57 protein-coding genes (2 of these 57 cut by a window edge) are annotated in these 54,584 nt (G+C 69.6%); 18 read left to right on the top strand and 39 right to left on the bottom strand.

Annotation, left to right across the window (positions count from 1 at the left end):
• Positions 1 to 55, top strand: the 3' end of a protein-coding gene (locus ABZ385_RS06565) for a WhiB family transcriptional regulator (protein ID WP_358910043.1). 266 nt of this gene lie to the left of the window's left edge; the window shows 55 of its 321 coding nt (coding positions 267–321); the start codon falls outside the window, past its left edge; its stop codon occupies positions 53 to 55.
• Between the two features lie 151 nt (positions 56 to 206).
• Here ABZ385_RS06565 and ABZ385_RS06560 read toward each other — a convergent pair whose 3' ends face one another.
• The 5 genes from ABZ385_RS06560 to ABZ385_RS06540 form a co-directional block, all read right to left on the bottom strand.
• Positions 207 to 527, bottom strand: a complete 321-nt coding sequence (locus tag ABZ385_RS06560; RefSeq protein ID WP_358910042.1) for a hypothetical protein — start codon at positions 525 to 527, stop codon at positions 207 to 209.
• Between the two features lie 60 nt (positions 528 to 587).
• Complete coding sequence (locus tag ABZ385_RS06555) at positions 588 to 797, bottom strand: hypothetical protein (protein WP_358910040.1); 210 nt, start codon at positions 795 to 797, stop codon at positions 588 to 590.
• Positions 794 to 1,843, bottom strand: coding sequence for a major capsid protein (locus ABZ385_RS06550; RefSeq protein ID WP_358910038.1), 1,050 nt, complete (start codon positions 1,841 to 1,843; stop codon positions 794 to 796). The genes ABZ385_RS06555 and ABZ385_RS06550 overlap by 4 nt, the downstream gene beginning before the upstream one ends.
• Positions 1,840 to 2,271, bottom strand: a complete 432-nt coding sequence (locus ABZ385_RS06545; protein WP_358910037.1) for a head decoration protein — start codon at positions 2,269 to 2,271, stop codon at positions 1,840 to 1,842. The genes ABZ385_RS06550 and ABZ385_RS06545 overlap by 4 nt, the downstream gene beginning before the upstream one ends.
• A gap of 130 nt (positions 2,272 to 2,401) precedes the next feature.
• Positions 2,402 to 3,064, bottom strand: coding sequence for a hypothetical protein (locus ABZ385_RS06540; RefSeq protein WP_358910035.1), 663 nt, complete (start codon positions 3,062 to 3,064; stop codon positions 2,402 to 2,404).
• Between the two features lie 108 nt (positions 3,065 to 3,172).
• Between ABZ385_RS06540 and ABZ385_RS06535 the strand changes: the two genes are divergently transcribed.
• The gene (locus ABZ385_RS06535; RefSeq protein WP_358910033.1) at positions 3,173 to 3,712 is read left to right on the top strand and encodes a hypothetical protein; all 540 of its coding nucleotides are present in this window, start codon (positions 3,173 to 3,175) and stop codon (positions 3,710 to 3,712) included.
• On the opposite strand, the gene ABZ385_RS06530 is transcribed toward ABZ385_RS06535, so the two are convergent.
• On the bottom strand, positions 3,663 to 5,417 hold the full coding sequence (locus ABZ385_RS06530; RefSeq protein ID WP_358910031.1) for a hypothetical protein: 1,755 nt from the start codon (positions 5,415 to 5,417) through the stop codon (positions 3,663 to 3,665). The genes ABZ385_RS06535 and ABZ385_RS06530 overlap by 50 nt on opposite strands.
• 313 nt (positions 5,418 to 5,730) lie before the next feature.
• Between ABZ385_RS06530 and ABZ385_RS06525 the strand changes: the two genes are divergently transcribed.
• Positions 5,731 to 6,564 carry a hypothetical protein gene (locus tag ABZ385_RS06525; protein ID WP_358910030.1) on the top strand — a complete coding sequence of 278 codons (834 nt, stop codon included), beginning with the start codon at positions 5,731 to 5,733 and terminating at the stop codon, positions 6,562 to 6,564.
• A gap of 20 nt (positions 6,565 to 6,584) precedes the next feature.
• On the opposite strand, the gene ABZ385_RS06520 is transcribed toward ABZ385_RS06525, so the two are convergent.
• Positions 6,585 to 8,123 (bottom strand): terminase family protein, encoded by a 1,539-nt coding sequence (locus tag ABZ385_RS06520; RefSeq protein ID WP_358910028.1) that lies wholly within the window; start codon positions 8,121 to 8,123, stop codon positions 6,585 to 6,587.
• Positions 8,110 to 8,652 (bottom strand): hypothetical protein, encoded by a 543-nt coding sequence (locus ABZ385_RS06515; protein ID WP_358910026.1) that lies wholly within the window; start codon positions 8,650 to 8,652, stop codon positions 8,110 to 8,112. The genes ABZ385_RS06520 and ABZ385_RS06515 overlap by 14 nt, the downstream gene beginning before the upstream one ends.
• A gap of 113 nt (positions 8,653 to 8,765) precedes the next feature.
• Between ABZ385_RS06515 and ABZ385_RS06510 the strand changes: the two genes are divergently transcribed.
• Positions 8,766 to 9,479 carry a hypothetical protein gene (locus ABZ385_RS06510; protein ID WP_358910024.1) on the top strand — a complete coding sequence of 238 codons (714 nt, stop codon included), beginning with the start codon at positions 8,766 to 8,768 and terminating at the stop codon, positions 9,477 to 9,479.
• 828 nt (positions 9,480 to 10,307) lie between these two features.
• On the opposite strand, the gene ABZ385_RS06505 is transcribed toward ABZ385_RS06510, so the two are convergent.
• Entirely contained in the window at positions 10,308 to 11,747 is a 1,440-nt protein-coding gene (locus tag ABZ385_RS06505) for a ParB N-terminal domain-containing protein (RefSeq protein ID WP_358910022.1), read from the bottom strand.
• On the bottom strand, positions 11,744 to 12,409 hold the full coding sequence (locus tag ABZ385_RS06500; RefSeq protein ID WP_358910020.1) for a ParB/RepB/Spo0J family partition protein: 666 nt from the start codon (positions 12,407 to 12,409) through the stop codon (positions 11,744 to 11,746). Before ABZ385_RS06500 ends, ABZ385_RS06505 begins: the two co-directional genes overlap by 4 nt.
• A gap of 148 nt (positions 12,410 to 12,557) precedes the next feature.
• Between ABZ385_RS06500 and ABZ385_RS06495 the strand changes: the two genes are divergently transcribed.
• Positions 12,558 to 13,022 (top strand): hypothetical protein, encoded by a 465-nt coding sequence (locus ABZ385_RS06495; RefSeq protein ID WP_358910018.1) that lies wholly within the window; start codon positions 12,558 to 12,560, stop codon positions 13,020 to 13,022.
• A gap of 324 nt (positions 13,023 to 13,346) precedes the next feature.
• Here the strand turns inward: ABZ385_RS06495 and ABZ385_RS06490 are convergent, their stop codons facing one another.
• Positions 13,347 to 13,523: a hypothetical protein gene (locus tag ABZ385_RS06490; RefSeq protein ID WP_358910016.1), complete on the bottom strand. Its 177-nt coding sequence runs from the start codon at positions 13,521 to 13,523 to the stop codon at positions 13,347 to 13,349.
• 128 nt (positions 13,524 to 13,651) lie between these two features.
• Positions 13,652 to 14,506, bottom strand: a complete 855-nt coding sequence (locus ABZ385_RS06485; protein ID WP_358910015.1) for a DNA ligase — start codon at positions 14,504 to 14,506, stop codon at positions 13,652 to 13,654.
• Positions 14,507 to 14,535: 29 nt separating this feature from the next.
• On the opposite strand from ABZ385_RS06485, the gene ABZ385_RS06480 reads away from it, so the two are divergent.
• Positions 14,536 to 17,037, top strand: a complete 2,502-nt coding sequence (locus ABZ385_RS06480) for an NACHT domain-containing protein (protein ID WP_358910014.1) — start codon at positions 14,536 to 14,538, stop codon at positions 17,035 to 17,037.
• 343 nt (positions 17,038 to 17,380) lie between these two features.
• On the opposite strand, the gene ABZ385_RS06475 is transcribed toward ABZ385_RS06480, so the two are convergent.
• Entirely contained in the window at positions 17,381 to 17,737 is a 357-nt protein-coding gene (locus ABZ385_RS06475; RefSeq protein ID WP_358910012.1) for a hypothetical protein, read from the bottom strand.
• Positions 17,738 to 18,128: 391 nt separating this feature from the next.
• Between ABZ385_RS06475 and ABZ385_RS06470 the strand changes: the two genes are divergently transcribed.
• Positions 18,129 to 18,344: a hypothetical protein gene (locus ABZ385_RS06470; protein WP_358910010.1), complete on the top strand. Its 216-nt coding sequence runs from the start codon at positions 18,129 to 18,131 to the stop codon at positions 18,342 to 18,344.
• Between the two features lie 879 nt (positions 18,345 to 19,223).
• Here the strand turns inward: ABZ385_RS06470 and ABZ385_RS06465 are convergent.
• The 12 genes from ABZ385_RS06465 to fabG all read right to left on the bottom strand — a co-directional run bounded on the left by ABZ385_RS06465 (position 19,224) and on the right by fabG (position 26,177).
• The gene (locus ABZ385_RS06465) at positions 19,224 to 19,493 is read right to left on the bottom strand and encodes a hypothetical protein (protein WP_358910008.1); all 270 of its coding nucleotides are present in this window, start codon (positions 19,491 to 19,493) and stop codon (positions 19,224 to 19,226) included.
• Entirely contained in the window at positions 19,493 to 19,660 is a 168-nt protein-coding gene (locus tag ABZ385_RS06460) for a hypothetical protein (protein WP_358910006.1), read from the bottom strand. The genes ABZ385_RS06465 and ABZ385_RS06460 overlap by 1 nt, the downstream gene beginning before the upstream one ends.
• A gap of 158 nt (positions 19,661 to 19,818) precedes the next feature.
• Positions 19,819 to 20,139: a VRR-NUC domain-containing protein gene (locus ABZ385_RS06455; RefSeq protein ID WP_150220454.1), complete on the bottom strand. Its 321-nt coding sequence runs from the start codon at positions 20,137 to 20,139 to the stop codon at positions 19,819 to 19,821.
• A complete protein-coding gene (locus ABZ385_RS06450; RefSeq protein ID WP_358910004.1) occupies positions 20,136 to 20,405 on the bottom strand; it encodes a hypothetical protein in 270 nt (89 codons plus the stop codon). Before ABZ385_RS06450 ends, ABZ385_RS06455 begins: the two co-directional genes overlap by 4 nt.
• 200 nt (positions 20,406 to 20,605) lie before the next feature.
• Positions 20,606 to 20,794, bottom strand: coding sequence for a hypothetical protein (locus ABZ385_RS06445; RefSeq protein WP_358910002.1), 189 nt, complete (start codon positions 20,792 to 20,794; stop codon positions 20,606 to 20,608).
• Positions 20,795 to 20,853: 59 nt separating this feature from the next.
• Positions 20,854 to 21,063 carry a hypothetical protein gene (locus ABZ385_RS06440; protein WP_358910000.1) on the bottom strand — a complete coding sequence of 70 codons (210 nt, stop codon included), beginning with the start codon at positions 21,061 to 21,063 and terminating at the stop codon, positions 20,854 to 20,856.
• Positions 21,064 to 22,183: 1,120 nt separating this feature from the next.
• Positions 22,184 to 23,059, bottom strand: a complete 876-nt coding sequence (locus ABZ385_RS06435) for a hypothetical protein (protein WP_358909998.1) — start codon at positions 23,057 to 23,059, stop codon at positions 22,184 to 22,186.
• Positions 23,060 to 23,159: 100 nt separating this feature from the next.
• Entirely contained in the window at positions 23,160 to 23,375 is a 216-nt protein-coding gene (locus ABZ385_RS06430; protein ID WP_358909996.1) for a hypothetical protein, read from the bottom strand.
• On the bottom strand, positions 23,372 to 23,605 hold the full coding sequence (locus tag ABZ385_RS06425) for a hypothetical protein (RefSeq protein ID WP_358909994.1): 234 nt from the start codon (positions 23,603 to 23,605) through the stop codon (positions 23,372 to 23,374). Before ABZ385_RS06425 ends, ABZ385_RS06430 begins: the two co-directional genes overlap by 4 nt.
• 108 nt (positions 23,606 to 23,713) lie before the next feature.
• Positions 23,714 to 24,670 carry a ParB/RepB/Spo0J family partition protein gene (locus ABZ385_RS06420; RefSeq protein WP_358909992.1) on the bottom strand — a complete coding sequence of 319 codons (957 nt, stop codon included), beginning with the start codon at positions 24,668 to 24,670 and terminating at the stop codon, positions 23,714 to 23,716.
• A 316-nt stretch (positions 24,671 to 24,986) separates the two neighbouring features.
• Positions 24,987 to 25,331, bottom strand: a complete 345-nt coding sequence (locus tag ABZ385_RS06415; RefSeq protein WP_358909990.1) for a hypothetical protein — start codon at positions 25,329 to 25,331, stop codon at positions 24,987 to 24,989.
• 135 nt (positions 25,332 to 25,466) lie between these two features.
• Positions 25,467 to 26,177, bottom strand: coding sequence for a 3-oxoacyl-ACP reductase FabG (gene fabG, locus ABZ385_RS06410; RefSeq protein WP_358909988.1), 711 nt, complete (start codon positions 26,175 to 26,177; stop codon positions 25,467 to 25,469).
• Between the two features lie 331 nt (positions 26,178 to 26,508).
• On the opposite strand from fabG, the gene ABZ385_RS06405 reads away from it, so the two are divergent.
• Positions 26,509 to 27,381 (top strand): helix-turn-helix domain-containing protein, encoded by an 873-nt coding sequence (locus ABZ385_RS06405; protein ID WP_358909986.1) that lies wholly within the window; start codon positions 26,509 to 26,511, stop codon positions 27,379 to 27,381.
• Here the strand turns inward: ABZ385_RS06405 and ABZ385_RS06400 are convergent.
• Together ABZ385_RS06400 and ABZ385_RS06395 are read right to left on the bottom strand one after the other, a co-directional pair.
• Positions 27,300 to 28,232 (bottom strand): MBL fold metallo-hydrolase, encoded by a 933-nt coding sequence (locus ABZ385_RS06400; RefSeq protein WP_358909984.1) that lies wholly within the window; start codon positions 28,230 to 28,232, stop codon positions 27,300 to 27,302. The two genes, ABZ385_RS06405 and ABZ385_RS06400, sit on opposite strands and share 82 nt — an antisense overlap.
• A 239-nt stretch (positions 28,233 to 28,471) precedes the next feature.
• Positions 28,472 to 29,395: a recombinase zinc beta ribbon domain-containing protein gene (locus ABZ385_RS06395; RefSeq protein ID WP_358909982.1), complete on the bottom strand. Its 924-nt coding sequence runs from the start codon at positions 29,393 to 29,395 to the stop codon at positions 28,472 to 28,474.
• A gap of 668 nt (positions 29,396 to 30,063) precedes the next feature.
• Between ABZ385_RS06395 and ABZ385_RS06390 the strand changes: the two genes are divergently transcribed.
• From ABZ385_RS06390 to ABZ385_RS06380, 3 genes are all read left to right on the top strand, one after another.
• Complete coding sequence (locus tag ABZ385_RS06390; RefSeq protein ID WP_358909980.1) at positions 30,064 to 31,740, top strand: tyrosine-type recombinase/integrase; 1,677 nt, start codon at positions 30,064 to 30,066, stop codon at positions 31,738 to 31,740.
• Positions 31,741 to 31,819: 79 nt separating this feature from the next.
• Positions 31,820 to 32,068: a hypothetical protein gene (locus ABZ385_RS06385; protein ID WP_358909979.1), complete on the top strand. Its 249-nt coding sequence runs from the start codon at positions 31,820 to 31,822 to the stop codon at positions 32,066 to 32,068.
• 134 nt (positions 32,069 to 32,202) lie between these two features.
• Complete coding sequence (locus tag ABZ385_RS06380; protein ID WP_358909977.1) at positions 32,203 to 33,114, top strand: glutaminase; 912 nt, start codon at positions 32,203 to 32,205, stop codon at positions 33,112 to 33,114.
• A gap of 57 nt (positions 33,115 to 33,171) precedes the next feature.
• On the opposite strand, the gene ABZ385_RS06375 is transcribed toward ABZ385_RS06380, so the two are convergent.
• Entirely contained in the window at positions 33,172 to 33,618 is a 447-nt protein-coding gene (locus tag ABZ385_RS06375; protein ID WP_125510884.1) for an Lrp/AsnC family transcriptional regulator, read from the bottom strand.
• 94 nt (positions 33,619 to 33,712) lie between these two features.
• On the opposite strand from ABZ385_RS06375, the gene ABZ385_RS06370 reads away from it, so the two are divergent.
• Entirely contained in the window at positions 33,713 to 34,240 is a 528-nt protein-coding gene (locus ABZ385_RS06370; protein WP_358909976.1) for a rhodanese-like domain-containing protein, read from the top strand.
• Positions 34,241 to 34,293: 53 nt separating this feature from the next.
• Here the strand turns inward: ABZ385_RS06370 and ABZ385_RS06365 are convergent, their stop codons facing one another.
• Both ABZ385_RS06365 and ABZ385_RS06360 read right to left on the bottom strand, forming a co-directional pair.
• Positions 34,294 to 36,000, bottom strand: a complete 1,707-nt coding sequence (locus ABZ385_RS06365; RefSeq protein ID WP_358590239.1) for a DUF885 domain-containing protein — start codon at positions 35,998 to 36,000, stop codon at positions 34,294 to 34,296.
• A gap of 35 nt (positions 36,001 to 36,035) precedes the next feature.
• On the bottom strand, positions 36,036 to 36,548 hold the full coding sequence (locus ABZ385_RS06360) for an Lrp/AsnC family transcriptional regulator (protein WP_358590241.1): 513 nt from the start codon (positions 36,546 to 36,548) through the stop codon (positions 36,036 to 36,038).
• A gap of 60 nt (positions 36,549 to 36,608) precedes the next feature.
• On the opposite strand from ABZ385_RS06360, the gene ABZ385_RS06355 reads away from it, so the two are divergent.
• Positions 36,609 to 37,853: a PLP-dependent transferase gene (locus ABZ385_RS06355; RefSeq protein ID WP_358909975.1), complete on the top strand. Its 1,245-nt coding sequence runs from the start codon at positions 36,609 to 36,611 to the stop codon at positions 37,851 to 37,853.
• On the opposite strand, the gene ABZ385_RS06350 is transcribed toward ABZ385_RS06355, so the two are convergent.
• The 3 genes from ABZ385_RS06350 to ABZ385_RS06340 form a co-directional block, all read right to left on the bottom strand.
• Positions 37,759 to 39,246, bottom strand: coding sequence for a GNAT family N-acetyltransferase (locus tag ABZ385_RS06350; protein ID WP_358909974.1), 1,488 nt, complete (start codon positions 39,244 to 39,246; stop codon positions 37,759 to 37,761). The genes ABZ385_RS06355 and ABZ385_RS06350 overlap by 95 nt on opposite strands.
• 112 nt (positions 39,247 to 39,358) lie before the next feature.
• Positions 39,359 to 40,939, bottom strand: a complete 1,581-nt coding sequence (locus ABZ385_RS06345) for an alkaline phosphatase D family protein (RefSeq protein ID WP_358909972.1) — start codon at positions 40,937 to 40,939, stop codon at positions 39,359 to 39,361.
• Positions 40,940 to 41,188: 249 nt separating this feature from the next.
• On the bottom strand, positions 41,189 to 42,019 hold the full coding sequence (locus ABZ385_RS06340; RefSeq protein WP_358584637.1) for an alpha/beta fold hydrolase: 831 nt from the start codon (positions 42,017 to 42,019) through the stop codon (positions 41,189 to 41,191).
• Between the two features lie 185 nt (positions 42,020 to 42,204).
• Here ABZ385_RS06340 and ABZ385_RS06335 point away from each other — a divergent pair, with 185 nt between their 5' ends.
• Together ABZ385_RS06335 and ABZ385_RS06330 are read left to right on the top strand one after the other, a co-directional pair.
• Positions 42,205 to 43,110, top strand: a complete 906-nt coding sequence (locus ABZ385_RS06335; protein ID WP_358910285.1) for an RNA polymerase sigma-70 factor — start codon at positions 42,205 to 42,207, stop codon at positions 43,108 to 43,110.
• A gap of 293 nt (positions 43,111 to 43,403) precedes the next feature.
• The gene (locus ABZ385_RS06330; RefSeq protein WP_358584639.1) at positions 43,404 to 44,165 is read left to right on the top strand and encodes a GntR family transcriptional regulator; all 762 of its coding nucleotides are present in this window, start codon (positions 43,404 to 43,406) and stop codon (positions 44,163 to 44,165) included.
• 24 nt (positions 44,166 to 44,189) lie between these two features.
• Here ABZ385_RS06330 and ABZ385_RS06325 read toward each other — a convergent pair whose 3' ends face one another.
• Positions 44,190 to 45,347, bottom strand: coding sequence for an ROK family transcriptional regulator (locus ABZ385_RS06325; protein WP_358909970.1), 1,158 nt, complete (start codon positions 45,345 to 45,347; stop codon positions 44,190 to 44,192).
• Between the two features lie 114 nt (positions 45,348 to 45,461).
• On the opposite strand from ABZ385_RS06325, the gene ABZ385_RS06320 reads away from it, so the two are divergent.
• Positions 45,462 to 45,929, top strand: coding sequence for a hypothetical protein (locus ABZ385_RS06320; RefSeq protein WP_358584643.1), 468 nt, complete (start codon positions 45,462 to 45,464; stop codon positions 45,927 to 45,929).
• Here ABZ385_RS06320 and ABZ385_RS06315 read toward each other — a convergent pair.
• The 5 genes from ABZ385_RS06315 to ABZ385_RS06295 form a co-directional block, all read right to left on the bottom strand.
• A complete protein-coding gene (locus ABZ385_RS06315; protein ID WP_358909968.1) occupies positions 45,907 to 46,974 on the bottom strand; it encodes an enoyl-CoA hydratase/isomerase family protein in 1,068 nt (355 codons plus the stop codon). The two genes, ABZ385_RS06320 and ABZ385_RS06315, sit on opposite strands and share 23 nt — an antisense overlap.
• Before the next feature lie 44 nt (positions 46,975 to 47,018).
• Positions 47,019 to 48,026, bottom strand: coding sequence for a methylmalonyl Co-A mutase-associated GTPase MeaB (gene meaB / locus ABZ385_RS06310; RefSeq protein ID WP_358698874.1), 1,008 nt, complete (start codon positions 48,024 to 48,026; stop codon positions 47,019 to 47,021).
• Positions 48,027 to 48,044: 18 nt separating this feature from the next.
• Positions 48,045 to 50,252, bottom strand: a complete 2,208-nt coding sequence (gene scpA, locus ABZ385_RS06305; RefSeq protein ID WP_358909966.1) for a methylmalonyl-CoA mutase — start codon at positions 50,250 to 50,252, stop codon at positions 48,045 to 48,047.
• A complete protein-coding gene (locus tag ABZ385_RS06300) occupies positions 50,252 to 52,099 on the bottom strand; it encodes a methylmalonyl-CoA mutase family protein (protein WP_358909964.1) in 1,848 nt (615 codons plus the stop codon). Before ABZ385_RS06300 ends, scpA begins: the two co-directional genes overlap by 1 nt.
• A 163-nt stretch (positions 52,100 to 52,262) precedes the next feature.
• The gene (locus ABZ385_RS06295) at positions 52,263 to 53,051 is read right to left on the bottom strand and encodes a GNAT family N-acetyltransferase (protein ID WP_358584654.1); all 789 of its coding nucleotides are present in this window, start codon (positions 53,049 to 53,051) and stop codon (positions 52,263 to 52,265) included.
• Between the two features lie 515 nt (positions 53,052 to 53,566).
• Between ABZ385_RS06295 and ABZ385_RS06290 the strand changes: the two genes are divergently transcribed.
• On the top strand, positions 53,567 to 53,932 hold the full coding sequence (locus ABZ385_RS06290; protein ID WP_358909962.1) for an SAV_915 family protein: 366 nt from the start codon (positions 53,567 to 53,569) through the stop codon (positions 53,930 to 53,932).
• 24 nt (positions 53,933 to 53,956) lie between these two features.
• A protein-coding gene (lysA, locus tag ABZ385_RS06285; protein ID WP_358909960.1) for a diaminopimelate decarboxylase crosses the window boundary here: on the top strand, positions 53,957 to 54,584 show its start. 788 nt of this gene lie beyond the right edge of the window; the window shows 628 of its 1,416 coding nt (coding positions 1–628); its start codon is at positions 53,957 to 53,959; its stop codon lies beyond the right edge, outside the window.

The raw sequence follows: 54,584 nt of genomic DNA, 5'->3' as shown, positions 1-54,584 counted from the left end.
CGAACATGAACGGCACACTGGCCTGGGAGACGGCGAGACCGGAGCGACAGCTTGAGCCCGTCCAACAGCGTCCACAGCGGACAGGATGCGTTGCTTTCTCGCCGATGAGGTAGCCCCGTAGCGAGGGCACCACAGATACGACGCCAGGAGAGCCGACCGGCCGCGTGCAGGTGCGTGCGGATTGACCCCTAGGTGCTGCTCGCGAACTACCTTCGTGCGCGGGCGCGTAGGTCGATCGCGGAGACCGTGAACGGGCCTGCGGCAGGGGGATCGTCGGGGGCGGTCGCGGTTTCGAGTTGGGCCAGGCGTCGTTCGAGGCCCGCGAGGTTGGAGGAGTTGTCGACGGTGACAATGCCGTTGACGGTGACCTTGAGAGGGTCGGTGAGGAGCTGCGCGATGCGCTCCTGTAGGACTTCGTGGGCAACGGCCCGGGCGGTGCCGAGCCGCTCGTAGCGGCTGGCCAGCTCTTCGGGCGGGGTGTCGCTGCCGAGCAGGGCTTGCAGCCAGTGCAGAACCTCACCGGTCACGGTGCGCTCCAGGGAAAGGAGCGTGGTGGGGAGCCGGGGCTCCCCACCACGCGAGAGGGGTTAGGCGGACTTCGGCTTCCGGGTCGTCTTGCCGGATTCACCTGCCGAGTCGGGCGGGATGTGCCAGCACTTCGGGTTGGTGATCTGCTCAGCCACGGCGGAATCCGTCACTTCGGTCCCGGCCAGGAGTACGGCCGGAATCCGCTCAGCGGGGTCGAGGACGTGGACCGTCGCGGCGAGCACGCCGAGGGACTTCACGGCGGCGCTCACAGGACGGTGGCGGTGATGTGGCAGTCCGGGGAGTACAGCACCGGCATCGCGGCGGCTGCACCCTTGGTCCAGATCTGCACCGGGTCGTCCTCGACATCGCGGGTGATGATGATGCCCGGCGCGTCTTCCCGTTCGATCGCAGGGTTGGTGCCGCGGGAGAGGGCGAGAGACTCGGTGGTGGTGCCGTACTGGGTCTGGCCCCACTTCGCACGGTCCGGGGGCAGCATGATCCACCGGTCTTCCGGCAGCACGCGCTTGGAGACGTCGTCCTGCCACACCTGCGCCTTGTAGAACGTGACGGGCGGAAGGCCGTAGTTGCCGCGCACCGAGTTGATCTGCTGTGGATTCAGTGTGGCCGTCGGGGTCTGGTCTCCGGCCGGGGTGCCGTAGTACGCCGCCCGGTAGGCCTGGTTGCCTGCCAGGTGCGACCACGCCTTACGTGAGGTGAGCACCATCTCCGGAGCGGGGGCACCGATGGAGTCGAGGTAGTCGATCCACCGCAGCTCATCCGCGATCGGGTCCGCGGTCGGGTCCGACCACGGCTTCGGCGCGGTCGGCATGTTCGCGGCCGGCACGCCGTAGTCGGCCTCCACGGTGAGGCCGTTCTCCCCGGCCAGGCTGAACTTGCCGTCCAGCAGGACATCACCGGCGGCGAGTTCCAGGCGCGAGCGGATCGCTTCGACGTGCCGCTCCACGTCGTCGTAAAGCAGTTCCACGAGCCGGTCCTCATCGGCGCCGCGGGCGGCGTCCAGAAGCAGCTGCTCCATCTCGCCGACGAGGAGCTTCTGCCCCAGCGCGGGCAGGGTGCCTTCGGTCTGCGTCGAGGTGGCCTGCCGCTTCGCGAACGGCACACTGGTGTCGTAGGCGCGGTAGGAGGCCGCGTTCACGCGCCGCTTGTTCTGCCGCACGCGCCACTTCACGTCGTGCACCCGGGCCTCGGGGAACACCTTCTGCGTGAGCAGGAAGTCGTCCGGGCTGGGGATGGTGCGCGCGTAGACCGTCAGGTCGGTGACGGAGACGTTGTTCAGGAGGTCGGCGACGCTCACGCGCTCACCGCCCCGAGGAAGCGGATCTGCGCACCGGCCGGGTGAGGGGCGATCTTGGCCGGGTCGAGGCCGCCGGGGATCTTCGCGATATGAGCAGTGCCGTGCCAGAGCAGCGCCGCGGGCACCTTCGTCACGCCGGGCGTGAAAGGCGCCTCCGCGTACACGAGGCCGGCGAGGACGGCGCGGCCGTCATCGGCTGCGGGATCGTAGGCCCCGTACAGGCCGGAGTCGGTGATACGGCCGACGGGGACACCGGAGCGGACAAAGCCGTGCGGCTGAGCTGCGGTCGGCTCGACGTAGTGGACGTTCTTGGTCAGCTTGTCCAGGTCGAGGGTGATGGTCTCGGTGGAGTCGGTGCCGTGACGGGAGGCAAGCCAGTCCCGGTCGGCGGTGACCGTCACAGTGGTGGTGTACGGCTGGATGCTCAAGCCGTCTTCTCCAGGTGGTGCGGTGCGGTCACGCCCTCACCAGGTGCGGTGGGTGCGGTCCACGAGGAGAAGAAGGAAGGGGCGTGGTCCCCAACATCAGCCAGCCGCTCACCGTGAGCGGCCACCCGGTCTAAGGGGTGTCGGGCAGGAGGCCTCGGCGTCGGGCCATCTCCAGACCGGCAGCGCCGGGCGGACGCTCTGTGCCGCCGGGGCGCGGCGGCGGAACAGACGCCGGAGCCCCGCCCGGGGCCGGGGGGATGTCCCGAGCACGGGAGCCGAACAGCTCGGGGCGGCGCTGGCTCAGCTCCTGAACCGCCTCGTCCAGGGCGGAGGGGTCCGCGTCATCCGGCAGGCGGAGCAGCGACACGGCATCGTCCAGGTCAGGCCCGGTCGCGCCAGCGGAGACGAGCACGGCGCGACGCGCTGCCTCCCGCTCCCGGGCGACAGCCGCAGCCTCGCGCGCGAGAGCCGCCTGCTCCCGCTCGATGACGGCCTGTTCACGCCGCTCAGTCTCGGTCAGCCGGTCCTGCTCGGCCTGCCGGACCCCCGCGAGGTACTCCTCCAGCGCCGCCGTATTAGAGAACCCGAGCTTCTCGATCAGGGAGCGGACCGCTGCACGGCCACCCTGGTCCTTCTCCCGAGCCATCATCGTGTTCAGCTGCTTCTGGGTGACACTGACCGTGGCCTCGTCGTTCGACGGGTCATCCGGGGAGGCGCCGCAGACCGGGAAGATCGGGCGGCCGTCACGGCGGTAGCCGAGCACAGTTCGCGGAGCGGGCATGCTGCGGGTCATCAAGTGGTGCTACTCCCACGACGGCCCCGCGCCGCGGCCCAGTCTACGGAACCGAGCGATGAACCCTGCGGTAGGCGCCCTCCGACCTGCGTAAACCCGTGGACTGACATGATCGAGATCATGAATACGGGTGGGGAAAACGCAGGAGCGGAGCACGACTCCTCGGCGCGGGTGGGGCGTCGTCGGGTGCTGATAAGCGGCGGCATCCTGGCCGCCGCTGCGATAGGCGCGGTTGTATGGGTGTGGGCGCCGTGGGTCGACCGCAGCCCGTTCACCGGCTACTCAGTCGGAACGGCCGACGGAGAGAACACCATTCCGGGGTCCACGGCCGATACCTGCGTACGCAAGTCGGCCTCCGAAGAGGAAACCGTGATCTACGACGAGGACGGCCACAAGCTCGCCGCAGGGCGCGCGCCGAGGGAAGGCGAACGGCTCGGGCCGGAGTTCGGAGACTTCGCAGGCGACTGCCTGTTCGTCACCCGCATCGACAACATCCCAGGCGGCAAGGGTTCTTACTTCAGCGCATGGGGCGGCGGAAGCAAGAGCGAGGTGGCTGAAGAGTGGCTGAGAGAGTCCCCCGAGGACCAGCGAGAAGGCCTCAAGACGGCGAAGAAGCTGGACTCCGAGGACGCGGAGGAGCTGGACTGACGGGCTTCTCGCCGGGCTCCGCCTCGCTAATCATCCGCCTCTCCGTGATCCGCACGACCTCTTCGCGGGCGTCATCAATGGGGTACCCGGCGTCCTGCAACATGCGGATGCCGGTCTCCAGCGCCAGCACCCCGGCAGTCACCCCCTTGACGACCTCTTCGAGGATCGCTGACCGGTCCGTAGGGGTGTGCGGCCCGAACACCAACCGAGCGGGAAGAACCGGGCTCTGCGGCCAGCCGTCTGCCCGGCCTGCCTGGTGAATCCGCTGCACCATCTTCAGCAGCAGTGCGTACTTGTGCGCGCGGGCCAGCCGCATCGCGTCGACGAGCGAGTCGAGTGGGCCCAGGGAGAGCTGGAGCGCGTACCCGCTGGGTACATCGGAGGGGTCGACGGTGCCCAAGCTGACGGCGGGCAGCCGGGCGTTGACCGCTGCCCGATCGCGTATCTCCTCGACACGTGCTCGGAGTTCAGCGAGCTGGTGGGAGGTGTCCAGGACGTCCATGCGGCCGCCGTCGCCGAGCGCGAACACCGTGCCCGGTTCGATTGTGAGCGGCTTGGGCCTGCCAGACACCCGGTCGACTTCGGGACGGGCGCCGGCGAGCCCGATGATCGGTGCGCCGGTCGTCGAAGAGGCGCGGGCGGAGTCGGTGTCGGTCTCGGCCAGCTCATCGAGGGCCTGCATGACCTTGGCCAACGTGGATTGGCCGAAGTGCTCGCCGTCCGCGATGGTGTTGCTGATGTGGACGAGCGGGATGAAGTCCAGCCGCAGATCGAGCCGGTCGAGGACCACCCCGTCTGCGCGGGTGCGGAACCGCGCCTTGTCCAGGGGCAGGTCATCGAGTTCCTGGCCGTGACGGAGGTCAGAGATCACCCATTCCGCGTCGGTCAGGTAGCAGGTCGTCGCGGACGGCCGGTCGGGCGCCCACGGGTAGGTGCGCTGGAGGCGGCCGAGGGCGTCATCGTAGCTGTCTCCGGCCTGGGGCACGGGGGCGGTTGGGACCTCCGACGAGCTGGTGCCGCCCGACTCGTCCGCAGGTCGGATCGGGCCGAGTTCGTAGGTGATCCGCCTGATCCGGGCTTTGAGCCCACGCTTGGGGTCCTCCGGGATCTCCCACGCCAGGTGCACCCGGCGCGGGTAGTCTCCCGGGTCCGCGTCGTCCTCGAGGACGGGAAAGTAGAAGCCGGGATCGTAGGTCTTCAGCCTCACCCGCTGCTTGTCGGGGTCCCAGGCCAAGAGGTACAGGCCGTCACCGAGCAGGACGGCCTTCCGCTCGGCCGCCTGCATCCGCAGCGGCAGCAGCTCGGCCTCCGCCCACTCCTTCAGCCGCTGCTGTACGGCGGCAGCAGCGATCGCCTCCGAGGTGGCGTCCTCGTCCTTGGCGTGCTCGGCCCCGGGCACGATGATCTGCTGCGACTTGCCCAGCAGGTGAGCGAGCGTGGTGTCCACGAACGTGGAAGCGTCCCCGAACTCCCGCCGTTCGCCCGCCGCGTCATTGCCGGCAAGACTCGCGAGCTCCCCTGCCTGGTTGTTGTCGTAGGCGGCGAGGAGCTTGTACGCGGCCAAGCGGCGCACCGCCTCATCGGGAAGCCACGTGGCTTGCACGGCAGGGGCGAGAGCCCGGTGTGGACGCCCGTCGCTACCGGACATCACTGGTTTGTAGTTCAGCCATGACCACGCGTCGGTAAGGAAGGTACGCAGGCCCACGAAAACAGTCCGATTCGTCAGCCCCACGCCTCACACCAGGGTAGTGGTGCCGGTCTGCGGCAATAGAGAACCCGGTGAGGGCCGACGGTTTGATGACGCCAATCAGAGGCGACCGTGTGCTTGAGCTGGGTGGGTGGTCGAGTTAGCGGCGGCATCGGGGAGCACGACGGGGCCGCGGCGCAGTGGGCTCGATTCGGCACTCCGCGATCAGCCTTGACCATGGAGCGACATGCTCCTGCCTGCCGCGCGACAAGGTGGGCGCCGTTGCAGTCTTGGCGGTGCTCGTGCATGACCTGGAGGGCACGGTGGGCGGATGGACGGACAGGATGTGCAGACTGCTTTCACGACACTGGGGGCGGTCTTCTCAGGGGTGGCTGCTCTTGCCACTGTGATGGTGGCGCGCTGGCAGACCCTGTTCGGGCGGCGGCTCGCCCTGGAGTCGATGAGCACGCAGGCCGCCGCGGAGCGGCGGCTGCTGCTGGAGACTGAGCGGTGCGCGGCGTGGAGGGCGTTCCTGCGCACCTCGGACGCTTTTGCCGACGCGGTATGGCGGCTGAAGGAGCTGGACCCGCTGTCGCGGGGTGACGAACTGCGCACCAAGAGCGAAGCACTGACCGAGGCGTGCTCGGGACTGCAGGTCCTTGGCCCCGACGCGGTCGTCCGCCATGCGGAGGCGCTACGGGATCGGTGTTGGCGCATGGAACGGTACGCGGTCAGGCGAGCTGTGGTCCGATCCGCACTGGAGGCCCTGGAGCGACGCTGGTGTCCGGGAAACGCGGAGCGGTGCGAGGAACGATGCGAGGGCAGCGACGCACACAGCTGCGCTTGGCTGGCGTACGTGATGCTCGAAGGCTGGGGCGACCGGGACGACGATGACCGCCCTGACGACCTCGGCTTCTTGGAGTACCTGGTCAGGGAAAGTGGTGTCCTCGCGGTCGCCGGCGCCCCGGCGGAGGGCGGCGTGCAAACGGAGGATGACCTGCGGCGGCTCCTGGTCGTTGCCCGTAACCCTGGGTCCTGGCGCCTCCTGTCCGCCGAAGACCGTTGGTTCCGACCGCGCACAGGCTATGAGGAGGGCCGCAGCGCGTTCGTCAGCTCGGTGCGCGCCTTCTTGGACGAAACTGGCGGGGCGACGACGGGATTCTAGGGTGCGCACGAGAGTCCTCCTCAGCGTCGGTCTCGACCCCGTCGGTCCTGGTAGGCGGTCGCGGCGCCTCCGGCGTGCACTGGATCTGCGAGCTGGGTGAGGCCGTGTACTGCGGCGTCCATCCGGTCCGGGCTGTCCATCCCGGCCACCCAGGTCACCATCTGCTGTTCGAGGGTGGGCCACTCACCGACGTGGTGCACTCGGCCCTGTTCGTAGAGCTGGGCGATCGGTTCCGCTCGCAGTCGCTTGCCGCTCTTGGCGGTCACGGGCAGCACCGCGGGCATGAGCATGTTCTCGGTGCGCTCTTCCCGGGCGAGCTCCTGCCACGCCTGGTGGAGGATCTGGCTGCTCATATCTCCGCCGAAGTTGGACTCGACGACGATGGCGTCGGCACGCAGCTCGATGGCGAGTAGGCACGCTTCACGGCCCCAGGCGTCCGCGCCTCGGTTGGCGGAGCGGTCGTCCAAGACGTAGAGGTGTCCGTCGCGGTCGCGGGCTGCGGCCACGATGCCGGTCTCATCCCCCACCGCGGACTCGCCGCCCGCGGGGTCGACGGCGACGACGATCCGCGTGAGGTCGATGCCACGGAACTGAGCTGCGGAGATCCGGTTGTTCGTGATCCACGACCACTGCCATACGCCGCCGGCCTGGGGACGCGGCTGCTGCATGTACAGCGACCACCACACGCGCTCGCCCACCGAGCGGCGGATCTCGGCGAGGGCCTCGGCGTCGTACCGCTCGGGCCACAACGGCGCCCCGATGGGACGCTGAAGGGCGTCGTCGGCCGAGAGGGCGACGGCGGGCAGATCGATGACGGTCCACCGGTCGCCCTCATCAGCCAGGACCCGTCCGGCGAGGTCGTCTTCGTCCCAACGGGTCTGGATCAAGATGACGGAGCCACCCGGTTCGATGCGGGTCAGCAGGACGGCCTGCCACCACTCCCACAGCCGTTTGCGCATCGTGGGCGAGGAGGCTTCGGCCGCGTCCTTGATCGGGTCATCGACCACCGCCAGGTGGGCACCCTTGCCGGTGAGGCCTCCGCCGACACCGGCCATGACCGCGCCGCCCTCGGTTCCGGTGAGGTCGAAGCGGTTGGCGGCGGACGAGCCGGACCGCAGGCTGATACCGAGCTGGGACTGGTAGTTGAGGATCGCGTCCCTGATCCACCTGCCGTGATCGTCAGCCAGGTCGGACGAGTAGCTGGCGATCATCACCCGGTGCTCGGGACGGCGCCGCAGGTACCAGAGCGGCGCCCACCTGGCAGCCCTGCGGCTCTTGCCGTGCCGCGGGGGCATCGTCAGCAGGAGCCGTGTCGGCTTGCCCGCGGCCACCTGCTCGAAGGCGGCGTCGATCAACCCCAGGTGCGGGGCCTGCATTTCGCGGCCGTCGGTGAGTACGGCAGCCATCGCCCCTGGCGAACGGTCCATCGCCAGCTCACGCTCGATACGCACGAGCCGGGCACGCAGTTCGGGGGTGGAGGCGGCGGCTATCTCACGGCGGCGCTGAGCGGGAAGCGTCCGGTAGAGGTCGAGAACCGCCGCTTCGTCAGCCCTTCCCACCCTCGCCACCGGCGAGGCTGATCAGGCGCTCCAGCTCATCCAGGCCCGCGGTCTCCACCTGCACCGCGCCACCGTCCGGGCCGGACACCTCCGTGCGCACGGGCCGGTCCAGGCCCAGGAGGCGGCTACTGCGCTCGATGATGCGGACCGCGCGGTCGACGGCCTGATAGTCGCCGTTGCGGATCGCGGCCCGATAGACGCCGAAGAACAGCCGCTCCAGGCGCTCCACCATGAGCTGCCGCAGCTCGTCGGTGCGGTCGTCCAGGGCAGTGGTGCGCTCGGCCAACGCCTTGGAGACGTCTTTACAGGCGAGCTCGATGAGCCGCTTGTCGGTGGGCGGCTCGTGCTGCCGCTTGTACTTGTCGATGCCGTACCCCTGCGGGTACGCGACGCCATCTGTGTTGATCGCGGGGTCGGCGGCGAGCTTGCGGCCGATCGTCAGCCAGTCGACTCCGGCGAGTTTGAGGTCGATGGCGTCGGCGCGGCGCTGAGTGATGGCAGCCCGGGTGGCCCGGTTGGGGCGGCCCATGACACAACTCCCTGGACCCGCACCCACGTCCATGATCCTGTAGTGGAGGGGTGGGGCGTATCGCTTGCACGCCGGTCCGACCGGAGGCGGTCTAGGGCGCCGGAAAGCTGCCCGTGGAGTCGACTGAGAGAGGTACTGTCGTGCTCGTGAGGGTTCACGGGACGACGCCGCTTCCGCGCTCCGTCCTGCCCCAGGTCGAGATCCAGCCCTACGTTGAGATCCACCCCCGCCTCAACAACCAGCGTGTGTTGAACCCTCCGAGGTTGGCGCTACGCATGGCGAGGTTGCCGTCGTATCAGAACCCCGCACCGTCGGGAGACCCGGACTTCGTTGTCCTTCGCGGTGGCGAGCCGCTGGTGGTCGTCGAGGCCAAGGTCAGCGCCATGCGGGCTCACAACGCCGCTGTCCGTGACCTATACGCGGCCATGGCGCTCGCGGAGCTCACCGACAACGTCTTTGAAACGGCTGCTGGGTGTGAGCTGGCCGTTGTCGATGAAGTGCACACCATGTCCGTGTTCCAACAGCCCGAGGTGCCCAAAGCCAGCGAGTTGGACGCGATCATTCTTGTGTCCAAGGCTTTCCTCAGAACCATTCAGGAGTGGGCGAGTTGGCGGTGTGCAGCTCATCGATGGCTGGCTGCCCTTGCTTGTCTGCTTTCCACCGTGCGTCGCTCTGGATGTTCGTACCGCGACGCCGTTCTGAAGACCGACACGTCGCCGTGCGGGGTGGCACGACTTGCCGCGCCTCGGGTGCCGCGCGCCCCGGGAAAGTGCATCCTTCCCTGCCCCCGCCATCCTCAGGCGCAGGGATATGCACTAGCGGCTTGACCCGAGCGGGACGGGCAGCTGCGCTGCCCACTGACTCCGGTCCGAAGAGGTATCTCTGTGATCCGCAAGTTGGTTAACCTCGCCCGTGCATTCAAGAATGAAGTACAGGAATTCCGCTCCGAGTTCGAATGGGATGGTGAAGGCTGCGTTCCACCCTGGGATGTAAAGGAGGTAGAGGGGGGAGAGGTAGCCGACGAGGACTAGAAAGCGTTTGCCTTCTAAGCTCTCTTATTGGTGAGCTGTCACCAGCCCATGGGAGGAACTGTGCCCGTTCGGCTTCGGTGAACGGGCACAGTCGCCTTTCAGGCGAGTCTCAACTGCTCAGGGCCTGCCGGATGCGGTGGCTCTGGAGGCGTTGCGTCTGGAACGTCCCGGTGATTTCGGAGCCACCAAGCGAACTGCCAGTTGCGGCAGGTTCGGTAAAGTCGTGATTTTCTCCCTGGTGCATTGGTGGGTATGGAGTGCTCTCCCCATCCGGTGATTGGTGTGGCGTTGGTGAGCCTGACGCCGAGTCCGGAAACAAGTGCATCCCCCTGCCAGGTCTCGCCGGGCGCGTACTCGAAAGCGAGGTGGGCATTGCGGGCCCAGTTCCACGGGATCGGTAGCGCACACAAGTACCAGGCTGCAGGCGGATGCTGGACCGGCAGGTTTACTGTCTGATAGCACAGTTTGCTGCTGACGTATGGTCGGTCGCAGACGGCAAACGCCTTGAGGCAATGCTGTGTGAGGTCGACTTCGCGTATGCCGGCCAGCCACATGATGCTGTATCTGTCGCGGGCCTCTATGTCTATGCGAACCCGGCCCGAGTTCGCCCCCAGTGTCATTTTATTACCCCTCCATTGTAGAGTTCCTTTCCTTGGTCAATTCTATCAGAATTGACGATATACCTTCATGTTTGCCATGCCGGAATTCATTGGGGTATGGCATGTTGAATTCCTCCGAAAATGCCTTTTCGTAATCCTCGATGGGGAGGGGGCGTGGCTTGCGGCAGACAGCTTTAACGGTGGCGCGACTGGTGTCGCTCATCTCTACTTCTTCGAAGTAGCGGGAGAGGAGCCCGCGCAGTGACTCAGGGGTGTGGTAGCGGATGCGTTGCCACTTTCCCTTGACAAAGCGCATATCTACGTTGTGGGCGTCCAGGAACGAGAGCCGGGTCGAATCGCGGCTGATGGAGTGCTCGGACTTCTCGTACGCCATCTCGCGCTCAAGGTTGCGTGTGCCGACGCAGACCTGCCCGTCCGGTGCGCACAGGGCATTCACCGTGGTCAGGACCCAGTGCTGGTAGTCCAGGCTCGTCGTCGCGTTGATCACCGAGTCGAGCACCACGACCTCGTACAGACCGTTTGCCCGAAGCTCTCGTTCGATGCCCCGGAGCTGGCCGACGATGGTGCGGATGTCGAGGGAGTACTTGCCCTTGAGGGTGCGGTAGGGCTCGTAGTCCTGCACCCGGTACCCCTTGGCCCGCAGGTGCCGGGCGTAGTCGCCGTGACCGGCCCCGAAGTCGACGACTCGGTGCGAGGTGGTCAGCCACGGCAGCACGAGCCGTTCCCATACCTCGGACTTGTAGCGGACTTGGTCGGCTTTGGCCTTGGAGGAGTGCTCCCGCAGCCGGTTGGGCTGGACGATGTGCTGATTCCACACCGGCGCCTGCTCTTCGAGGCCGGACCAGTCGTAGACGCCGTACTCCCCGGTCAGGTCCTCAACGAGCTGGCCGGCGTCGAAGGACGCGACCGTCCACGCCAGGACGTCGAACCGCTGGGACTTCGCGACGGCGGCGTACTCGGCGTTCAGCACGATACGGCCCTGATCGTCGATGACGACCGAACCCCACGGGCCGTGGGCGGCAGTCATGAAGCCGATCGCCTGCTGGAACGGCAGGTTCTTGGACTTCTCAACTTCGATGGTCTGCCACGGAATCCAGCACCACTGCCCGATTGGGCCCGGCTCGGCGTACACCACCGACGACTCGGTCTCGACGCGGTTGTGAAGGAGGTTGAACTTGATCTCGTCCTGAAGCCTGACCTTCTGCGGGAGGATCATCGCCGGGGTTGTCTCCAGCCCGACCGCCTTCAGCCCCTTGGTTCTCTGGTGGCCCGCGACCAGTGTGCCGTCGGCGTTGAGGATCACCGGCTTGACGACGCCGTGGCGCCGCAGTGAGGACTGAAGGCGCACGAAGGCATCCCCGGACAGGCGACGCGGGTTGTATTCCGCGGGCCGCAGCTTCGCCAGCGGATAGGCAGGGTCGAAGCGGACATCGAGGGACTTCACGCGGCTTCCCCCTCCGGGGCGCGGTGCTCCTCGTTGAGGACGTGCCACCCGAAGCCCATGTCGGAGTCGTGGTCGCCCACGAACGCCTTGTACAGGGCATCGAGCAGCTCGACCTCGGCCTGCGTGATGCGCACGCGCGTGGATGACCACTGGAGGTAGCCCCACTGCAGGTACTCGACGGTGGCCGCCGCTCCGGTGCCGGCGCCGTCGGTGGGAAGTTCGATCGGCTCGGGGAGCGCGGTCTCGTCCAGGAGCTGGTCGAGCTGGTCTTGGTCGTAGCCCGTGCCCTTCAGGTCCGGCAGGTCCTGGAGGATGTCCGCGAGGAGGAGGGTGTCGTATCCGGCGAGGTCGCTGGTGCGGTTGTCGACGACGACGATCTTCGCTGCTGCCTCGTCGTCCACGTCGAGCCAGGTGACGGCGATCTGGGCCCAGCCGAGCTGCTTGGCCGCCTTGTAGGTGTGGTTACCGGCGAGGATCTCGTTCGGGCGGCCCGTCAGCGTGCCGCGGTTGACGACGATCGCCCGGTATTGGCCGTGCGTGGACAGGGACTCGCTGATCGAGTCGACGTCACCGGTCCGCGGATTGCGGTGGTAGGGAACCAGCTCATCGACGGGGACGGCAAGATCAGCGAGCGAGGCCGGTATGCGAGAAGCGGTGGGCATGAGGCTCCAGCCCCGCGCCCGTGACCGAGCCTAGGTGATCAGGCGGCGACGGCAGGGCTGGTGCCCGCAGGCACCGGCTGGCAGCAGTCTGTTTCGGCAGGCGCCCGGCTCGGGGGGTGAGCCACCGCGCGTCGCTGCCTTCTGGGCCATGGAGGAGGAATCCGAGGAGCTGTACGCGACCGCGCAGGTGCTCCTTGATGCACAGACCGGGTCGTTCACCAGTGAAGTCAGCGAACTGCTGGACTACGTCGGGTCGACCCTGCTTGTCATGGACCGGGTGACCGTGAACCCGCAGTGGCGTGGCCACGGCCTGGCCTCCGTACTCGCCAGCGAGGCAATTCACCGGCTCATGGCCGGGTGCCGGGCGGTCGCCTGCTCGCCCGGTATCAGCGACCTGGGTGGCCCGCATCCCATGGACCGGTCCGAGTGGGACCGGGTGACTGCCAAGATCACCCGGGGATGGGAGCGCATCGGGTTCCGCTTGTACCGCGACGGCGTCTATCTGCTCTCCCCGACCTCGCAGGAGCTGGAGGAGCAGCGCGGCGTACTCCGGGGGCAGCTCGTGGAACTCGGCGCCTCTTGGCGACGAGCCACATCCGCACCGCCACCGTGAGCGCGGGTACCGCGGTCGAGATGGACACGGTAGAAGGTCATCGTCCCGACAGCGGCATCCTCCACAGTGCACAGGGCGCAGTCTTCGCCGGCGCAGGCGTTGGACGCAGCCGGATCGGTTGCGTCGTCGTGAGTGCGTCGGCGGTGGAGGATGGTCACGTCCCACCGCTCCAGCGTGTCGGTCTGCGGGGTATCGGCAAGCGCATCGTCGTAGGAGATGCGTAGGCGCAGCTCGGAAGGGTCGCCGGGCACCGAGGAGGGCTCGGTCACGGCGGCAGCCTAACGAGGCGGAGACGACCACAGCAGGCTCCGGGGCTGGGCGCGGTCAGGCGATTCTGCCTGCGTCGAGGACGATCAGGAGCCCGCCGAGCGCCATGTAGACGATCCAGCACCGCCCCCACAGCGCAGCGTCGGCTGTCGTTGTCGGCCTGGCTCCGTCCTCCCGGCTCTGCGCCACGGAGTCGATGAGTGCCAGCATCTGCGCGTGTACGTCGTCCGGCATTGCCGACAGCGCGACATCGGCTGCTTGAGCAAGGTCTACCCGGTGCATTCGGCCCCCTGGATCGTGTTGGAGAGCATCACGTCAGGGCGAGGTCACGGCGAACTGGTGTGCCTGTGGATAACCCCAGGTCACCGTACGCGTGTGACGGCCACCGTCGCGTGCCGTGTCATGCCGGCCTCCACCTCGACCACCAGGCCCGGGTCCGTTGTCTGGTAGTCCTCGCCGTCATCTGTACGACCGCGTCTGCTTGGGCCGGCGTCGGCGACGAGCCGCGCGATCTCAGCCGCCAGGGGTGCGGCCAGGGCCTGTGACAGTGCGCTGCGCCCGTCTGGCAGGACCACGGCCAGACGACGTGGGCGGTTGGCAGGTCCGACGTAGCCGATAACGTTTGCGTCGACGGTCTCGCTGTGCCTGAGCTTCCCCCAGACCCTCGTGGCTCGGTAAGGGCTGGACGCGAGCTTGGCCACCACGCCCTCGATGCCTTGATCGGGAAGGTGCTCGTACCAGGCGAGCGCGACCTCAGGATCGTCGGTGGCGGGTACGGCCTGGATCGGGGGCGGTACTGGGGCGAGAACGTCGAGGAGCGCGGCTCGACGCTCCGTATACGGGCGGGAGCGAAGATCGACACCGCCCGCCATGAGACAGTCCCACACCACATAGTGGGCGGGGTACTGAGCGGCGAGCGCGGAGGCACGTTTCGATGTCGAGTTTCCCCGGGCCCGCGCCGCCGAGAAGGAGAGCCGCCCGTTGACCCAGACGACCGCCTCCCCATCGAGCACCGTCCCGGGCGGCAAGGTGGCTTGGCCGGCCACCGCTAGATCCATCCACGCGGAAGTGACCGTGCGCGCCGACCGGGTGTGGCAACGCACCGTCTCCTCCCGGTGCAGGACCAGGCGGTGACCGTCGTTCTCCAGACTGCGATGTGTCTCACGAGACATGATCGGCGGCATGAGCAGTTCTACGACGCATGGAAGTGGTTCCATGCGCGTCTCTCCTCATCCATGATGACCAGGTGCGTGATCGGATGCTTAAGTGGTCAGGGGCAGCTCTTTTCCTCGCGCTCATGCTCGGGGCGATCATCTATCTCTGGACTGGCCCGCTCGAAAGGGCGGACCAGGCGGCAAGCGTGGTCAGTTCGTTGGTCGCGCTCCTGGGAGTTCCTCCCGCCGTTGTGGTTTTGTGGCAGTTATGGCACAGGCGTCCGGCGACCAGCCGGTCGGTGTTGGAGGAGGCTGCCGGGCAACTGGCGGTGGCGCTGCGCAACCAATGGGATGCCGAGGCCGCGGTACGGCGGATCAACGACCCTTACCCGCTTCCGGTGGCTTGGCAGCCCGCGGACAGTGAACTGCAAGAACCCTGGACGCATTTGGAAGAGCTGGCTCGATCATGGCCGGGTGGGCCACCTGGCGACCCGGCCCGCTGGCCGCGGGACGTCGCAGGGCTGGCCGGCCAGGACGGTGCGATCGGCGAGATATTCACCGATCGGGTCCCCACCCGCCGACTAGTGATCCTGGGCGAGCCGGGATCGGGCAAGAGCGTGCTGCTGATCCGACTGCTACAGGACCTGCTGGCCCGCCGCACCGACGGCGAGCCTGTGCCGGTGCTGTTCTCTCTCGCTTCCTGGGATCCGCATCAGCCACTGCAACGATGGCTGGCCGATCAATTACGCCACTCGCACCCCGGCCTGCGCGAAGCCGCCACAGCCACCACCGACCGCAGCAGGCCCGGTGACCTCGCCGAGGCACTGCTGGAAACCGGACGCATCCTGCCCTTGCTGGACGGTTTCGACGAACTTCCGCTCCACCTGCACCCATTCGGTCTGGACGCCCTCAATCGGGCTCTCTCCGCCCGCAGGCCGCTGGTCCTGACCACCCGGTCCGACGCCTACCGGGCCGCCCTCACCGGTCCGGGCACCGCACTCCGCCTCAACGGCGCCGCCGCCATCCGCCTGCTGCCCTTGGACGCCGCACAGGCCGCAGCCTACCTTCGCCGCGACACGGGTGGCCCGCACACTCCCGGCGCCGCCCGATGGAACGCGGTGATCGATCAATTGGGCACTGCCGGTCCGGTCAGCCAGGCGCTCAGCACCCCTCTGGGCCTCTTCCTGGCCCGTACCATCTACAACCCCCGCCCCAGCACGGATCTCCACCACACCGCGCCGCACCCGGACGAACTCTGCGACACCGCGGCGTTCCCCGACCGTGCCGCCGTCGACCGGCACCTCTTCCACGCCTTCATCCCCGCCGCCTACACCCCGCACGGCCCGCGCCCACCCCGCTGGAGCCCCGAGCAGGCCCTCCGCGCCTTCACCTTTCTTGCCCGCTTCCAGGAAAGCCACTGTCACAGCAGCCCCGACCTGGCTTGGTGGGAATTGAGACGGGCCGTCCCGTCAACCATCCGGCGCCTCATCGGCGGACTCGTTCTCGGCCTCGTGGGTGCTTTCGCAGGCGTGGTGGGGGGATGGAGTACGGTCAAGGCACTGGCCGTGGTCACGGGCGGGACCGCAGGAGCGATCATGGGCAGGCGCATTTACGGCTCTGTCGGCGCTGTCCCGCTCGGGCTCATCGGGGTGACCGTTGGTGGTCTCGTGCTGATGCTCGCAGAAACGCTGATGTGGACCGTCCCATTGCTGCTTGGCGCCTATCAACCGGAGGTCTCGGGCAGGACCGGCCTTCTCACCGGCATCATGCTGGGATGCCTAATGTTCCATCCGGCCAAACGTCCCAGTTCACCGCGCGTCGGAATGCGGCAGTTGCGTGACGCGCTTGTGGGCGGACTTTGGGTACTCGTGCTCTTTCTGACTTTGGCCGTGCTCTGGCTCCGGGTCGATTATGACCTCGTGGGTGTACTCGTGGGCGGGCTGGCAGGTGGGCTGACAGGTGAAATCACGGGCCGGTGTCTCCGCCGGCAAGCGGGTGGGCTGACGCCCGGGTTCTTGGGGGGAATGGCGGGTATCTTGCCGCTGAATGTCTACAGCGCAACATTTGCGCTGTCCCAAACCGCTCAGAGCGTCGCTCTGTATCTGATCCCACTGGTGGGCGCACTTGCGGGAGGAGCACTGGCTACCGGCATGCGCGGACCTACGCCAAGAACCCCTGATTTGACCTCCAACGTCGGGCCGACAAGGCTCTTCGACTCGGACCGGCGCGCCATCCTCGTGCTCAGTGCTGTCTTCGCACCGATGGCTGGGGCCGTCTTCGGATTCATATTCGGAACCGACTTCGGAGGGGAATTCGGGTTCCCGGGTGAACCAGCATGGATCGATCTCTCGGTTCGGATCAAGGTTGGATTCGTGGTAGCCGCTGCAGTCGCATTCGCGTTCGGAACGGTGGCGACGGCCTGGCCCCACTTCCTGGTGGCGCAAACGTATTTGGCGGTGCACCGCCAGATACCACGGGATTTGATGGCCTTCCTGCAGGATGCCCACGAGCACCGCGGCATCCTGCGGCAGGTCGGGCCTGTCTACCAGTTCAGGCACATCGACCTGCAACGTCACCTCGCTCAACAACACTGACCGGCGCACGTCTTCAGCAGGTTGAAGCCACCCGTTCCGACTGTCCGACACCTGTCCGTCGGGCAGCTGAGACACTTGTGGAGTGTCTGGAGAACCGTCGAATTTGGGCTCGTACCACCAGCCTGTGCCCCTGGGCAGCTTGGACACGGACGCGGCGAGAGCAACGGCGAGGGGGTACTCCACGTCACCAGCCTCCGGCTGACCGCCGGTACCCGCGCGGCGGGATGCGCCGCTCGCCTGTCGGGCGGCTCGGATTTCGGCAGCGACCGTGTGACGGAGTGCCGCAGCTGGTGAGTTTCGCCAGCTGCGGCACTCAGCCCGCAAACGCAGCTACGCCCGATGGTCAGACAGCGCGTAGCCGCCGCCCCTGGAGAGCTTCCGGCTCCTCAATAGGAGTGTCGGAGGTGGCTTCTGCCGCCTCCGCTGCCGTGTCCTCGGCCGCGGGGCGGAACTTCGTCTTGAGGTGCGGCGTCGCCTGCATGGTGACGATCGTGAGTGCACTGGTTGCTACCACGGAGACCGCGACAAGCCCGGCGACGACTCGTCTCCCGTCGAGCAGGTCCGCGTGGCCGACCAAGTTCCGGGCGCCGTCGCGCAGGAGCGTGCTGTACCCGCCGCTCGCCGAGTTCGACAAGGCTGTCCCGGCCGCGCGCTTCACCAGCATCAGTTCCCAGACCGAGCCACCCCAGCGAATGTTCATGGGGGCACTGTAGGAGGCTCCGGGGAGAGAAGCGGCGGATTTCGCATACTCCTCCGCCCACCTACCAGCCCATGTCCTGGGCTTCGATGGCACGGCATACAGGCCGGTGGACTACATGACGGCTATGGCGTTTGCAAGGAAATTCGAACTTGCGCTCTAATCGGGGTATGGATCGCATGGACTTCCCTTCGGACCTCATGGAGGCCCAGACGGCTTGGTATGCCACGTACGAGAAGCTCGCTGACGCAGCGGTGGATGGGACGGCCGCGCATCGGAGGCGCCTGCTGAACCTCTCCCGGCTGATCGCCGCCCACCCCTACTGGGAAACGTCAGCAGGAACACCAGCGGCAAGGGTCGCGCTCTAGGAACTCGCACGCGCCAAGGCGCGGTCGTGAGCCTCACCGAGCGCCAGGTCCAGATCGTGCGCAGCGCGCGTGAATGGGTCGCCGAGTACGGCGAGGCTCCCTCGCTTCGTGAACTCGCTGAGGCGGCGGGCCTCTCTTTGCCCTCCTCAGCTCACTACCAGGTGGAGCGGATGCGGGAGCGGGGAGTGGTGGTAGAGACGCGAGGGCGCCGCAGTGGGCGATGCCCAAATTGCGGCCAGTGACGGGACGAGTTACCGATCCTCACGGTATGAGACAACGGCCCAGCCGCAGTAGCGGACCTCACCCACTCATCGTGGGCGAGCCATCCGGCACCGCCCCGCGACTACCTGCAGGCCCTGCTCACCCGTTGAGGGCGCTCCGAACGACATCACCCTGGCGCGGAGACCAGCGCCATGGTGCAGCTCAACCGCACAGACTCGGCTAACTCGCTGGTCGTGGGGCGATGTCAGTGCCTCCTGCTATCCCCTTGCCATGGCACTTTCACCAGAGTTACCCGCTGCTGTGTATGCCGTGCACCACCCACAGTTCGCCGCCGTCAAGACAGGCATCTGCCTGGAGCCGAGAGCGCGCCGAATCAGCGCACATCAGCGTCGTGGTTGGGTACTGCTCGCTGACTTTGGCACCCCCACTGCACTAGACGCCGCTGCCATTGAGCGATGTGTCCTTGATGGCCTCGCGACTCCCGTATGGGAGGCATCGGGGTTCGGTGTTCGCGAGATCGACGGTCTGCCTGGCCACGGCCGAATTTCGGGTTGCGTCCACTGCGGAGCCCCGCGGGCCACGCCTTCACTCCGCTTACGAAAAGAAGGGTTCCTGACCCCCGAGCAGATGCCGCAGGGCGGCAGCTCTGAGACCCGCGACGCGCGGCTGGTGAGCCCGGCGCGTATCCAACTGGCACTGTATTTTGCTGAGGAGGCCCAGCGCACCCGTTACTACCCCGGCCCGAGGGAAAGCAAGGACGCCTTCGAGGTGCGGCGTCTCCAGGTCGCCAAGTGGGAGGAGACGGCTCGCCGTAACCGTGCCGTCCGTTGAGCTGAGCTTTTGCCGCTCCCGCGCCCCATGTGCGCCATCGGTAAGTAGCTGTACAACGGCGGAAGTGATCACGGTGCCGTAGCGGCTCCGACGTATCGGGCGTAGACGTCGATGGCCTCGTCGTCATCGGTCCTGATGGTGGCTTCGAATGCGCCGGCGGGGCGGAACGCAGCGAGCTTCCCTGTGCGAATGCGGTGAGCGAGGTTGGAGGCCCGATTGCTGTTGGGGTGCGTGTCGACGTGGGCCCACTCGCCGGGACGGTCGCGGAGCGCGGCGGCGGTCTCGTACGTCGCGTGGTGGGACCGCTTGTCGGGCAGCGGCGCGAAGCGGGCGTGCATCAGTGTTCTCCGGCGTGGGGCAGGGTGGCTTCGGCGAGCTGCCGGATGCGGGCCGACAGGCGCCACTGGTCATCGGTGAGGTGTTCGCACAGGGCGTTGGCCAGGCGGGCGATCTCGGTGAGTGCCTGTTCGGGGGGTGTGTCTCGCGTCGGAGACGGGGGTTCCATCTCTGGCTCCTCGCTCACGTCAGCGGTTGTTGCAGCGGCAGGTGTTGGTGATGGGGTTGAACCAGCTGTCGCATGAGCCGCACCAGCTGGCGCCGGGCATGGGCGGGATCTGGCTGGCCTGCTGGGAGCGGTTGTGCATGGTGTGGGGGCTTCCTCGGTCAGAAGGTTTCGGGGAGTTCAGCGCGGGGGCCGTCAGGGGCGAGGACAGCGACGATGTGATCAAGGTCTGTGGGGCGCCACAGCGCAGTCTCGAAGCCACACGCCCGGAGGTGCTGGAGCCAGTCGCGCTGAGCGGGCCGTATCCGCCCGGTGTTCGACTTGAACTCGGCAAAGATGGTCCGCTTGGCCTTGGGGTGCCCGTAGACCTCATCGGGCCAACCAGCGTCACTGCGCCGGGAGTTGTGCGTGTGGTAGGTGAGCGTCCAACCGCGAAGGGCGGCGATCTTACGGACGTGGCACCGGAACTGTTCTTCGGTCACGCGGCGCCCCGGCGTCGTGGTGTGACTGCTGCAAGGAGGACGGCACGGTGGGCTTCGGCGTCCGGGTCGGGCTGCGGTTCGCGGTGATGCAGCGGTACTGGACGCTGGCTGCGGCGGTGGCGTTCCTTGAGGAGTTCGGGCAGCGGGCGCCGGGTCTCCTCCCAGAGGATTTCGTGGACCGGGCGCCCGTACCGCTCGGCGATGTGCGCCTGGTACAGGGCGTCGTCTGCTGCCGAGGGTGTCTCGACGGGGTGGATGGCAGGCATCTGGTTCTCCATGGGTGGGCCGGGACCCGCTGGGGGCGGGTCCCGGCCGGAGGGGTGGCTCGTATCGGACGAGCCGTTCTGGGCGGGCGGGGCGCGGGGGGTCGCTGCCCGTCCAGAAGTCGGTTGGTGGTCGAGCCGTGCCCGGGCTCGATCACGTGAACGAACCTAACACGACTTTGTATCGCGACCTATTTCGGGGGTCAGTCGACGATCGTCAGTTCGTCGTCGTAGTACGGCAGCGGCTTGCGCATGCCGTCCCACAGGACCATGTTCAGTCGCTCGCCGAAGGGGACTGCTTCGGCGTAGCTGACGACGCGGCCGAACGGCCGCAGCTCACCCTGGGTCTTGGGGGCGACGGGGGTGACGATGGTGTTCTTGTCGAGCGTCATGACGTGCTCCTATCGGCTGCTGTTGGCGAGAGAGTCGAGGGCGACGCCCCACTCGGCGGTTACGGGTTCGTCGACGTGAAGCCTGACGCGCCATCCTCGAAGGTCGTGACCCGCCAGCACTCCGGTCCGCCGCCCATGGGGCGCTCGAAGTGCTGTACGCCTCCTTCCGGCAGAGGGATGGCGAGGCGCATGAGTCCCAGCTCCGTGGAGCGGATGACGTACAGGCCCTTGGTGAGGGCTTCGCAGACGATGCCGTCTACCAAATCCATGATGCAGTTCCTTTGGTCGTGACCTATTAGAGGTCAGGTGAGTGCGGCGTATCCGTCGCAAGTGGGGCAGGTGTCGCCGCTTTGGGGGTGGGTCCCGTCGGTGCAGTGCGGGCAGGGTAGATGGCGGCCAGTGCCGTGGCAGTGCTCGCATTCCCGCGTCCGCTCGTAGGGGCCGTGGTGGTATGTGACCAGGCCGGAGCCTTCGCACTCCCCGCATTCGGGCGCGAGTACGTCGAGCGCATCGAAGGCATCGACGGGCGCGATGGTGAGCATGCTTCCCCATTCCGTTCCGGCCCGCCCGGCATGGTGGGCCCCTCTTCCTGATGTGATAATTCTACTCTCTTTAAGGGAGGGTGTCCACTTCGGTACTGCGACTTACCCACGCAACTAGGCCTCCGCATCGCGGAGTTGGGTCACGTCGAACAAGTCCTGCTGCGCGAAGCGATCCGCCGGGCCCTCACCCGGCCCTGATTCGCAGTGCGCCAAGTGATCGGCGACCGTCCACCGCAGCCACCGCGGGGCGGTTCCAGCCCCGGATCCAGGCGCGCGACCGGGTGTTGAGGAGGACCGTCGCATCACGCTCGTGTCCAAGAGCAGCAGATGAGGCTTCACCCGATGCACGGTGCCGTCCTCATGGACCCACACGTCACAGACCTCGCGGTCCGCGCGGACCAGCATGGCCAGGCGGTGGATGTCCCCCCACCCAGGGTGCAAACCACCCGGCTTCACCCACAACCATGTGCCCGGCCCGACATCACCAGGCCCCGAGGGCACGTGGTTGAACGGCGGGCACTGACGTCGTTTACGGCGCGGCTTGGGCGGTCTCGCCGGCGGGTAGTGAGGGTGCGCCTGGTGGTACTGACGGATCTCCTCCGCCTGGGCCCTCAGCTTGTCCGCCAGGCTGTAGCAGCGCGGCCCGAAATGCCAGCTGCGCGGCAGTCTCTTCTCCCAGAACGTCGGGGAGCCGCACTGACAGCGCCCCTGCGTCAGGTAGGGGGCGGCGGCGCTGCACGGCCATGGCGTACGGCACGAGCGGCAGGCCCACGGCGAAGCCGCCGAGTCAGGGAGGTGCGCCCCCGGCAGGTAGATCGGGGGCGGCGGCACGTACGTGGCCATGTGCTCAGTCCTCTGTGTGCGCGAGCAGCGCCGCCGCCCCGCGTATCTGCCCCGGTGCCCAGGTGGAGCCGTCGAACGACAACTGGGAAAGGCGGGTCCTCCCTTGCCGCAGCGCGAGTGTGCACGCGCCCCAGTGGAAGTCGAGCTCCAGACGCCGGCTGCCGACAGCACCGTGAGGCAGACGCAACTCCGAGGGACGCAACGGGAGAACACCGTCATCCACCACGGCCGGGACGTGATGGCCGATCACATTGAGCAGCCGCCCGTCGCTGTGGAGGCAGCGGCCGAAGCATGTGAGCAGGGCGGCTCTCGTCGAGCCGACCACGAAGGCGTGCCGGGTCGACGAAGCACGCTGCCGGGCCCGGACCTGCACGTGCGGGGCGCAAGCGTCGGGTGTGCGGTGCAGCCAGAAACCGTCTCCGATCTCGTCGCGGTAGGTCCGGCCGAGGTCCCAGCCCTTGAGGTGACGCAGGCTGAACCAGGTCCATATCTGCCCGTGGTCGCGATAGCAGGTGTCGTCCGGGTCGTCCGTCATCCACAGGCGGGTGGTCGGTGCGGCTGAGAGCACGGTGCTGTCGGGGTATCTGGTGTCGATGCGGATCAAGACCTTGGCCGCGTTGAACGGAACCGGGTGCGGTGACGCCGAGAGGGAGTGGTTCAGCAGGGCGCAGGTCTCGCAGGCTCCTGCTCGCGGGCAGGAGCCGAAACCGCCCCACCGTGCGCGTCGCGTGTCGTAGCTCTCGAAGAGGGTCGCGTATGAGGTCGGGCGCAGAGCGCACTGCGCCCCACCCGCCCCCATGTGTGCGTTGAGGCTAAGGCGGTTGTACCCCTTGCCGTCCCGCGGGCGCTCGGGGGTGGGTTCGGGCAGGTAGATGGGCATGAATGCTCGTTCTCTCGGGAGTTGGGCATCAGCGAGCCGGTGAGCTGTCGCAGGGCAGGCCGCGGAAGGCGGCCACGGCCCTGTCGGCTCCCGCGGAGGGCTAGAACAGCTCGTCTTGGCCTTCGACGTCACCGGCTTTCACCGTGGGCTTGCGGGAGGGGCATCTGTCCGGGACGACTTCGCCGAAGAGGGCTTCGGTGCCGTAGGCGTCGGGTCGGGCCGGAATGCGTGCAGGCGCGTGCACGGGCAGCAAGTTCAGGGCGTCGTGATCGAAGTCGGTGCGCCACATGTCGGGCCAGTTCGGGCCGGTGCTCATGCGCGATCTCCTCGACTGGAGGAGTTGAGGACCGCGTCTGCCCAGTCGTGCATGAGGGCGGTCGCAGCTCGGCCAGCCGCTTCGCCTCGCGGCAAGCCGTCCTTGAGGTGCTTCAGGTAGCGGACTGCGGTGACGTCCAAGGCGTTGGAGGAAGTGAAAGCTTTCACCAGGCGTTCGATGTCCGCTCCGTGTACGTGGTTGAGGGCCTGGGCCGCGAGCGCGGCGATCATGCCCACGTCTTCGCCGAGCAGCTCGGCCTGGGCGGGGGTGAGAGGCGCGCCATGCGGCCGTGTCGTGTGAGGGGGCGAGCAGGGGAGCCCGCCCCCGGAGCGTGGTACTCAGGCGGCAGCCAGTTCGCGGTCGGCGCCGTCCTCGGCGGAGCTGTCCGCTTCCGCCTCCGGGTTGACGCTGACCAGCTCGCGGGCTTCGGCGTGCGCCTTGGCCTGCTTGAGCTGCCACCGCGCTTTGGTCAGCGACTCAGCGACCCGGTCCAGCTGGTCCAGCCGTGCGCCGACCTGCGTCTCCAGCGTCTCCGCGAGCTTCAAGGGCTTCGTCCGGGCGATCTCGTCCAGGAGTTCGCGGACCTGCTCGATCTTGTCGAGCGTGTTGCGGGTCTTCTTCTGTGCGGCGGCGCGTTCGGTGCGCTGCTCCTCGGTCATCTCCTCGACGACCAGGAGGACGGCTTGGTCCTGCTGCTGCTTCATCGCGTAGGCGAAGTGCACGATCTCGTTGTCCGCAGCGAACTCGCCGCGCACGAACTTGCTCAGCACGGAGCCCTGGTTGGCGAAGTTCAGCGCGGCGATCTGCACCGCCGCCTGCGTGCCGATCTTCCCGGCCTGCACCAGTTCCTGAATCTCGATACGCAGGTCAAGCAGGGCCAGGCGCAGCTTCACGTACGTGGTGGTCTTGGCGAAGTCGGCGGCGACGGTCTCGATCGTCGCGCCCTCTTCCTCGTCGAGAATCCGCTGGTAGCCGTGGGCCTCCTCGAACGGGGTCATGTCCTCCCGGGTGACGTTCTCCGACATGGACCGCTTGAACCGCTGGAGTTCGTTCTTCTCCGAGGTGATCGTGGCGCGGATCTTGGTGCGGCCGAGGATCTGGTGCGCGCGCCAGCGGCGCTCACCGGCGACGATCTCGTAGCCGCCGAGCTCGTTGTCGGGGCGCACCTCGATGGCCTGCATCAGGCCGTACTTGTCGATCGACGTGGCCAGCTCGTTCAGTGCGTCCTCGTTGAAGTACTCGCGCGGCTGGCGCGGGTTGCGGTGGACCTGGCTCATCTTGAGGACGCGCTGCATGGGGTGCTCCTTTGACTAGGTGGTGAGATTTCCTGCCCTCACCTTGTACCTAAATTCTACTCTCTATATAGGGGGTGTCCACTCCGGGAGAAGGCCGCGAAAGTGACCTCGATCACCAGCTGTCTGGGGGAGGTGATCATCACGCCTCCTGCCCTCTCGGCAGCGGTGACGGGCGTCTCGGGCGTCGGCACCGACCGGGTGTTTCGCCCGCCATTGGCACGAGGTCTTCGACGGTCTGCGCAGTGAGGCCCCGATGCCGAGGGGTCCGGAAACGCCTGTGGGCGTCGGGTTGTCCCGACGCCCACAGGGTGGTCATCTACTGCTCGTTCGAACTGCCCCCGCCCTCGGCCCACTCGCGCCATTGGCGCGCCTCCACGGGCCTGGCGGCGCTGAGAGCCTCCTGGCAGGCAGCGCGGATGGGGCAGAAGCGGCAGACACGCTTGGCCATGCTGGCCGCGACGGCCGTCGTGGCGTCGCCTTCCTTCGGCGGGTGCTGCGCGCACAAGCCGCTGCTCCATGCGATCGGCTGCGACATCGGTGCGGCTTGGCTGTGGAGGCCGCTGAGGGCGCGCAGAATCCCGGTCGCGTCGGTCTGGCTGGTACCCGCCACTCTCGGGCTGGGCAGTTCGGAGAGCGCCTTGATGCGCTCAACGTCAATCACTCGTCCCCCTGAAACGTCAGGACCGTGGTCAAGGGTCCTGCGAGGTGGCCGTCTGGCGGACGGCCATCAGCCCAAGGTCCAGGCGCCTTGGGTCCCCACGAGCGGCTTCCCCCTACGGCCCGGAGCCGCCAGGGGTCAGTGCCCCATGCCTACGCCGCCATCCACGGGCAGCACGGCGCCCGTGATGTAGGAGGCCTCATCGCTGGCGAGGAAGCGCACGGCCGCGGCGATGTCCTCGGGGCGGGCTGCCGACCCGAGCGGGATCTGGGCGAGGAGCGTCTTGATCCGTTCCTCTGGCAGGACGGCCGTCATGTCGGTGGAGGTGAGGCCGGGGGCGACCACGTTGGAGGTGATGTTGCGCGAACCCAGCTCGCGGGCCAGGGACCGGGAGAAGCCGATGAGTCCGGCCTTGGCGGCCGCGTAGTTGGACTGCCCTGCCTCGCCGAGCATCGCGACGGCGGAGGAAATGAAGATCATGCGGCCCTTGCGCGCCCGCAGCATGCCGCGCGTCGCGCGCTTGGCGAGGCGGTAGGCGGCCGTCAGGTTGGTGTCGATGACCGCGGCGAAGTCTTCTTCCGGCATCCGCATCAGCAGACCATCGCGGGTGATGCCCGCGTTTGCCACCAGGACTTCGACCGGACCGTGCTCGGCCTCGATGAGCTTGAAGGCAGCCTCGACCTGGTCCGGGTCGGTGATGTCGCACTGCACCGGCAGGATGCCGGGGACGGAGGGCGGTTCCCCCGAGCGGTAGGTGACCGCCACCTGGTCCCCGCCCTCCGCCATCATCTTGGCTATCGCGAATCCGATGCCACGGTTGCCACCGGTGATGAAGACGCTGCGGCCCATTGTGGGGTCACCTTCCAGGTCACTTTGACGAGTCAAGGCCACCGCGGCGGAGCCAGTCATCGGACGTCCGTGGGGGTGGCCGGCAGGAGTTCTCTCTGCGCACGGCATACCTTGCCCGGATTTCGTCGCGTTAGGTCGCCCTTGTCACTGCCGGTAGTGCCACATCCGGTACTACCACTCTCGAAACCGCCCACCAGTGGGTAGTTATGGGTGGTTTGCGGCGATTTAGGAGACTCGAAGGAGTGATTATGAAAGGTTGGTGTGTACAAGAAATGGGTTAAGGTCTGGGCTAACATTTTCCCTCTTGTAATCTGATAACGGACAAAAGACCATGACGACATCCCTGCCGCCGATCACCCGCATGCTGCGCACCTGGCGGAAGCGCCAGGACCCGCGCGCTGTACCGGGGTTCACCGAGCGGTACGGGAAACGCAACCGCAAAGGCCTCACGCAGGCAGACATGGCCCTGCTCACCGGCATGTCGGAAGGCTGGTACCGCAAGCTGGAGACCGGAGCCCAGGAGAACTACTCCCATGACGTCCTGGACCGCGTCGCCCGCATCCTAGGCCTCAACGACGCCGAACGCGTCCACCTCTTCTACTTCGCCACCGGCCACGAGCCCGCACCCCTGAAGCGGCCGGATGCCGGCCACCTCGACCCCACGGTCACGGCACTCGTCCACCAGCAGATATGGCCCGCCTACACCTTCGGCCCCGACTGGGACATCCGGGTCTTCAACGAGCACGCCGGCCGGGACTTCCCCTGGATGAACCACGGCGTCAACGTGATGATCTGGGCTCTGACCTACCCCGAGGCCCGCCTACAGCTCATCGACTGGGAAGAGTCCTGGGCCAAGCCCATGGCCTCCCAACTGCGCCTGGCCGCGCAGGCCAACCGGGGAAACCAGCGGCTCGCCGAAGTCGTCCGGGAGGTCAAGGAGCGCGATCCGGTGGCGAAGAAGATCCTCGAAGAGGACCACACCGCCATCACCCACCCTGACGGTGATGTGCGCCGACTGCACCTGCCCAACCGCGACGGGGTTTTCGAGGTCGAGTTCATCACCTTCGCCCGGCTGCGAAACAACACGAAGATGATGATCGTCATGCCCCCGGGTGATGCCGCCTACCGGCAGGCCAACTCGGCCATGCCCTCCACCATGGCCAGCGTCCCCGCGGGTACCCCGGGTGCGCCTGCTTCGGCGTAGGCGGCTGTGGTCTGGGTGAACAGCCGCTCGGGATGAGCCCATGAACCCGCGTGCTCGGCCATGATCCGGCGGGCAGCCTCCATGAGGGGTACGCCGGCCTTGGCGAGCTGCCTGGCGCTCTCCGCAACCGCGATGAGACGGCCCTGCACTATCTCGACGTCGGCGCGTCCCATCAGTGGCCCATGGCCCGGAACGAAGGTCTCGGCCCCGGTCGCCAGCAGCCGCTCGCAGACGGCTATGCAGGCGGAGATCGACGCCGACCACACCACCATGTGCGCCCCACTGAACAGCGCGTCACCGGCGAAGACGATGCCGTCCTCTGGAATGTGCACGGCCACATCTCCAGGGCTGTGGCCCGGCCCGAGATCCAGCAGCTCGACCAGTGTCTGCCCGACCTTGACCTCCAGCCGCCCGGTGAAGGTCTGGGTGGGGCCCGTGACAGTGACACCGGAGAAGTCGAAATGCCCGAAGCACTCAGCGGCGTAGGTCGCCGTGGCGCTCTGGCCGCTCATCGCGCACAGGGCAGACAGCTGCTCAGGTCCCATCTCCTTGCAGGCGTGACGCGCGGACAGCTCCGAGGTGATGATCTCCGCGTCCGCGACGAGCTGGTTGCCCCAGGTGTGATCACCGTTGGCGTGGGAGTTCACGACGGTGGATATCTCCGTGCCCGGCAGAGCCGTGGCGACGGCACGCAGAAGGTCACGTGTGGAGTCGAGCGTGAACTGTGTATCGATCAGAAGGCCTTGACCGTCACTGGCCACCACGCCGCTGTTGCTGTAGCCCCAGCCGGGCCGGTCGTTCATCCATGCCCACGTGGTGGCGGACAGCTGCTGGAGGGCAGGGGAGGGCACTGTGGTTCATCCATTCCGTGGGACTTAATCGGCTAAAGCCTCAAAACGCCCGTATCTTACGGACAGGTGTCCCCGGCGAGGCAAACCAGCCCAGAGGCAAACCTGCTGCGGTCCCAGCGCAGACGGGCAGACGTAAGGTCAACGAGCCTCGCGCTGCGGAAATATCTCAGCCGGGGCCCGTTCCGCAGGCCAACAGGCCACCAGAAGCAGGGCAGTTGACCGCCCGAAATGGACGGTGCCTAGCGCCACTCGATGTGGATCCGCTCACTGGGATCGCGGTGCCTGCCACGCCCCACCGGCATGACGCGCACCTTGACGATCACGACGCCGACCAGCGCCCGCTGCCAGGCCCGCGGCGCCGTCTTCCACCAGGCGGCCAAGTCCTCGACGTCGTCAACGGGTACATCGATCAGCTGCTCCAGGTAGCGCAGACGGCTCCGCGCCTCACGCAGGTCCTGCTTGGTCGCCTTCTCGGCAGCCTCGTAGGCGGCCGGCACCAGCACCTTGCGCATCTCGCGCAGCTCCCCGAACCGCTCCGGCGACCCGTCGATGTGCTCCTTCAGGCGCCCGGCCTCCGCCCGCAGGTCGGCCAGCAGCTGAGCCACCCGCTCCCGGGCGCCTGGCCGCAGCAGCTCCGCGAGAACTTCCTCGGCCACGGAGTCTTCGAGCCGGTCGGCGTTCATCCGAACCCGCCCGCACGAGTCCTGACCCTCCCGGGGTGCGGGGCAGCGGTAGGCCGGATCGCCGCCGCTGGTGACGCGCGTGCCCACCATGCTGTAGTCGCACCGGCCGCACTCCGACCGGCCTTCGTTCAGCAAGTAGTCGAAGGCACCCCGGGGCTCGGCCTGCTGGCCCGCCTTCTCGGCGAACAGGGCAAGGAGCCGCTGACGCTCACCGGGCGTCAGTACCGTCTCGCCGAAGTCCTCGATGGGCTCGCCGTCCTCACCCAGTCCCGCCATGCGGGGATGGCTCAGGACGCGGGTCAGGACCTCCGGTGCCCACTCGTTGCCGAGCGCCGTGCGATACCCCTGGGCATTCATCCACCGGCATGCCTCGGCCCTGCTGTGCTGGTCGAACAGCAGGGAGGCGGCCTTGCGCAGACCTGGGGCCTCCTGGGGGTGGAGCCCTCCGCGGCGACTCAGGTAGCCAGTCAGCCGTGCCATGCGTCTCCGTCCGATCACGAGCGGATCGCCTGCCCATAGCGACCCCTTAGCCCGATAATAGGTCACGATAGCTCCATTGTGTAGACAATGGAGCCACCAGGTCGACGAGACCCCGCAAGCGGCGACATTTGCGCACGTCACAGCGCCACAACACCGGCGATCAGTGAGGCACGTCACGATGCCCTTCGCTCTCGGGCGGCACCTCGCGGAGCTGGTCGCAGCGCCACCCGTCCACGTAAAAAGCAGCCCCACTGAACGGACGCAGCGTGATCCGACCGGGCCCTGGTGAGCCCGTGCCGCGCCTCGTCAGGACACCCCCAAGGCCTCCCACAGCGAAGCAGTCGCCACCTTCTGCGTGCGCCCCAGGGGGATCAGCTTCGCCGGGAACGCATCCGCCTTGATCAAGTCATACGCCTTGTCCGCCCCGATCCCCAGGGCACGTGCAGCTGTCACGACATTCACTACTGCCGGCAGCGATCGGACTTCCTCTACGGACATCCCGCTACACCGCTGGCGCTGCTCAGTCACAGACGAGGACAAAGGTGGTCACATCCCTCTTCCCCGCGCCACCTGGCAGGAAGCATACGACGCCCAAGGAGCCGTCACCTTCCCTACAGCAAGATCAGGACACGTAAGGAACAACCCGCCGCAACCAGGGAGATACCCACGTGTTCGATGGCAGCACCTACAAGCGATGCAAGTGCACCGAACCCAAGCTGGATAGTGACGGTCAGCCTGTTCTCGACGCGAGTGGGGAACCCAGGTTTCGCGAACTCGGCTCCGCCTGCCCCCTCCTGAACAGACGCGACCACGGCTCCTGGTACTACTACGTCAAGCTCCCCGACGGCCCAGGCGGCAAACGCCGCCGCCCGCGCAAAGGCGGCTTCCTCACACAGAAGCAGGCGAAGGAGGAAGCGCAGAAGCTGTGGGACGAAGCTCAGGGGGGCGTCGACATCGACAGTAATGAGACTGTCGCCTCGTACCTCGACCGTTGGCACGCCAAGCGCGTCGACCTCAAGCGCAAGACCCGAGGCGACTACCGCGACTTCATCGACCGCGTCTTCAAGCCCGCCCTCGGCCACCTCCCCATGCGCGATCTCCGCGAGCGCCACATCCAAGAGATGTTCCAACAGATATGGGCATACAACGAGATCAAGAAGGCTAACCGCGAAGCGGCAGAGCTAGCCAAAACCGAATGCGACGCAGCCCACTTGGCCTGGAGTCAGGCGCCCACGCCCCGGCCCTTCGAGCTGCGTCAGGCATGGCACCAAGCCCGTACAGCTCTCAAAGAAGCCCGCGCCAAGCCTCGCCAGGACACCGGGCCCGCCTCCCAGAAGAAGTACCTCGACTGCCTCACCGCCGCTCTTAACGATGCCGTCACCGAGAAGCTCGTCACGCAAAACTGGGCCAAGCTTGTCGTCATCCCTAAATACGAGCGCCCCCAACCGCTGGTGTGGACCGACGAGCGAGTGGCACGCTGGCGCGAGACCGGCCAGAAGCCCAGTCCAGTCATGGTCTGGACCCCAGAACAGACGGGTGAGTTCCTCGACGCAGCCGTCGATCACCCCATGTACATCATGTGGCACCTCATGGTGTACCGGGCACCACGTCGAGGTGAGGCAACCGGCCTGCCCTGGACAGAACTCGACCTCACCAAAGGGGTGGCCTACGTCTCCGGCCAGCTCGTCACCGATTCCAACTACAACGTATGGAAGGACACCCCCAAGAGCCGCAGCGGCCGCCGCACGGTCGCTCTCGACCACGCCACTCTGGCCCTGCTCACGGCCTGGCGCGACCTACAGAAGGCTCAGCGCGCTGAGTGGGAGAAGAAGCACCGCGAAGACCCTCGGAGCCACGGACCGTACGTCGATTCCGGCTACGTCTTCACCCGACCCGATGGGCGCCCCCACCACCCCGCCAACGTCTCCCAGGCCTTCAACAGGTTCGTCCAGCGCATTGGTCTGCCACCGATCCGCCTCCACGACCTGCGCCACTGCGCAGCCTCACTCAGCCTGGCTGCCGGCCTCTCCATGAAGGCCATCCAAGCCCTGCTCGGCCATAGCAGCTACCAACTGACGGCTGACACCTACACCAGCTTGTTGCCTCAGTTCGAGCATGCCGCCGCCAACGCCCCGCTTGAACTCGTGCCACGCCGCAACGGAGTGGAGAAGCCCGACGGTGAACAGACCTCCGCATCAGAGGTAGACCACGAGCAGGCCGCGGCTTCGGTTCCTCCCGGAGCAGAAGCACAGGATGAGGCAGTCGCCTCCGCCGCAAACTCGGAAGACCGGCACCTGCACGTAGTACGTATCGACCGCGGAGACCAGGCGCAAAACGCCGCTTGAGCGCGCTGTCCCCCGCACGTCCCCCGGCCACGATCAAGAGCCCCCGAAGCAATCAACGGGGGCTCTTTTCTTCCCTGTTTTGCCTGATCAGAGGGGTTACCCCCGCAGTTGTCGAACTCGCGACCGCCTCTTCATCGACGAGGGCTTCGGCAGCCTGGACGACCAGACCCTGGACGAGGTCCTGGACGTCCTGGACTCACTGCGCGAGCGGGACCGCAGCGTGGGCATCGTCAGCCACGTCGCTGACCTGCGCCGCCGGGTGCACGCGCAGTTGGAGGTGGTGAAGGGGCGGGGCGGGTCGGTGGTGCGGCAGCGGGGGCTGGGATAGGCGAGCGGGCGGACGGCCCCGCCAAGGGCGCGGTACGGGCAGGCGTTATCCTGACCCCGGTCGCCGACATACCCCGCAAGCAGCGGATTTTCGGGTCGAAACGGCCACCTCCGTACAGGCAGAAAGCGCAGGTTGTGGACTACCAGGCCGTTCTCGAGGAAGTCGCCGCTTTCGCCCGGCCGCTGGTGGGCCGCGGTCAGGTGGCCCGGTACATCCCGGCGCTCGCCGGCGTGGACGCCGAGCGGTTCGGCATCGCGGTCGCCGACGTCGACGGCGAGGTGCACGGGGTGGGGGACTGGCAGGAGCCGTTCTCCGTCCAGTCCATCTCCAAGGCCTTCAGCCTCGCGCTCGTCCTCGCGGAGGGCGGCGAGCGGATCTGGGACCGGGTCGGCACGGAACCGTCCGGCAACCCCTTCAACTCGCTGGTCCAGCTCGAGTACGAGAACGGCATCCCGCGCAATCCCTTCATCAACGCCGGCGCGCTGGTCGTCACGGACCGGCTGCAGAGCCTCACCGGGGACGCCGGCGCGACGATGCTGGAGTTCCTGCGCGCCGAGAGCGGCAACCCGGACGTCGCCTTCGATCCGGTGGTGGCCGCCTCCGAGGCCGAGCACGGCGACCGCAACGCGGCACTGGCCCACTTCATGGCGAGCTACGGCAACCTCGACAATCCCGTCGGCACGGTGCTCGACCACTACTTCCGGCAGTGCGCGATCCGCATGAGCTGCCGCGACCTCGCCCTCGCGGCGGCCTTCCTCGCCCGCCACGGGCTGCGCAACGACGGCACGCGTCTGCTGCCCGCCCGCGAGGCGAAGCAGGTCAACGCGGTCATGCTCACCTGCGGCACCTACGACGCGGCGGGCAGTTTCGCCTACCGCGTCGGGCTGCCGGGCAAGAGCGGCGTCGGCGGCGGCATCGTCGCGGTGATCCCCGGACGCTGCACCCTGTGCGTCTGGAGCCCGGGCCTGGACTCGTACGGCAACTCGGTGGCGGGCGTGGCGGCGCTCGACCACTTCACCACCGTGACGGGCTGGTCGGTGTTCTAGCCGGCGTACCCGGCGCAGCCGCCGCACACCCGGCCTGCGCCGAGGCGACGGCGCCGGTCAGCGTCCCAGCGGGCGTCTCGGCAGGGGAGAGGAGTACACGACGCTCGTCGTCACCGAACCCAGGGCGCCGATCCGGCCCGAGACCTCTTCGAGGTGGTTCATCGACCGCGCGGCGACCTTGATGACGAAGCAGTCGTCGCCGGTGACATGATGCGCCTCGAGGATCTCCGGGGTGGCCTCGACCAAGTCGTGGAAAGGCTTGTAATTCCCCGTCGGGTAGCGCAGCCGCACGAACGCGAGAATCGGCAGCCCCAGCCGCTCCGGGTCGACCACGGCCGCGTAGCCCTGGATGACGCCCGCCTCCTCCAGGCGCCGCACGCGCTCGGTGACGGCGCTCGCGGACATCGAGACGGCGCGCGCCAGCTCGGCATAGCTGGCGCGGCCCTCGCGCTGGAGGACGTCGAGGATGCGCCAGTCGGTGGCGTCCGTGGAATAACCGGTCATGCCCGAGAGGAAACAGGGAAATCCCCGGCCGATCAAGGGGGGTGCCGGGGATCGCCGCTTCAGACTTCCGGTCGCGGCACCTAGATTTTCTGCCATGGACACCACGAACGTGCAGGTCAGCTCCCCTTCCGCCGACTCGGCCGCCGGACTTCCCGCCGCCGTGAATTCCGTTCTGCGGATCCCGCCCGCCTCCCCGGCCGCGGCCGCCGCGTACTTCGGGGCGAGCCTCGCCTTCCACGCCGATGTCTCCGACGTGGCCGCCGCCCTCGCGGACGGCGGCGACCCCGGCTTCGTCGTGATCGACACCCGCAGCACCGCGTCGTGGGACCAGGGGCACATCCCGGGCGCGCTGCACCTGCCCACCGCGCTCATCCCCGAGCAGGCCGAGGCGCTCCTCGACAAGTCGGTGCCGGTGATCACCTACTGCTGGGGCCCGGGCTGCAACGGCGCCACCCGGGCGGCCCTCGCCCTCGCCCGGCTCGGCTTCCCGGTCAAGGAGATGCTCGGCGGCTTCGAGTACTGGGCGCGGGAGGGCTTCGCGTACGAGACGTGGGAGGGCCGGGAGCGACGCGCCCCGGACGGCCTCACGGCGCCGCTCGACGCCGCCGACTGCGGCTGCTGACCCCAGAGGGGCGGTGGACGGGCCGCAGCCACGGCCGCCCACCGCCCCGTTGGTCACAGCCGGGACAGCTCGTCCACCAGGTCGTCCAGACCCAGCGAGCCCTGGGAGAGCGCCGCCATGTGCCACGCCTTCGCGTCGAACGCGTCGCCGTGGCGCCGGCGCGCGTTCTCGCGGCCGAGCAGCCACGCCCGCTCGCCCAGCTTGTAGCCGATGGCCTGACCCGGGATCGTGAGGTAGCGCGTCAGCTCGCTCGCCACGTACTCCGCCGGGCGGCTGGAGTGCGCGTCGCAGAACTCCTGGGCCAGGTCCGGTGTCCAGCGCTCGCCCGGGTGGAAGGGGGAGTCCGCCGGGATCTCCAGCTCCAGGTGCATGCCGATGTCGACGATGACCCGCAGCGCGCGCATCATCTGGGCGTCCAGATAACCGAGCCTGCGCTCGGGGTCGGTGAGGAAGCCCAGCTCGTCCATGAGCCGCTCGGCGTAGAGCGCCCAGCCCTCCGCGTTCGCGCTGACGAGGCCGACGGTCGCCTGGTAGCGGGAGAGGTCCTGCGCCACGTGGGCCCACTGGGCGATCTGGAGGTGGTGGCCCGGCACGCCCTCGTGGTACCAGGTGGAGACGAGGTCGTAGACGGGGAAGCGGGTCTCACCCATGGTCGGCAGCCAGGTGCGGCCGGGGCGCGAGAAGTCCTCGGACGGGCCCGTGTAGTAGGGCGCCGCCGCGCCGCCGGGCGGGGCGATGTGGGACTCCACCGTGCGGACGCGCTCGGCGAGTTCGAAGTGCGTGCCGTCCAGCGCCTCGATCGCCTCGTCCATCAGCTCCTGGAGCCACACCCGCACCTCCTCGACGCCCTCGATGTGCGTGCCGTGCTCGTCCAGGTGCGCCAGCGCCACCCAGGGCGTGGCGGCCCCCGGCAGGACCTTCTCCGCCTCGGCGCGCATCTCCCCGAGCAGCCGGTGGAACTCCGACCAGCCGTACGCGTACGCCTCGTCGAGATTCAGATCCGTGCCGTTGAAGTAGCGGGACAGCAGGGCGTAGCGCTCGCGGCCCACGGTGTCGGGGGAGCCCTCGATCGTGGGCGCGTAGACGTCCCGCATCCAGTCCCGCAGTGAGACCACGGAGGCGGTGGCGGCCCGCGCCGCGTCGTCCAGCTCGGAGCGCAGCGCGTCCGGCCCCGCGGCGGCGAACTCCTCGAACCAGCCGCCCTTGCCCGCTCCGCCCGCCCACTCGGTGAGCTGCCCGATGAACGTGGCCGTGGGGCGCGGCGCCCCGAACAGCTTGCGGTCCAGGCCGAGTTCGAGCGAGGCGCGATAGCCCTCCAGCGCGGTCGGTACGGCCCGCAGCCGCTCGGCGATGACCGCCCAGTCCTCCCGCGTCTCCATGGGCGTCACGGTGAAGATCTCCCGCACCTGGTGCGGCATCGTGTCGAGATTGCCGACCCGGCGCAGGCCCTCCCCGGCGTCGTGCACGGCCAGCTCCGCGGTGAGCCGCTCGCGCAGCAGCCTGCCGCAGCGGCGCTCGATCTCCCGGTCCGCCCCGGGCCGGGTTTCCGCCTCGTCCAGCCGGACGAGGGTCGTCCGCGCCAGCCGGGCGAGCGCCTCCTGACCGGCGGGCGAGGTGTCGGGGAGCCTGCTGTCGCTCTCGCGTACGCCGAGGTAGGTGCCGGTGATGGGGTCGAGGGCGATGAGCTCGTCGACGTACGCGTCGGCGACCTCGCGGGGCAGGGGGCCGGCGTTCGGATGTGGGTTCTTCGTCACTGACATGCGGACATCCTCGTACGAGGGGACGGTGCGCGTCATCATGGTTCGGCGGGATTCTCGCGTGGTCCGGCGCCGGCGTCCTCGGCCGGCAGCAGGGGGCCGCACTCCCACTGCTGGAAGATCAACCTCGTCTCCACGCGGGCCACTTCGCGCCGCGCCGTGAACTCGTCGAGCACCAGCCGCTGGAGATCCGCCGGGCCGGCCACCGCCACATGCACCAGGAAGTCCTCCGGGCCCGTGAGATGGAACAGCGACAACGACTCGGGCAGGGCCCGGATCCGTTCCACGAAGGGCACCACGAGGTCGCGGCGGTGCGGCCGCACCTGCACCGAGAGCAGGGCCTGGAGGCCGCGCCCGAGTTTCGCCGGATCCAGGCGCAGCTGGTGGCCGAGGATCACCCCCGAGCGCCGCAGCCGCGCCACCCGGTCGAGGCAGGTGGACGGCGCCACGCCGACCTGCGCCGCGAGGTCGCGGTAGGTGGTCCGGGCGTCGTTCTGCAACAGCCGCAGAATGTGAAGGTCCACCGGGTCCAGTGCGACAGAGTCGGCCATCGGGCGAACGTAACACGGGATGTGCCGCCGTCGGCCCGAGTCCTGTTCAGCCTGTGGGGCATGGAAGCGAACACGGAGAAAGCCATGCGGGAGGCGCCGCGTGCCCTGGCCACCGAGGCCGTGCACGCCGGGCGGGACGATCTGGCCGAACTGGGTCTGCACGCCCCGCCCATCGACCTCTCCACGACCTACCCCTCCCGCGACAGCCGCGGCGAGGCCGCCCGCATCGACGCCTTCGCCGCCGAGGGGGTCCTCGACGACGGGCCGCCCGTCTACGCCCGGCTCGGCAATCCGACCGTCGCCCGTTTCGAGACCGCGCTGGCCCGCCTCGAAGGCACCGAGAGCGCGGTCGCGTTCGCCAGCGGCATGGCCGCCCTCACCGCGGTCCTGCTGGTGCGCGCCACCGCCGGCCTGCGGCACGTCGTGGCGGTGCGGCCGCTGTACGGCTGCAGCGACCACCTGCTCACGGCGGGGCTGCTCGGCACCGAGGTGACGTGGGTGGATCCGGCCGGCATCGCGGACGCCGTCCGTCCCGACACCGGTCTGGTGATGGTCGAGTCACCGGCCAACCCGACGCTCGCCGAACTCGACCTGGCCGCCGTGGCCCACTCCTGCGGCGAGGTGCCGCTGCTCGCCGACAACACCTTCGCCACCCCCGTCCTCCAGCGGCCCGTGGAGAGCGGCGCCCGCCTGGTGCTGCACAGCGCCACGAAGTACCTGGGCGGCCACGGTGACGTACTCGCCGGAGTCGTGGCGTGCGACGAGGAGTTCGCGCGCCGGTTGCGCCAGGTGCGGTTCGCCACCGGAGGGGTGCTGCATCCGCTCGCCGGGTACCTGCTGCTGCGCGGCCTCGCCACGCTGCCGGTCCGGGTGCGGGCGGCGTCGGCGAACGCGGCGGAGCTGGCGCGGCGCCTCGCCGGGGACCCGCGTGTGGCGCGCGTCCACTACCCCCGGCTCGGCGGCGCCATGGTCGCCTTCGAAGTGTGCGGCGACCCGCACGAGGTGATCGCCGGAGTCCGGCTGATCACCCCGGCGGTCAGCCTCGGCAGCGTCGACTCGCTCATCCAGCACCCGGCGTCCATCAGCCACCGCGTGGTGGACCCCGCGGACCGGCACTCGTCCGGCGTGAGCGACCGCCTGCTGCGCATGTCGTGCGGTCTGGAGGACGTCGAGGACCTGTGGCGCGACCTGGACCAGGCCCTCGGCCCGGTCAGCGCTCCGCCCGCTGATGCCGCTCGACGCGACCGTCGTGCGACCCAACCCCCTCGTGCGGGCGAGCCTCGCCGTGCGGCTGCCGCGCGCTGACGGACGGCGCGTCGAGGCGGGCGGTGATCACCAGCGTGCCCTCCTCGATCTGGTAGTCGAGCGGCAGGCCGAGACCCCGCATCGCGGCGACCATGCCCGTGTTGGAGGCCTGGGTCACCGCGTACACGCTCTCGCAGCCCGCCTCGGCCGCCATCGCCACGAGCCGGCCGAGCAGCTGACCGCCGATGCCGCGCCGCTGCCACTCGTCCTCCACGAGCAGCGCGATCTCGGTCTCGTCGCCGTCCCAGAGCAGATGGCCGACGCCGACGATGCGGCCGGAGGCCGTCTGCACCGCGAGGGTGCGGCCGAACCGCGGGCTGAGCAGGTGGCCGAGATAGCGGTCGGCGTCCCGCACCGGGCCGTGGTAGCGCATGCTCAGGGTGCGCTGCGAGCAGCGGTCGTGCATGGCCTTGGCGGCCTGGATGTCGGCCGTGTCGGCCCGGCGCACGGTGATGGAGTTGCCCTCGGGCAGGGTCAGCACGTCCTGGCTGCGCGGGACCCGCGGACCGAGCCGTGTGTCCAGTTCCACCAGGGCACGCGCGCGGGCGAACTCCGTGGGGGTGAACGGCAGATGGGGCCGCTCCACGGTGATCACCTCGCCGTCCGGGCCGTTCAGGCGCAGCACGGTCCCTTCGAGCGCGCCGTCCACCGGTGCCGCAGGCGGCGTCGGGGCCTGGCGGCCCACGGCTCGGGAGGCGGCGGGCAGCGAGCGGATGGTGCAGCGGCCGAGGAGCTGTCGCAGGGCGAGCGGCAGCTCGGCGGCGTCGAGCGCGGTGCGGGTGGCAAGGCCCAGGATGCGGGTGGGGGCGTCCACCAGGTCGTGGGTGTCGGCGCGTTCGATCCAGGTGCCCGCGCCGCCCGCGCGGGCGATCGACCGGGTGATCTCGGCGCCGGCCAGGGCTTCCGGGGCGCGCAGCAGGAACTCGTCGACCGTGCCCTCGGCCAGGGGATGTGCCTGCAGGCTCAGGATGTCCACCCGCAGCTCGGCGAGCGCCCCGCAGAGCGCGGCCAGGGAGCCCGGCTCGTCCCGTACGGTCGTACGCATCCGCCACAGCGTCGTCGCTCCGGGCGTGGCCGGGTGGCCGCTCCGTGTGGTGGTGGCGGGCCCGGCCTGCTCCGCCTCGGCGGGTGGCCGGGCGCCGATATCGGGTGCCGGCGGGGCATGGTTGTGGCGCCGTGCCCACCACAGGTGGAACCCGGTCGTGGCGAGGAGCACCACGGCCGAGATCACGAGCAGGGCAGGCCCGTCGGGGCCGTGCCCGATCATGTTGGCCACGGCGTCCGCCACCGCGACGGCCGTGAAGAGAGCGGCCAGCTCGACCACGTCGCGCCGCCAGTGATGAACGGGGCGGCCGTGCTTGGCGCGGGTCACATCGGTCGGTTCAGTTCGCATGCGACCACTGTGGGCGAGCGGTGTTGCGTGATCACGAACGTCGTGTGACTGATGGGTTAAGAGGCCATCTGTCCTTTTCGTGCCCTTCGCCGGACTGTATCGCCGGGCCGGATCACTGCCCCACCCGGCCCGGCCGCAGGACCTTCGTGAACAGGACGCCGCCGCCCTCCTGCCGCAGCCGGACGGTCAGGTCCCCGCTGCCCCCGTCGATGTCGACCTCGCCGAAGTACTGCGGTGTCTCGGCCGGCGAGGTGTTCGCGCGGCTCGGCGCCTTGACGAACTTCTGCTCGGGACCGAACGTCGCGTCGAGCTTCGTCGCGGGGAAACCGCCGGCGGCCAGCGGCCCGGACACGAACTCCCAGAACGGCGCGAAGTCCTTGAACGCCGCCCGCGAGGGGTCGTAGTGCTGCGCCGAGGTGTAGTGCACGTCGGCGGTCAGCCACACCGTCCCGGTGATCCGCCGGTGCTTGATGTGCCGCAGCAGCTCGGCGATCTGCAGTTCGCGGCCCAGCGGCGCGCCGGGATCGCCCTGCGCGACGGCCTCGAAGTTCGCCCTGCCGTCCGGCACGACGAGTCCGAGGGGCATGTCGGAGGCGATGACCTTCCACACCGCCCGGGACCGTGACAGCTCCCGCTTCAGCCAGGCCAGCTGCCGGGCGCCGAGGATGCCGGTGGCGTCGTCGATCTGCCTGTTCGGCGAGTTGGCGTTGCGGTACGAGCGCATGTCCAGGACGAACACGTCCAGGAGCGGCCCGTGCCGCAGCACGCGGTACACCCGCCCCTCCTCGTCGCCCGGCGGCAGCGTCGAGACGGGGAAGTACTCGCTGAACGCCCGCAGGGAGCGGCCCGCCAGCACGTTCACGTCCTTCTCCGTGTAGCGGGCGTCGTCCAGGATCTGGCCCGGGTACCAGTTGTTGCGCACCTCGTGGTCGTCCCACTGCACGAGGGAGGGCACCTGCGCGTTGAACCGGCGCAGGTTCTCGTCGAGGAGGTTGTAGCGGAACGCTCCGCGGAACTCGTCGAGGGACTCGGCGACCTTCGACTTCTCCTCCGTCGTGACGTTCCGCCACACGGAGCCGTCGGGGAGGGTGACGCTCGGCTGGATCGGCCCGTCGGCGTAGATGTTGTCCCCGCTGCACAGGAAGAAGTCGGGGTCGCGGCGGCGCATCTCCTCGAAGACGCGGTAGCCGCCCCGGTCCGGGTTGATGCCCCAGCCCTGGCCCGCGATATCGCCCGACCACAGGAAGCGCACCCCTTCCTTGCGGCTCTTGGGCGTCGTGCGGAAGGTGCCGGTGACCGGCCGCCCGGTGCGGCGCGGGTCGTCGGGGTCCGCGAGCAGCACCCGGTAGTGGATCTGCTCGCCGGCCGGCAGCCCTTGCAGCCGGGTCGTCCCCGTGAAATCCGTGTCCGGCCCGAGCAGCGGCCCGTGCCGGCGCCGCGCGTCGCGGAACGACTCCGTGGCCGCCGTCTCCACGATCATCCGGGCCGGGCGGTCGGACCGGACCCAGACGAGCCCCGCGTGCGCGGTCACGTCCCCGGCCCGCACGCCCCACCCGGCCTCCGGGCGGCCGGACCGGGCGAACGCGGGAGCGGCCCCGGCGAGCCCCGGCACGGCGAGCGCCGCCGGTGCGGCCAGCGATCCGAGCAGCAGGCTGCGGCGGCGGGGGGACGGGCTCGGCTGACGTCGTGACATGAATGCGCCTCCAGTTGACGGGGTGCGACCAGTGTGCGCGCCGCTGACCAGGGGCGCGCCACAGCGCCCGCACGAACCACAAGTGAACAACTCCCCGCCCGCCCGGGGGAACCGGCGCGCACACAACACCTGGGCCCGGCCTGTGGGTCGCGGGTCTTCGGACGGACGCGGTCCCACCGAGGAGGACCTGCCCCGCGTCTGCCCCGGCCCCCCCCGTACACCCGCTCGCGGCGGCGGGCCCCGAGCCCGTCAGCGGCAGGTGTCGCGGATGACCCGGGCGACCAGGGCCGGGTCGTCGTTCATCGGGACGTGCCCGCAGCCGGGCAGCCGGACGAGCCGCGCGTCGGGGATGACCTGCTTGGCCCGTATCCCCTGGCGGCGCAGGAGCACCCGGTCCCGGGTGCCCCAGGCGACGGTGACCGGCAGCCCCCGCACGTCGTCGCGGAAGAGGACGTCCCGGCCGGCCGTCAGCGTCGCCTCGAAGCCCGGGGCATGGCGCAGGGCGAGCGTCTCGGCGACGACCGCCTCCGGTGAACGGCGCCCTGGACGGGCGTAGATGGCACCGGTGAGCACCGCGCGACCGGCCGCGCTGCCGGACAGCCTCTCGACCACCGAAAGCGGCAGCAGCCGCGCGCCCTGCCGCAGCGCGAGCAGGGTGCAGAAGGCGTACCGGCGTTCGGCCGCCGACCAGAAGCCGCCGGGCGACAGGGCGGTGACGGAGCGCACGAGCCGCTCCCGGCCCAGCTCCAGGGCGAGCAGCCCGCCCAGGGAGTTGCCCGCCACATGGGGGCACTCGATCTTCAGGGCCGCACACAGCGCGCCGAGCGCCGAGACGACCGTGGGGAGGCCGTACGTCAGCCCGTCCGGCAGCGCGGGCGACTCCCCGAAGCCCGGCAGGTCCACCGCGATCACGTCGTACTCGGCGGCCAGGACCCGCGTCACCGGCTCCCAGGCCTGGCGGTGGTGGCCTATGCCGTGCAGCAGGAGCAACGGCTCACCCGCGCCCGACCGTTCGTAGGCGATCGTCATGGTGCGCGGGCCGCCGGGCGACGCGACCTCGAAGGACACCTCTGCGGACATGGCTGCTCCTGTTCCCGTCGCGGGACGACGGATCCTCAACTGCGTTAGACACGTTGTCAGCAACAATTACCGCCCAGTAGGCCCCACTTCAAGAGGCAAGTCCCACTTCAGAAGGTGGCCCACGCCTCACGGGGCCGCCCCGATTCCTCCTGGACAGCGGATCTTCCGTGAGCTGGGATGGAGAGGTGGCCACCGACAGCGCGACCGACCTCTTCGAACAGCACCGCCCCGTCCTGACGGGTGTCGCCTACCGCATGCTCGGCCGGGTGGCCGACGCGGAGGACGTCGTCCAGGAGGCCTGGCTCCGCTGGTCCGCCGCCGATCACGGCCAAGTACGCGACCCGCGCGCCTACTTGGTGCGCGTCACCACCCGCCTCGCCATCGACCGGCTGCGTCACGTGCAGTCCCGGCGCGAGGCGTACGTGGGACCGTGGCTCCCCGAGCCCTATGTCACCGACTTCGGCCCCACCGTCCCCGACACGGCCGAGCGGGCCGTCCTCGCCGAGTCCGTCTCCCTGGCGGTCCTCGTCGTCATGGAGTCCCTCTCGCCCCTGGAGCGCGCCGTCTTCGTGCTGCGGGAGGCCTTCGGGTTCCCCTACGCCGAGATCGCGCACACGCTGGACCGCGGCGAGGCCGCGGTGCGCCAGCTCGCGGGGCGCGCCCGCAAGCACGTCGAGGCGGGCCGCCCCCGCTACGAGGTGGACCCGGCCGAGCGCCGCGACCTCACCGAGCGGTTCCTGGCGGCGGCCGCCGAGGGCGACCTGGAGGGCCTGATGGCGCTGCTCGCCCCGGATGTCCGCCTCGTCGGTGACAGCGGCGGCAAGGCCAAGGCGCCGCTGCGCGTCGTCGAGACCGCCGAAAAGGTGGGCCGCTTCCTGCACGGCGTCGCCGCCAAGGGCCTCGCTCCCGGGTCCGAGCTGGAATTGCGGTTCCTCGAACTCAATGGAGCCGAATCGGTGCTCCTTCTGGCCGACGGGAAGCCGGACAGTGTCCTCCAGGTGGACACCGCCGACGGCCGCATTCAACGCGTCTACATCATCCGCAATCCGGACAAGCTCCTGCTGCTCGCCCACCACGGGCACGGCGAATAACCGCCCGGGACGGCCCACGACCCCCCGGAACCAAGCCCCCACCCGGCGGTGGGGGCTTCTTTCCGAGGAATCCGCGCGCCCCTCTCCACGGGCATGGCCGATTACGCCCGCTTGGCCCCGTGCGAACTCCGCATGAATGCTCTGTGGCGTCAACCCTGTGCGGGCTGTAACGGATCCAGGATTGGTCTTGACCAAGGGTGGGCGCAGGCCTATGGTCGCAGGGATAGTGCAGGAACCTTTAATAAACAAGGGCGCTAAAAAGCCGCCGGTCAACGGCGATTGCGGAGGACAGGGTGGGGACCACGCAGCTCGAATCGGTGCCGGAGCCGAAGTACTGGCACCTGAAGACCGTGCTCAGTGAGGCGCTCGACTCCGAGTTCGCGGTGGGGGAGATCCTGCCGAACGAGCGTGAGCTGGCCGCCCGCTTCGGCGTCGCCCGCGCCACGCTCCGCCAGGCACTCGAACAGCTCGAACTGGAAGGGCGGCTGCAGCGCCGCCGCGGGGTGGGCACGACCGTGGCCCCGCCCCGGATGGGTGTGGCCGTCGGCTCCGCGCAGGGCACCTGGCCCGGCGCGGTGGGCGACGCCTGGCAGCCCGCCGACTGCGCTCCGGGCCTCCCGCCCGCGGCCGTCGCCCGCATGCTGGAGACCCTCCTCGACGAGCAGGTCCACATCGTGCGCCGCACCCGCGTCTCCCAGGGACAGCCCGTCGCCGCCGAACTGCTGTACGTCCCGATGTCCTCGGTCGCCGAACTGACCGGCATGGACGCGCCGTCCGGCGCCGCCCGCGCGCGCGTCGTCCTGCGTGAGCTGGCCCGGCTCACCCTCGAAGGACAGGACAGGGCCGTCGAACTGGGCTCGGCCCGCGCGGACGACGCCAAGGCGCTCGACCGGCTGCCGGGCGCACCGGTCCTCCTGGTGACGACCCGCTTCCTCGCCGAGGGCCGCACGGCCGCGGTCTCCGTGGCCACCTACCGCGCGGACACCTGCCGGCTCACCTTCGGCGACGCCGGCGGCGTCGAGATCCACCACGGCCCGGAGCGGCGCGCTTCCTGAGCGCCGCCCGGCACCGCCCGCTCCTCACCGGCGGGCGGTGACCGTGCCCTCCACGGCGAACAGCTGCTCCTCGACGTGGTCGAGCGCCAGCCGCAGCGCTCCCGTCGCCACCGCCGCCTCGCCGAGCGCCGACAGCGCGACGCGGGGCGGCCGCAGGCAGTAGCGCGCCAGCTCCCGGCGCAGCGGCTCCAGTACGCCGTCCAGCCCAGCCGCCCAGCCGCCCACCACGACCAGTTCGGGGTCGAGGGCGAGCACGAGGGCCGCGACGTCGTGCACCAGGCGCTGGATGAAGCGGTCCACCGCCGCCCGCGCACGTTCGTCGCCCTCCTTGGCATGGGCGAAGACCTCGGCGACCGCCTGCTCGTCCAGGGGGTGCAGCGGCTCGTCCGTGGTGGAGAGCAGCGTCTCCGGGGTGACCTCGCGGCCCAGCAGATGCAGCGCGCCGATCTCGCCCGCCGCGCCGCCGTAGCCGCGGTGCAGGCGGCCACCGATCAGCGAACCGGCGCCCGGGCTCAGCCCGGCGAGGACGAACACCACGTCGTCGGTGTCGGTCGCCGCGCCCTTCCAGTGCTCGGCAACGGCCGCCGCGTTGGCGTCGTTCTCCACCAGGACCGGGCACTTGAAGGAACGGCGCAGCCGCTCACCGAGCTGAAGCCCCGTCCACTCGGGCAGCGCCGTGCTCAGCCGTACCGTGCCGTCCGCCTCCAGGATGCCGGGACTGCCCACCCCGACCGCGCGCAGCGAGCTGCGGGCTATCCCGGCCCGGCGCAACAGCTCCGCCACCGTGGTGCGCAGGCGTTCGAGCCGCTCGTCCGCGGGAGCCTCCTCGGAGACGTCCTTGGAGGCCGTGCCGAGGACCTTGCCGTGCAGGTCCGAAAGGACGGCCGCGACCCGGTGCGGGCCGATCTCCAGGCCCAGCAGATGACCCGCCTCGGCCCGGAAGCGGAACTTCCGGGCGGGCCGCCCCTGGCGCCGGGCACCGCTGTCCTCGGCCGCGGACTCCACCACGAGCCCGGCCTCGATGAGCCCCTCGACGACCCCCTCGACGGTGGGCCGGGAGAGCCCGGTCACTCGGGTGATCTCCGTGAGCGTCGCCAGATCCGCGGCGCGCAGCGCGTGCAGCACCACCGCGGAATTGATCCGCCGCAACAGAGAGGGATCCCCGCCGGTCAGCTGCCCCAACGTACGTCCTCCCAGCTCGTGCGCGTGATGGCCGGATCGTACTCGGAACGGGGGACAGCGGCGAGCGCAGGGCCCGCTGACCCGTTGTCAGTGGTGCCCGCTTTACTGGGCGCCATGAGCACCGCACAGCATCTCGCCGCGATCGACCTGCTGCGCTCACGGGAGTTTCCCGAGGAGCACGGCAGGTCGGAGTGCGGCTGCGAGGGTCCCGGGTACCACGTGGCGGAGTTACTGACGAGCGACTCCTTCTGGGAGGACGACGGCACGCGCCGCCACCTCGCCGAGGAGCAGTACGAGGCCGAGCGGGACGGGCTGACGGTCCTGCTCACCGACCGCTGGGGCCCGCCCCAGTGGTTCAGCCTGGCCAGTGTCTTCGAGCGGACCCTGGACACAATTGCGCCGGCCGGGGGCGACGCCGGGGCCGAGGAGATACCGGAGCCGTGGGCCGGGCTCAGCTCGTCCGTGCCGGACCTGCGCCTGTGGCACGTGGACGGCCGCTGGATCGCCCTCGGCATCGCCCAGTGGGACAAGGAGCTGCCCTTCCAACTCCTCGCCGTCGTCACCGAGATCGACCCGCCCTGAGCTGCGGGGCCGCCGTGTCGACGTCCTCGAAGAAGCGGGCCACGTCCGCCGGCGTCACCTGGTCGAGTCCGGCGGGCGACCAGCGCGGCCTGCGGCTCTTGTCGATGACCTGGGCCCTGATGCCCTCTTGCAGGTCGGGCAGGGCGAGCGCCGCACAGGACACGCGGTACTCCTGGTCCAGTACGGCCTCCAGGGTGGGCAGTTCGCGGGCCCGGCGCAGCGAGGCCAGGGTGACCTTCAGCGCGGTCGGCGACCTCGTCAGGATCGTCTCGGCCGCCTCCTTCGCCTGCCGCTCACCACATGCGTACAGCCGTTCGATGATCTCCTCGACGGTGTCCGCCGCGTAGCAGTGGTCGATCCACTCCCGGCACGCGGCGAGTTCGCCCGCCGGAGCCGGCCGCCCGAAGCGCCGCAGGGCCTCGGACACCTCGGTGTCGCCGAGCGCCGCGGTGAAGTCCGTCAGGAGCCGCGAGGGCACATAGTGGTCGGCCAGCCCGCACAGCAGCGCGTCACCCGCGCCCACGGCCGTGCCGGTCAGCGCGAGATGCGTGCCCAGCTCGCCGGGGGTGCGCGTGAGCAGGTAGGTGCCGCCCACGTCGGGCACGAACCCGATGCCGGTCTCCGGCATGGCCACCCGCGAGCGCTCGGTGACCACCCGCACGTCGCCGTGGGCCGAGACGCCCACGCCGCCGCCCATCACGATGCCGTCCATGACGGCGACGTACGGCTTCGGGTAGCGGGCGATCCGGGCGTTCAGGCGGTACTCGTCCCGCCAGAACGCGGCCGACGCGCTCCCGTCGCCCGCCTTCACGTCGTCGTGGATGGAGCGGATGTCGCCGCCCGCGCACAGCCCCCGCTCCCCGGCGCCGGTGAGGACCACCGTCGCCACCGACGCGTCGTCCTCCCAGGCGGTGAGGGCGTCGGCCAGCAGCCGCACCATGGCGTGGTCCAGGGCGTTGATGGCCCGCGGCCGGTTCAGGACGAGATGCCCGGCGCGGCCCGCACGGCGGACCAGGACGGGGGAGTCGGCGCGGGGGTCGTACATGTGCGGGTGGCTCCGATCGGTGGGGGGAGGGCGGCGGACCCCGTTCAGTCCGGCGGCGCCGGACGGCCGCCGCCCTGGAACGCGTCGAGGATCCGCTCGGCGGCCGACGTGGCCGTCAACGTACCCTCCCGCACGCGCTGCTCTAGCTCGGGGGCCACCCGGCGCACCTCCGCGTGCGCCAGGAGCCGGCCGAGCAGCTCGTCCCGCACCGTCGACCACGTCCAGTCGACCTGCTGGTCACGGCGCTTGACCGCCAGCCTGCCGGTCGACTCCAGGAGCGTGCGGTGCTGCTCGACGCGCTCCCACAGCGTGTCCAGGCCGCTGGACTCCCGGGCACTGCACGTGAGGACCGGAGGCGTCCACGCGGCGTCGGCCGGGTGCATCAGCCGCAGAGCGCCCGCCAGTTCCCGGGCCGCCGAGCGCGCGTCCCGCTCGTGCGGGCCGTCCGCCTTGTTCACGGCGATCACGTCCGCGAGTTCGAGGACGCCCTTCTTGATGCCCTGCAGCTGATCGCCCGTACGGGCCAGGGTCAGCAGCAGGAACGTGTCGACCATGTTCGCGACCGTCGTCTCCGACTGGCCGACGCCCACGGTCTCCACCAGGACCACGTCGTAGCCCGCCGCCTCCATCACCACGATCGACTCCCGCGTCGCCTTGGCGACCCCGCCGAGCGTCCCGGCGGAGGGGGAGGGACGCACGAACGCGGCGGGATCCAGCGAGAGCCGCTCCATCCGCGTCTTGTCACCCAGGATGGAACCGCCCGTGCGCGTGGACGACGGGTCGACGGCGAGCACCGCGACCCGGTGGCCGAGCGAGGTGAGCATCGTGCCGAGCGCGTCGATGAACGTGGACTTGCCGACGCCCGGCACCCCGCTGATGCCGACCCGCCGGGCCCGCCCGCTGTGCGGCAGCAGCGCGGTCAGCAACTGCTGGGCCAGCGCGCGGTGCTGCGGCCGGGTCGACTCGACGAGGGTGATGGCACGCGCGACATACGCGCGCTTCCCGTCGAGGACGCCCTTCACGTACGCGTCGATGTCGATCGTCACAGGCATGGCTCGGCGCTCACCGGCTCACAGGTCGTGGCCGAGATCGGCCGCCAGTCGGTTCACCAGGTCGTACGCCGCGTCCGGGATCACCGTGCCGGGCGGGAACACCGCGGTGGCACCCGCCGCGTGCAGCGCCTCGACGTCCTGCGGGGGGATCACCCCGCCCACCACGATCATGATGTCCTCGCGGCCCTCGGCGGCCAGTTCCTCGCGCAGCGCCGGTACGAGGGTCAGGTGCCCGGCGGCCAGCGACGAGACGCCCACGATGTGCACGTCCGCCTCGACCGCCTGCCGGGCGACCTCGGCCGGGGTCTGGAAGAGCGGGCCGACGTCCACGTCGAAGCCGAGGTCGGCGAAGGCGCTGGCGATCACCTTCTGGCCGCGGTCGTGGCCGTCCTGGCCCATCTTGGCGACCAGGATGCGCGGCCGGCGCCCCTCGGCCTCGTCGAAGGCGTCCACCAGCGCGCGGGTGCGCTCGACGGAGGGGGACTGGCCTGCTTCGGTGCGGTACACACCGGAGATCGTACGGATCTGGCCCGCGTGCCGCCCGTACACGCTCTCCAACGCGTCGGAGATCTCACCGACCGTCGCCTTCGCGCGGGCCGCGTCGACCGCGAGCGCCAGCAGGTTGCCCTCCAGGCCGGCGCCGGAGTTCGGGCCGCGCTCGGCCGCCGCGGTGAGCGCCCGCAGCGCGTCCTGGCAGGCCGCCTCGTCGCGCTCCGCGCGCAGGCGCCGCAGCTTGTCGATCTGCTGGGCACGCACCGAGGAGTTGTCGACCGCCCGGACGTCGATCCGCTCGTCGGTCTCCACCCGGTACTTGTTGACGCCGATGACGGGCTGGCGCCCCGAGTCGATGCGGGCCTGCGTGCGCGCGGCGGCCTCCTCGACGCGCAGCTTCGGGATGCCGGCGTCGATGGCCTGCGCCATGCCGCCCGCCGCCTCCACCTCCTCGATGTGCTGCCAGGCACGGCGGGCCAGGTCGTACGTCAGCTTCTCCACGTACGCGCTGCCGCCCCACGGGTCGATCGTCCGCGTCGTCCCCGACTCCTGCTGGATGAGCAGCTGGGTGTTGCGGGCGATCCGCGCGGAGAAGTCGGTCGGCAGGGCGAGCGCCTCGTCGAGGGCGTTCGTGTGCAGCGACTGGGTGTGCCCCTGCGTCGCCGCCATCGCCTCGACACAGGTGCGGGTGACGTTGTTGAACACGTCCTGCGCGGTCAGCGACCAGCCCGAGGTCTGCGAATGGGTGCGCAGCGAGAGGGACTTGGCGTTCTTCGGGTCGAACTGCCTGACCAGCTTCGCCCACAGCAGGCGCGCCGCGCGGAGCTTGGCGACCTCCATGAAGAAGTTCATGCCGATCGCCCAGAAGAAGGAGAGCCGGGGCGCGAACGCGTCGACGTCGAGGCCCGCCTCCTGCCCGGCCCCCAGGTACTCCACGCCGTCGGCGAGCGTGTACGCCAGCTCCAGATCGGCCGTCGCACCCGCCTCCTGGATGTGGTAGCCGGAGATGGAGATGGAGTTGTAGCGCGGCATCTTCTGCGAGGTGTACGCGAAGATGTCGGAGATGATCCGCATCGAGGGCTTCGGCGGATAGATGTAGGTGTTGCGGACCATGAACTCCTTGAGGATGTCGTTCTGGATGGTCCCGGCCAGCTTCTCCGGCGGCACACCCTGTTCCTCGGCCGCCACGATGTACAGCGCGAGCACGGGCAGCACGGCGCCGTTCATCGTCATCGACACCGTCATCTTGTCCAGCGGAATGCCGTCGAAGAGCTGACGCATGTCATAGATGGAGTCGATCGCCACGCCGGCCATGCCCACGTCACCGGTGACGCGCGGGTGATCGCTGTCGTACCCCCGGTGCGTCGGCAGGTCGAAGGCGACCGACAGGCCCTTCTGCCCCGCCGCGAGATTGCGGCGGTAGAAGGCGTTGGACTCCTCGGCGGTGGAGAACCCCGCGTACTGCCGGATCGTCCAGGGCTGGTTCACGTACATCGTCGGATAGGGCCCGCGCAGATACGGGGCGACACCGGGATAGGTGTCCAGGAAGTCCAGGCCCTCCAGGTCGGCACCCGTGTACAGCGGCTTGACCGCGATGCCCTCGGGCGTCTCCCACAAGAGGTCGCTCTCGGACCTGCCCGTGGACTCCTTCACGGCGGAGCGCCACTGGTCGTCGGAGCCCTTCGCGCCCGAACCGGGCCCGAGGTCGACGGAGGAGAAGTCGGGGATGCGCATTACGCCACTCCCATGCGGTCGAGGGTGGAGGAGAGCACGGCCACGGCGTCACAGCCGGCGAAGACCTGCGTGTCGACGCCTGCGTGGTCACCGCGTCCCGCGAGGAACACCTGGTCCGCGCCCGCTTCCCGGAGCGCCAGGGCGACCGCTTCGGCCTGTTCGGCGTAGAGCGCGTCGCTGGAACACAGGCACGCCACGGAAGCGCCGCTCGCCTTGAAGGCTTCGGCGGCCGTCGCCGCGTCCACGGTGGCCGGTTCGTGCACGGCCTCGATGCCACCCGCCTGGAAGAGATTGGCGGCGAACGTGGCCCGCGCGGTGTGCGCGGCGGCCGGGCCGAGCGCGGCGAGGAAGACCCTCGGGCGCGCGCCGGTCGCCGCCAGGTGCGCGTCCGAGCGGGCACGCAGCTCCTCGTACGCCTCGTCACGGCGCACCCGCGGCAGACCGCCGGCCGGCGCGACCGGGGCGGCCTCGCGCTCCACGGGCCGCTCCGCGAGGTGCGGGAACTCGCTGACACCGGTGATCGGTTCACGGCGCCGGGCGAGCTTCGCGCGGCGCTCGGCCCAGGTGGCGGCCAGACGCTCACCGATCATCCCGGAGCGCAGGGCCGCCGACTGCCCGCCCGCGCGCTCGATCTCCTGGAAGAACTCCCAGGCGCTGTGCGCGAGTTCGTCGGTGAGCCGCTCCACGTACCAGGAGCCGCCCGCCGGGTCGATCACCCGGGCCAGATGCGACTCCTCGATCAGGATCGTGGACGTGTTGCGCGCGATGCGGCGCGCGAACGCGTCGGGCAGACCCAGCGAGTGGTCGAACGGCAGCACGGTGACGGCGTCCGCGCCGCCGACGCCCGCGCCCAGACACGCCACCGTGGTGCGCAGCATGTTCACCCACGGGTCGCGGCGCGTCATCATCACCGGGGAGGTCACGGCGTGCTGCCGCTGCGCCCCGGCGGAGGGCGCCCCGCACACCTCGGCGACTCGCGCCCAAAGGCGCCTGGCCGCCCGGAACTTGGCGATGGTCAGGAACTGGTCGGCGGTGGCCGCGTAGCGGAACTCCAGCTGCCCGCAGGCCTCGTCGGCCGACAGGCCGGCGCCGGTCAGCTCCCGCAGGTGGGCGACACCCGTGGCGAGGGAGGCGGCCAGCTCCTGCGCGGCCGAACCGCCCGCCTCGTGGTACGGCAGCGCGTCCACGGTCAGGGCGCGCAGACCCGGGTACTCCCGCCCGCACAGCCGCGCCAGCTCGATGGCCTCGGCCGGCTCCACCGCCTCGCCGGTACGGGCCTCGTGGCCGAGGACGTCCGCCCCGAGCGTGCCGCGCACCGACTCCTTGGGGACGCCCGCCGCCTCGTACAGGCGCAGCAGCTCGCGCGCGGCGGGCCCGAACGCGGCGCCGGCGTCGAGCGCGATCGGCGCCAGGTCGAGATAGACGCCGTCCAGCGCCCGGGCCAGCCCGGACACCGGCACGCCGCCGGCGCCCACGCCGAGCCACAGCGAGGTGACGCCGTTCTCCAGGTCGCCGAGCACGGCTTCGTTCATCCGTACGGGATCGGCGCTCGCGTGCCGCTGGCGCACGTCCCAGCCCGTGGCGGCGTTGCCGCCGGGGGTGGCGCCCCGTACGAAGGGGGCGAAACCGGGATGGCCGGCGGCGGGCGCGGCGTCGCGGGAGGTGTACAGGGGGCGGGTGGTGAGCCCGTCCTCCAGGGAGGTGGACAGCGCTTCCTCGGCCGCCGCTCCCGATGCTTCCTTACCCGACTTGCGCAGCACGCCCTCCACCAGGCGCTGCCACTGCTCATGGGTCGCATCAGGGAACTCGGCGGCCAGGGAAAGCCCGTCGTCAGGCAGGACCGTCATGCCCTGATGCTAGGGCGCAATCCATGGCACGCGGTGCCACCACGGGCTGTGACCTTGCCCTCTTCTGATCGCTCTTGATCTCGAACGAGCGGACGGCTATTACCGGCCATCTGTGCGGCGGGCGTGGATCCGTGCGGCGGGCAGGGACACGTCGGGGCACGCCTCACGCGGAAGCGCGCGGCGAGGACTGCGGCCGGGCGGCGGGTTCTCCCGTCACGTACCGGACGTACTCGTGGTGCAGTCGGAAACCCGCGGTCCAGGCCAGCAGCCGGCTCGGCCGGTCGTGGCGCCCGCACGACCAGCTCGCGAGGCGGCCGCGCTCGGCGATGTCGGCACACAGGGCGGTGACACAGGCCAGCGCCAGATGCTCGCGGCGCCGCTCGGGGGCGGTGAGCACGGCTACGTCCTCGTACGCCTCGCCCACGAAGTATCCGCAGGCGACGGCGGCGATCCGGCCGCCCCGGTCGAACGCGGCCCACCCGTGCCCGGAGGCGGCAAGACCGGCCGGGCCGCCCCAACTGGCGTGGATCCAGGCGGCGTCGGGGGAGAGGCCGGCGAGCGCGGGGGCGTCGTCGGGCACCAGCCGGCGGACGCCCAGACCGCGTGGCGGACGGGGCGCGGCCACCGGTTCCCGGTGCACGTACACCATGCGCTCGGCCGGCAGGACCCGGTCGAAGGCGGCGCCGAGCACCGGCAGGAAGCGGACGGGCGCCTCGACGTGGCTGTGCGCGAACGGGGTGAGGAACGCGGGGTCGACGCTCCCCGGGTCACCGTCCAGCAGGACGTGGCCCGCGCACGAGACGGCCATGGCGCGCGGTCTCGGCGCGCGGTCGCCCCACCAGGCGCCCACCCCGGTCGCGGCGACGTGCTCGGGCAGACACGCGGGCCCGGGAGCCCCGGCGGGAAACCAGCGGGGCGCGGTGGTCAGGCGGTGCGAGGGAAGCCGAATCATGAGCCGCTCCTCCGTAGTGAGACGTTCGAGCTGACCTTCGGGTGACTTTGCGAGAGACCTATGGGTGACCTTTGAGCGAGGCCTTCGGGTGACGTTTGAGCAGGACCTTCGGGTGAGGCCTTCGGGTGAAAAATTCGAGCGGGCGGAGCGAGCGCCGCAGGTCCGCGCCGCTACCCCTGGGATCACGCCCCTCCACGTGGCTGCCCCCTCCAGCGCCGGGTTCCCACCCCGGCGGCTCCGCGACGGAACCGGTGCGCGCGCTGCACGGCCGGGCCGCGCACCGCACCCTCGCCATCCAACTGGCTCGTGTAAGCGCGTTCAAGAGGGCCTGGGCACGGTTGACGCGTCCCTGATGCGGGTGGTGCCCGCGGTGCCGGCGCGCCAGGATCGCGTCAGCGCACGGCACCGCCGCGTCAACGACGCGTTATCGACGGTCGATTGGCACTCAGTGCCGGGCATAACGTCTCCGTACGCCTTCTCTCTCCACCTTGCTTCTCTCTCCACTGGAGGAACCCATGGCAGAGCTTCTGTGCGGCGAGGACCCCGAGCCCTGTGAAACCGGCCCGGCCGGGCCGCTGTACGTCCCCGCCTGGCCGGGGCCCGCGGGCCGCGTGGCCCGTCTGTTCCGCACGCCCGTCGGCGAGCGCACCGCCGTCGCCTTCACCAGCGTGGTGCGCCTGAGCGAGGCCCTCGGTCCCCGGCAGGCGTGGATCAGGCTCTCCGAACCCGCACTGCGTGCCCTGGTCGTGCCCTTGGGCGTGCGCGGCATCCTCATCGACCCGCCCCTGGCCGCACAGCCCGTCGGACCGGCGCCCGCGGTGCGGACCCCTGCGGCGGGCACGGTGGCACCGGCCGGTGCGCGACCCCTCCGGATCGGCTGAGACACGGTGAAAGGGACCCCTGCCATGAAGACCCTCCCCGGACTGCCGTCCCCGCCCCTGACGGCCACCCTGCCCCAGGCCCCCGAAACCCAGGCCCCCGAAGCCCCGCCCGACGGGGACCAGGCCGACAGGGGCCAGGCCGACGGGGACCTGGCCGTATGGCCCACGACCAGCGCACCGCTCGCGCACGGCGACGTCGCCGTCGGCGGAGTCGCGCTCACCGATGTCGCCGAGCGCTTCGGCACCCCCGTCTACCTCCTCGACGAGGCCGACGTACGGGCCCGCTGCCGCCGCTATCTGCGGGCCTTCGAGGGCGCCGAAGTGCTCTACGCCGCCAAGGCGTTCCTGTGCCGTGCCATGGCGCACTGGATCGGCGAGGAGGGCCTCGGCCTCGACGTCTGCTCGGCGGGGGAGCTGGAGCTGGCCGTCACCACGGGCTTCCCACCGGAGCGCATCGTGCTGCACGGCAACGCCAAGAGCCCGCACGACCTGCGGGCCGCGCTGCGGCTGGGCGTCGGCCGCATCGTCATCGACAGCGCGTCGGAGATCGCACGGCTGGCCGCCGCCGTGCCGCCGGACGGCCGCCAGAAGGTGATGGTGCGGGTGGTGCCGGGCATCGCGGCCGGCGGGCACGTGAAGATCCGGACGGGGA

This window comes from Streptomyces sp. NPDC005898 (assembly GCF_040629635.1).
GTDB lineage: Bacteria > Actinomycetota > Actinomycetes > Streptomycetales > Streptomycetaceae > Streptomyces.
The sequence above is the reverse complement of the archived record's forward strand: the minus strand, read 5'-3'. Positions and strand labels throughout refer to the sequence as shown.

Excerpts from the sequence above, each read along its gene's own strand:
- ABZ385_RS06490 (WP_358910016.1), bottom strand. The coding sequence starts at position 13,523 with ATGCCGGACGACGTACACGCGCAGATGCTGGCACTCATCGACTCCGTG.
- ABZ385_RS06340 (WP_358584637.1), bottom strand. The coding sequence starts at position 42,019 with ATGTCCGCAGAGGTGTCCTTCGAGGTCGCGTCGCCCGGCGGCCCGCGC.
- ABZ385_RS06290 (WP_358909962.1), top strand. The coding sequence starts at position 53,567 with ATGGCAGAGCTTCTGTGCGGCGAGGACCCCGAGCCCTGTGAAACCGGC.
- ABZ385_RS06345 (WP_358909972.1), bottom strand. The coding sequence starts at position 40,939 with ATGTCACGACGTCAGCCGAGCCCGTCCCCCCGCCGCCGCAGCCTGCTG.
- ABZ385_RS06435 (WP_358909998.1), bottom strand. The coding sequence starts at position 23,059 with ATGCCCATCTACCTGCCCGAACCCACCCCCGAGCGCCCGCGGGACGGC.
- scpA (WP_358909966.1), bottom strand. The coding sequence starts at position 50,252 with ATGCGCATCCCCGACTTCTCCTCCGTCGACCTCGGGCCCGGTTCGGGC.
- ABZ385_RS06495 (WP_358910018.1), top strand. The coding sequence starts at position 12,558 with ATGGAGGAGGAATCCGAGGAGCTGTACGCGACCGCGCAGGTGCTCCTT.
- fabG (WP_358909988.1), bottom strand. The coding sequence starts at position 26,177 with ATGGGCCGCAGCGTCTTCATCACCGGTGGCAACCGTGGCATCGGATTC.
- ABZ385_RS06360 (WP_358590241.1), bottom strand. The coding sequence starts at position 36,548 with ATGGCCGACTCTGTCGCACTGGACCCGGTGGACCTTCACATTCTGCGG.
- ABZ385_RS06485 (WP_358910015.1), bottom strand. The coding sequence starts at position 14,506 with ATGGAACCACTTCCATGCGTCGTAGAACTGCTCATGCCGCCGATCATG.
- ABZ385_RS06355 (WP_358909975.1), top strand. The coding sequence starts at position 36,609 with ATGGAAGCGAACACGGAGAAAGCCATGCGGGAGGCGCCGCGTGCCCTG.
- ABZ385_RS06515 (WP_358910026.1), bottom strand. The coding sequence starts at position 8,652 with ATGGGCCGCCCCAACCGGGCCACCCGGGCTGCCATCACTCAGCGCCGC.
- ABZ385_RS06315 (WP_358909968.1), bottom strand. The coding sequence starts at position 46,974 with ATGTACGACCCCCGCGCCGACTCCCCCGTCCTGGTCCGCCGTGCGGGC.
- ABZ385_RS06500 (WP_358910020.1), bottom strand. The coding sequence starts at position 12,409 with ATGCCCACCGCTTCTCGCATACCGGCCTCGCTCGCTGATCTTGCCGTC.
- ABZ385_RS06465 (WP_358910008.1), bottom strand. The coding sequence starts at position 19,493 with ATGCACGCCCGCTTCGCGCCGCTGCCCGACAAGCGGTCCCACCACGCG.
- ABZ385_RS06425 (WP_358909994.1), bottom strand. The coding sequence starts at position 23,605 with ATGATCGCCGCGCTCGCGGCCCAGGCCCTCAACCACGTACACGGAGCG.
- ABZ385_RS06405 (WP_358909986.1), top strand. The coding sequence starts at position 26,509 with ATGACGACATCCCTGCCGCCGATCACCCGCATGCTGCGCACCTGGCGG.
- ABZ385_RS06460 (WP_358910006.1), bottom strand. The coding sequence starts at position 19,660 with ATGGAACCCCCGTCTCCGACGCGAGACACACCCCCCGAACAGGCACTC.
- ABZ385_RS06350 (WP_358909974.1), bottom strand. The coding sequence starts at position 39,246 with ATGCGAACTGAACCGACCGATGTGACCCGCGCCAAGCACGGCCGCCCC.
- ABZ385_RS06440 (WP_358910000.1), bottom strand. The coding sequence starts at position 21,063 with ATGGATTTGGTAGACGGCATCGTCTGCGAAGCCCTCACCAAGGGCCTG.
- ABZ385_RS06540 (WP_358910035.1), bottom strand. The coding sequence starts at position 3,064 with ATGACCCGCAGCATGCCCGCTCCGCGAACTGTGCTCGGCTACCGCCGT.
- ABZ385_RS06475 (WP_358910012.1), bottom strand. The coding sequence starts at position 17,737 with ATGAACATTCGCTGGGGTGGCTCGGTCTGGGAACTGATGCTGGTGAAG.
- ABZ385_RS06450 (WP_358910004.1), bottom strand. The coding sequence starts at position 20,405 with ATGCCTGCCATCCACCCCGTCGAGACACCCTCGGCAGCAGACGACGCC.
- ABZ385_RS06365 (WP_358590239.1), bottom strand. The coding sequence starts at position 36,000 with ATGTCAGTGACGAAGAACCCACATCCGAACGCCGGCCCCCTGCCCCGC.
- ABZ385_RS06445 (WP_358910002.1), bottom strand. The coding sequence starts at position 20,794 with ATGACGCTCGACAAGAACACCATCGTCACCCCCGTCGCCCCCAAGACC.
- ABZ385_RS06535 (WP_358910033.1), top strand. The coding sequence starts at position 3,173 with ATGATCGAGATCATGAATACGGGTGGGGAAAACGCAGGAGCGGAGCAC.
- ABZ385_RS06300 (WP_358909964.1), bottom strand. The coding sequence starts at position 52,099 with ATGACGGTCCTGCCTGACGACGGGCTTTCCCTGGCCGCCGAGTTCCCT.
- ABZ385_RS06430 (WP_358909996.1), bottom strand. The coding sequence starts at position 23,375 with ATGAGCACCGGCCCGAACTGGCCCGACATGTGGCGCACCGACTTCGAT.
- ABZ385_RS06320 (WP_358584643.1), top strand. The coding sequence starts at position 45,462 with ATGAGCACCGCACAGCATCTCGCCGCGATCGACCTGCTGCGCTCACGG.
- ABZ385_RS06395 (WP_358909982.1), bottom strand. The coding sequence starts at position 29,395 with ATGGCACGGCTGACTGGCTACCTGAGTCGCCGCGGAGGGCTCCACCCC.
- ABZ385_RS06370 (WP_358909976.1), top strand. The coding sequence starts at position 33,713 with ATGGACACCACGAACGTGCAGGTCAGCTCCCCTTCCGCCGACTCGGCC.
- ABZ385_RS06375 (WP_125510884.1), bottom strand. The coding sequence starts at position 33,618 with ATGACCGGTTATTCCACGGACGCCACCGACTGGCGCATCCTCGACGTC.
- ABZ385_RS06420 (WP_358909992.1), bottom strand. The coding sequence starts at position 24,670 with ATGCAGCGCGTCCTCAAGATGAGCCAGGTCCACCGCAACCCGCGCCAG.
- meaB (WP_358698874.1), bottom strand. The coding sequence starts at position 48,026 with ATGCCTGTGACGATCGACATCGACGCGTACGTGAAGGGCGTCCTCGAC.
- ABZ385_RS06295 (WP_358584654.1), bottom strand. The coding sequence starts at position 53,051 with ATGATTCGGCTTCCCTCGCACCGCCTGACCACCGCGCCCCGCTGGTTT.
- ABZ385_RS06525 (WP_358910030.1), top strand. The coding sequence starts at position 5,731 with ATGGACGGACAGGATGTGCAGACTGCTTTCACGACACTGGGGGCGGTC.